The following is a 56,140-nucleotide window of genomic DNA, read 5'->3' as shown; positions in this document are numbered from 1 at the left end:
CGTACACCTCGAAATACATCGAGGTGTAGGCGCTGAGCTAGACTCGGAAAGTTTCTTCCAACATCATAACACTCTTAGTAAACATCTATAAAGTGATGATAAGTGTGATTTTAAACAAGTTCTAGGATAACCATTGGTGCAGCATCTCCGCGTCTTGGTTCTGTTTTCAAGATACGAGTATATCCACCTTGGCGATCTGTGTAACGAGGAGCGATATCATTGAATAATTTTTGTAATGCTGATTCAATAACTACTTCTTCGTTTTCTTCACGTACACTTGCAACTTCATTACGAACGAATGCTGCTGCTTGACGACGTGCATGCAAATCACCACGTTTACCTAAAGTGATCATTTTTTCTGCAGTTGAACGAACTTCTTTCGCACGAGCTTCAGTCGTAACGATACGTTCGTTAATGAATAAATCAGTTGTCAAATCACGCAACATCGCTTTACGTTGGCTAGATGTGCGTCCTAGTTTACGATAACTCACGTGGTTTCCCTCCTTCACTTTCGAATGTTGTATCGGTCAGACGAACCGAACTAACGTAATCGAAAACGGTTTAATCGTCTTTACGTAGTCCTAAACCTAAATCATGTAATTTCACTTTGACCTCTTCAAGAGATTTACGGCCTAAGTTTCTTACTTTGATCATTTCTGGTTCAGATTTGTTTGTCAATTCTTGTACAGTATTGATTCCTGCACGTTTTAGACAGTTGTATGAACGAACAGATAAGTCTAATTCTTCGATCGTCATTTCCAACATTTTTTCTTTTTGTGTTTCTTCTTTCTCAACCATGATTTCAGCGTTTTTCGCTTCATCCGTTAGGTTAACAAAGATGTCTAAATGTTCAGTCATGATCTTCGCAGACAAACTCATTGCTTCCAATGGTTCGATTGAGCCATCAGTCCATATTTCCATCGTTAATTTGTCGAAATCATCCCGACGACCGACACGTGTGTTTTCTACTTGGTAGTTGACACGACGTACTGGTGTATAGATTGAATCGACTGGAAGAACGCCGATCGGCATGTCTTCTTTTTTGTTTTCGTCCGCTTGAACGTAGCCGCGGCCAGGTTTCACTGTTAAGCGAGCATGGAACGTAGCACCTTCAGAAACGGTACAGATATACATATCTTTGTTAAGGATTTCTACATCACTATCAACGATGATATCGCCAGCAGTTACTGTAGCAGGTCCTGAAATATCAATTTCAAGGGTCTTTTCTTCATCCCCGTACATTTTCAATGCAAGACCTTTAATATTCAAGATGATTTGAGCAACGTCTTCCCGAACACCCTTAACAGTTGAGAATTCGTGTAAAACTCCATCGATTTGAATATTGGTGATTGCCGCACCAGGTAAAGAAGATAATAAAATACGACGTAGGGAATTTCCTAGTGTAGTTCCGTAGCCTCTTTCAAGAGGTTCCACGATGAACTTGCCATAATCTTTGTCTTCATCAATCTTTGCGATTCTTGGTTTTTCGAATTCAATCATTCTTATCTATTACCCCTTTCAAAACGAAAAGTGTCTTGTTCAATGACGTATTTGTTACACTCAAAATGAGCAGCACTCATTAAACACGACGGCGTTTTGGAGGGCGGCATCCATTATGAGGGACTGGAGTCACGTCACGGATCGCACTCACTTCCAAACCTGCTGCTTGTAATGAACGAATTGCTGCTTCACGTCCAGAACCAGGTCCTTTAACTGTTACTTCAACAGTTCTTAATCCGTGTTCCATTGCTGCTTTGGTAGCTGTTTCTGCTGCCATTTGAGCGGCAAAAGGAGTAGATTTTTTGCTTCCTTTGAAACCTAATGAACCAGCTGATGACCATGCTAATGCATTACCATGAGTATCAGTGATCATTACGATTGTATTATTGAATGTTGAGTGAATATGTGCAATACCCGCTTCAATATTCTTTTTCACACGGCGTTTACGACTCACTTTTTTTGCTGCCATGAAGTTTTAACCTCCTTCACTTAGGAATTATTTTTTCTTGCCTGCGACTGTTTTAGACGGGCCTTTACGAGTACGTGCATTGTTTTTCGTGTTTTGTCCACGAACTGGCAATCCACGGCGATGACGGATTCCACGGTAAGAACCGATTTCCATCAATCGTTTGATGTTTAAGTTCACTTCACGACGAAGGTCACCTTCAACTTTTAATTTATCAACTTCCGCACGGATAGCATCTGTTTGTTCATTCGTTAAATCACGAACGCGAACTTCTTCAGACACGCCAGCGTCAGCTAAAATTTGTTTTGCAGTCGTGTTACCAATACCATAGATATAAGTAAGTGAAACGACCACACGTTTATCACGAGGAATATCTACTCCTGCAATACGAGCCATATTTGTTACACCTCCGATTATCCTTGACGTTGTTTATGTTTTGGATTTGCTGGGCAAATCACCATAACGCGTCCTTTACGACGAATTACTTTACAATGTTCGCACATTGGTTTTACTGATGGTCTTACTTTCATGATAATACCTCCTGTGGTTTTACGGAGTACAATTATTTAAAGCGATAAGTAATGCGGCCACGGTTCAGATCATACGGGGATAATTCCACCGTCACTTTGTCTCCAGGTAAAATACGAATGTAGTGCATCCGGATCTTACCAGAAACGGTCGCTAGAACTTGGTGTCCGTTTTCCAATTCTACTTTAAACATTGCATTCGGCAAAGTTTCGACGACTGTACCTTCGACTTCAATCATATCTTCTTTTGCCACGCACAGTACCTCCTTGTACTTGTGATTTTCACACGATAAAATGGCGGAAACTCGGTTCCCACCTGATATTCTCAAACTATGCTCCTACTTAATAAAAAGTAGAAGTCGGACTGACATATTCTATCATATCCTGTCAAAGATTTCAAGAGAAAGTTTTAAGCTGCAAGTTGGACTCGGGCAATCTATGATTAGTCAATGATCTTTTGAACATCTTCGAATACAGCGTCGATGTCGCGATCCCCATCAATCGATTGCAATAACCCTTTGTCTTTGTAATAAGTCAAAATTGGTTCACTGCTTTTGATATTGACAGCTAGACGATTTTTGACCGTCTCAGGCTTATCATCTTCACGTTGGTAGAAGTCATGACTTCCACAACGATCACATGTTCCTTCCTCTTTTGGAGGATTGAACAATTTATGATAAGTTGCCCCACAATTGCGGCACATGAAGCGGCCGGCTAAACGTTCTACAAGAACTTCTTCAGGAACATGAATATCAATAACGGCATCAAGTTTTTTGTTAAGGTCAGCTAGCATCTCATCTAACGCTTTTGCTTGATCCAATGTACGAGGAAAACCATCTAATAAGAAACCTTTCTCGGTATCAGGTTCAGCTAAACGTTCTTTAACGATCCCATTTGTAACCTCATCAGGAACTAATGCGCCTTGATCCATGTATGATTTTGCTTTAAGGCCTAGTTCTGTTTCGTTCGCCATCGCAGCCCGAAACATATCGCCTGTTGAAATATGAGGAAGACCGTATTCAGCAACGATACGTTCTGCCTGAGTACCTTTTCCAGCACCAGGTAATCCCATTAAAATGAAGTTCATTCTAATTCCTCCTGTAAGTTTTTGAATAGTGTTGAGGAAATCCTCAACACTTCAATAACTTTAATTGATGAAACCAGTATATTTCCGTTTCAGCATAAGCCCTTCTAACTGCTTGGCAGTATCAAGTGCCACACCGATAATGATCAATAGACTCGTTCCACCTAGACCGATCGATTGCGGTAGATTCCAAGCCATCTGAGCGATGATTGGAAGTAAAGCAACCAATCCTAAAAAGATCGATCCAACCGTGCTTAATCGCATCAACAAACGTGATACATATTCTTCGGTTCCTTTACCAGGACGCACACTCGGAATGTAACTTCCTTGTTTTTGCAAGTTTTCCGCTAATTTCTCAGGGTTCACTTGAACAAATGCGTAGAAGAAAGTAAACGCAACGATCAAGACAGTATAGATGATCGCACCCGGTACAGTGTTGTAACTAAAGATCGTTTGCACCACTTCGTACCAAGTTTCTCCTCTATATGAACTACCTAATGCTTGAATGATCGCATTTGGTGTTGTAATAAAAGAACTGGCAAAGATAACTGGGATAACCCCGGCAGCATTTACTTTCAAAGGAAGGTAACTGCTGGTAGGCGCTCCTGCTACCCGTTTTGTATATTGGATCGGAATCTTGCGTTCTGCTTGTTGAACATACGTTACTAAAGTAATGACGATCAACACAGCGATCACAAGCAGCGCCATAAAGATAGCATTTAGCCAGATATCCGATTGATCCACGTTAATGAAGTAATCTTCAATCAATTCTTTGATGCTTGCTGGTAAGCGTGAAATGATCCCTGCAAAGATGATCATTGACACACCGTTTCCGATACCACGCTCGGTGATCTGCTCTCCTAACCAAGTGACTAACATCGTTCCGGCTGTTAAAATCAGACCGATCACGATATAGGTTGCCATATTAGGATTGTTTACAAACCCGAGTTGAGTGTAATAGTTAAATCCAGCCGTTAATGTCATGGATTGGACAAAGCCCAATACCAACGTCAAGTAACGTGTTGCCTGATTTAGTTTCTTACGACCCACTTCACCTTGCTTCGACCATTCAACAAATTTAGGGACGATATCCATCTGCAACAACTGAATAACAATTGAGGCAGTGATGTAAGGCGAAACCCCCATCGAGAAAATCGAAAATTGTTGCATGGCGCCACCACTTACCAAGTTTAACATGTTTAAAAATGGTAGATCTGCGATGGTGTTTAGGCGACTTGCGTCTACGCCTGGCACAGTAATATGTGTTCCCAGACGAAAGACAAACAAGATTAAGACGGTGAACAATATTCTGGATCTAATATCCTTAACCTTAAAGGCATCCTTCAATAGTCTGATCATTAGATCACCTCGATTGATCCACCAGCAGCAACGATTGCTTCTTCAGCTGCTTTTGAGAATTTAGCTGCTTTCACAGTCAATTTCTTCGTTAATTCTCCGTTAGCTAATACTTTGATTCCTGCTTTTTCGTCTTTGACGATTCCAGCTTCGTGTAAAGCAACAGGTGTTACTTCAGCACCGTCTTCAAAGCGGTTCAAGACATCAAGATTGATGACTGCATATTCTTTGCGGTTCACATTTGTAAAGCCACGTTTTGGTAAACGACGGAACAATGGTGTTTGTCCACCTTCGAATCCTAGACGTACTCCGCCGCCTGAACGAGCTTTTTGACCTTTTTGTCCACGTCCAGCTGTTTTACCGTTACCAGATGAAGTTCCTCGACCGACACGGTTACGTACTTGGCGTGAGCCTTCTGATGGTTTTAATTCATGAAGTTTCATAGGTTTGGCACCTCCTTAATCAAACTAGATCTGCTGATCCTTAGACCTCTTCAACGTCCACTAAGTGAGAAACAGTGTTAACCATGCCTTTGATTGCATCATTAGCAGGTTTTACAACTGTTGAATTCAACTTTGTAAGACCTAACGCTTTTACAGTATCACGTTGGTTTTGGGGACGTCCGATAATACTGCGTTTTAAAGTAATTTTCAATTCAGCCATTATAGTGTCCTCCTTAACCGATTAATTCTTCTACTGATTTGCCGCGAAGTGCTGCCACTTCTTCAGCGCGTTTTAATTGTTTTAAACCTTCAACTGTTGCGCGAACAACGTTGATTGGTGTGTTAGAACCTAAAGATTTAGATGTGATATCAGCTACCCCAGCTAATTCCAATACGGCACGAACTGGTCCACCAGCAGCTACCCCAGAACCTTCTACAGCAGGTTTCATAAGGATGCGTCCGCCGCCGAATACACCGATAACTTCGTGAGGGATTGTAGAACCAACCATTGGTACTTCCACCAAGTTTTTCTTCGCGTCTTCGATTGCTTTACGGATTGCTTCTGGTACTTCTTGTGCTTTACCAGTACCGAAACCTACGTGTCCGTTTTTGTCACCGACAACAACTAATGCAGCAAAACGTAGACGACGTCCACCTTTAACAACTTTAGTTACACGGTTGATCGCAACAACGCGGTCTTCTAATTCCAAATGTTTTGGATCAATATAAACCATGAATGGTGTTCCTCCTTCTCTTAAAATTCCAGTCCATTTTCGCGAGCTGCTTCAGCTAAAGCTGCTACACGGCCATGGTAAAGGTATCCACCACGGTCAAAGACTACTACTTTAATACCTTTTGCTGCTGCACGTTCTGCGACTAATTTACCGACAGCTTGTGCTTGTTCAGTTTTTGTTGCACCTGAAACTTCTTTGTCTAAGGCAGAGGCACTTGCTAGCGTCACACCCGCTACGTCATCAATTACTTGTGCGTAGATGTTTTTGTTCGAACGGAACACGTTTAAGCGTGGGCACTCAGCAGTACCAGAGATTTTGTTACGTACACGACGATGTCTTTTCTGACGTGTCTTGTTTTTATCTGGTTTTGTAATCACAATTTGTCACCTCTTTTAATTTTGCTAGCCTAAGCTGCTAGTCGTAAAGAATTACGACTATTTACCAGTTTTACCTTCTTTACGGCGTACAAATTCGCCAACATAACGAATTCCTTTGCCTTTGTAAGGTTCTGGAGGACGAACGCCACGGATATTGGCAGCCAATTCGCCTACGACTTCTTTATCTGATCCTTTAACGATCACAGAAGTATTTGAAGGAACTTCGATTTCGATTCCAGCTGGCGCTTCGATTTCAACTGGATGAGAGTAACCAACGTTCAATACAAGTTTTTTCCCTTGTAATTGAGCACGGTACCCAACCCCGATTAATTCTAACGCTTTTTGGAAACCTTCAGAAACACCAACAACCATGTTGTTGAAGTTTGCACGGGTAGTTCCGTGGATAGTTTTCATTTCTTTACTATCATTTGGACGAGTGAATGTTACTTCGTTTCCTTCGATATTCATTGTGATATCAGAAGAGAAAGTACGTGTTAATTCACCTTTAGGTCCTTTAACTGTAATGTCGTTTCCGTTTTGCTTGATTTCAACACCAGCAGGAAGAACGACGATCTTATTACCGATACGACTCACTTAGAGGCACCTCCTTGTGGAATATTTTAAATTACCATACATAAGCGACTACTTCGCCGCCAACATTTTTTGCTCTAGCTTCTTTGTCAGTGATTACACCGTCAGAAGTTGAGATAATCGCGATTCCTAGACCATTCAATACTTTTGGTACTTCGTCAGCTTTGACATAAGCACGCAAGCCTGGTTTAGAGATACGTTTTAAGTTTGTGATAACACGTTCACCGTTTTTACCGTATTTAAGAAATACGCGGATCACGCCTTGTTTGTCATCTTCAATGTATTCAACATCGCGGACGAAACCTTCACGTTTCAAGATTTCAGCGATATCACGTTTGATTTTTGAAGCAGGTACTTCTAGGCTTTCGTGTTTAACCATGTTTGCGTTACGCACGCGCGTTAGAAAATCTGCAATTGGATCTGTCATGACCATGGGATAATTTACCTCCTTTATGCGAGTATAGTTTACCAGCTAGCTTTCTTCACGCCGGGAATTTGTCCTTTATAGGCAAGTTCGCGGAAGCAAATACGGCAAAGATGAAATTTACGATAAACTGAATGTGGACGTCCGCAACGTTCACAACGAGTGTATTCTTGCGTTGAGAATTTAGCAGGGCGTTTGTTTTTAGCAATCATTGATTTTTTAGCCACGTAGTTCGCCTCCTTTTTTTATTTTTGGAATGGCATGCCTAATTGTGTCAACAATTCACGAGATTCTTCATCTGTGTTTGCTGTTGTTACAATCACGATATCCATACCACGTACTTTGTCGATCAAATCATAATCTACTTCAGGGAAAATCAATTGTTCTTTGATACCTAAAGTGTAGTTTCCGCGTCCGTCGAACGCTTTTTTGCTCACACCGTGGAAGTCACGGACACGTGGCAATGACACACTTACTAGTTTATCTAAGAATTCATACATTCTTTCGCCGCGTAGTGTTACTTTCGCACCGATTGGCATTCCTTCACGTAAACGGAATCCTGCGATAGATTTTTTCGCTTTTGTGATCAATGGTTTTTGACCTGAGATCAATTGTAATTCTTCAACAGCTTTGTCTAAGTTTTTAGCATTAGAAACAGCGTCACCGACACCCATGTTGATAACGATTTTATCAACTTTTGGTGCTTCCATGATTGAGCTGTAGTTAAATTTGTCCATTAATGATGGGACAACTTCTTTTGAATATTTTTCTTTAAGGCGGTTCATCTGTTAGCCCCTCCTTCCTTCATCAGATTATTTATCAAGAACTTCTCCGGTTTTCTTAGAAACGCGGACTTTTTTGCCGTCAACTTCTTTGTAACCGACACGCGTAGCTTCACCGTTCGATGGATCAACCACCATCACGTTAGAAACATGAATTGGTGCTTCCATTTCAACGATTCCGCCTTGAGGAGCAGTTTGAGAAGGTTTTTGGTGTTTTTTGACAACATTGACACCTTCAACAACGACTTTGTCTTTTTTAGGAAACGCTGCTAGCACAACGCCTTCTTTGTTTTTGTCTTTACCAGTGATAACTTTAACTTTATCGCCTTTTTTAACAAACATGTTTGTTTCGCACCTCCTTTAGATAAGAATCACTATTACAATACTTCTGGTGCTAGGGAAACGATCTTCATAAAGTTGCCTTCACGCAATTCGCGGGCAACTGGGCCAAAGATACGAGTTCCACGAGGGCTCTTATCGTCACGGATAATAACCGCAGCATTTTCATCGAATTTGATGTATGAACCGTCTGTACGACGAGCTCCTGATTTAGTACGAACGATAACGGCTTTAACGACGTCACCTTTTTTGACAACCCCACCTGGCGTTGCTTGTTTAACCGTAGCAACAATCACGTCACCAATATTGGCAGTTTTACGACCAGATCCGCCAAGGACTTTGATCGTTAGAATTTCACGGGCACCTGAGTTGTCCGCCACTCTTAATCGGCTTTCTGCTTGGATCACGATGTGTATCCTCCTTTCAGATTTTGCAATTCACAATCTATATAGGAAAATCTCGTGTGATTAGATAATCACTGCCTTTTCAACAATCTCTACTAGACGGAAACGTTTCGTAGCTGATAATGGACGAGTTTCCATAATTTTCACGATATCGCCAACTTTTGCTTCGTTGTTTTCATCGTGTGCTTTGTATTTCTTAGAATAGTTCAGACGTTTGCCGTAGATAGGGTGGTTTTTCTTTGTTTCAACGACAACAGTGATAGTTTTATCCATTTTGTCTGATACCACGCGACCTTGGTAAACTTTGCGTTGATTTCTTTCTTCAGTCATACGCTAAATGGCCTCCTTCCACTATTACTTAGCTTGTTCACGCAATACTGTTTTAATGCGTGCAATCGATTTACGTACTTCTTTGATACGTGCAGTGTTTTCTAATTGACCTGTTGCTAATTGGAATCTAAGATTGAACAATTCTTCTTTCAATTGTTTTTCTTGATCTAGCATTTCGGCAGTGGTTAATTCTCTGATTTCTTTAACCTTCATTCGATTCACCACCCATTTCCTCACGTTTTACGATCTTCGTTTTCACTGGTAATTTGTGAGAAGCAAGACGTAGCGCTTCGCGCGCAACTTCTTCAGGTACACCGGCAATTTCAAACATGATTTTACCACGTTTAACTGGTGATACCCATCCTTCAGGAGCCCCTTTACCAGAACCCATACGTACCCCGATAGCTTTGGCAGTATAAGATTTGTGAGGGAAAATTTTGATCCATACTTTCCCGCCACGTTTCATATAACGAGTCATTGCGATACGGGCAGCTTCGATTTGACGGTTTGTGATCCAGTGTGATTCAACAGCTTGTAAGCCGTATTCACCGAATGCTACTTCTTTTCCGCCTTTCGCTTCGCCACGCATTTTTCCGCGGAACTCACGACGGTGTTTTACACGTTTAGGTACTAACATGTTTATTTCCCTCCTTTCTCAGTGTTCTTTTTAGTTGGAAGAACTTCTCCACGATAAATCCACACTTTAACTCCTAGTTTTCCGTATGTTGTATCTGCTTCTTCCCATGCGTAATCAATGTCCGCACGTAATGTATGAAGTGGAACGGTTCCTTCTGAGTAACCTTCTGAACGAGCGATATCCGCACCATTTAGACGGCCAGAAACTTGTGTTTTGATTCCTTTAGCGCCAGAACGCATTGTGCGTTGGATCGCTTGTTTTTGAGCACGACGGAAAGCAACACGGTTTTCTAATTGACGTGCGATTCCTTCGCCTACTAATTTAGCATCTAAATCTGGTTTTTTGATTTCAACGATGTTGATGTGAACTCGTTTGCCAGTTAGGCTATTTAATTCTTTTCTTAGGTTTTCGACTTCAGATCCGCCTTTACCGATAACCATACCTGGTTTAGCTGTGTGGATTGAAATATTCACGCGGTTTGCTGCACGCTCGATCTCAACTGTAGACACAGCGGCATCAGCAAGTTTAGATGCGATAAATTTACGGATTTTCAAATCTTCATGTAGAAATTCAGCATACTCTTTTTCAGCATACCATTTAGCATCCCAGTCACGGATGATGCCTACACGCATTCCAATTGGATGTACTTTTTGACCCACTGATTGTCCCTCCTTATTTTTCTGATACGACTACAGTAATATGACTTGTACGTTTGTTGATCGGTGAAGCTGAACCTTTCGCACGTGGACGGAAACGTTTCATCGTTGGTCCTTCGTTTACGAATGCTTCAGAAACAATCAAGTTTTCAACATCTAAGTCAAAATTATTTTCTGCATTGGCAATAGCTGACATCAAGACTTTCTCGATGATTCCAGCTGCTTTATTTGGTGTGAACTTTAAGATCGCGATTGCTTCAGCAACGCTTTTCCCTCTGATTAAGTCAATAACTAGACGAGATTTACGAGGAGAAACGCGGACTGTTTTAGCAGTTGCTTTCGCTGATGTGATTTGTTCTGCCATTTTTGGATATCCTCCCCTCAAAATTAGCGTCTTGTTTTCTTATCATCGGCAGCATGTCCGCGATAAGTTCTTGTTGGTGCAAATTCACCTAATTTGTGTCCTACCATGTCTTCTTGGATGTAAACTGGTACATGTTTCCGTCCATCATACACAGCAATTGTAAATCCGATAAAATTAGGGAAAATTGTAGAACGACGTGACCAAGTTTTGATCACTTTTTTCTTTTCAGCGCCTTCTTGTGCTTCGACCTTTTTCATCAAATGGTCATCGACAAAAGGTCCTTTTTTCAAACTACGACCCATGGTGTACCTCCTCTCAAAATGTGCGACACACGGTCAAGTATATTACTTAGTTTTACGACGACGAACGATAAGTTTGTCTGATTTTGCTTTTTTGTTACGTGTTTTGTAACCAAGTGCAGGTTGTCCCCAAGGAGAAACTGGTGCTTTACGTCCGATTGGTGCTTTACCTTCACCACCACCGTGTGGGTGATCATTAGGGTTCATTACGCTACCACGTACAGTTGGACGTTTGCGCATCCAACGAGAACGACCGGCTTTACCGATGTTGATCAATTCGTGTTGTTCATTACCAACAGAACCGATTGTTGCACGACATGATGCTAAGATCATCCGTACTTCACCAGAGTTCAAGCGGATCAATACGTATTTGCCTTCTTTACCAAGTACTTGAGCACTTGTTCCAGCTGAACGAATCAATTGTCCACCTTTACCAGGTTTCATTTCGATGTTGTGGATAACAGTACCGACTGGAATGTTTTCTAGTGGTAATGCATTCCCTACTTTAATATCTGCATCTGGACCAGAAACGACAGTCATGCCAACTTCTAATCCTTTAGGTGCTAAGATGTATGCTTTTACTCCATCCTCGTAATGTACTAACGCAATGTTAGCAGAACGGTTTGGATCATATTCAATCGTTTTAACTGTAGCAACGACGTTGTCTTTGTTACGTTTGAAATCGATCAAACGGTATTGACGTTTGTGACCGCCACCTTGATGACGAACCGTGATACGTCCGTTGTTGTTACGACCAGCATTGTTTTTCAAAGGAGCTAACAATGTTTTTTCTGGTGTTGAAGTTGTGATTTCAGCGAAATCAGAACTTGTCATATTACGACGGCCGTTCGTGGTAGGTTTGTACTTTTTAATCGCCACGTCTTTTTCCCTCCCATGTAAAGTTTATGCGTGAGTTGCTTATTCAGCAGCTTCGAAAATTTGGATTTCTTTAGAATCTTCAGTTAAAGTCACAACAGCTTTGCGACGTTTTTTTGTATATCCTGCATATTTACCCATGCGTTTGAATTTCGGACGAACGTTGATGATGTTCACGTTTGCCACTTTCACTCCGTCAAAGGCAGCTTCTACAGCTTGTTTTACTAAAGTTTTGTTAGCTTTTGAGTCCACTTCAAAAGTGTATTTCTTGTCATCCATGGCAAGCATTGATTTTTCAGTGATCACTGGGCGTTTAATAACGTCTAGTAAGTCCATTATGCAAGCACCTCCTCGATCTGAGTAAGAGCAGTTTGTGTCACTAACATTTTGTCGTTAGAAACGATGTCTAAAACACTAATGTTATCAGCAGTAACTACAGAAACTTTTGGCAAGTTGCGCGCAGATAAAGCGGCAAAGTCGTTTTCAGATTCTAAAACTACCAATACTTTAGAGTCAATTGTCAAGTTAGCTAAAACTTGTTTGAATTCTTTTGTTTTTGGAGCATCAAAGCTTAACCCTTCTACTGCTACCAAGTTATTTGAAGCAACTTTTTCTGACAATACAGATTTCATTGCTAAGCGACGAACTTTTTTAGGAAGTTTGTAGCTATATGAACGTGGTGTTGGTCCGAAGACTACGCCACCTCCACGCCATTGTGGTGAACGGATTGAACCTTGACGGGCACGTCCAGTTCCTTTTTGGCGCCATGGTTTACGGCCACCGCCACGAACGGCACTGCGGTTTTTCACAGCGTGTGTTCCTTGTCTTAATGAAGCGCGTTGCATGATGATTGCATCATAGACAACTGATTCATTTGGTTCGATTCCGAAGATTTCTTCGTTCAATGTAATTTCGCCATTTTGGCTTCCATCTTGTTTGAATAATGCTACATTCGGCATTCCTTAGTTCCTCCTTTCTTCCTATCTACTTATTTAGCTTTCACAGCTGATTTGATTGTAATCAATGATTTTTTCGCGCCAGGTACATTACCTTTGATCAAGATAACGTTGCGTTCTGCGTCTACGCGCACGATTTCCAAGTTTTGGATCGTGATGCGATTTCCGCCCATACGTCCAGCAAGACGTTTGTTTTTGAATACACGGTTAGGTGCAACTGGACCCATTGATCCAGGACGACGGTGGTAACGAGAACCGTGAGCCATTGGTCCGCGGCTTTGTCCGTGACGTTTGATAACGCCTTGGAATCCTTTACCTTTCGAAGTGCCGGTTACATCGATGATGTCTCCTGCTTCAAAAATATCAACTTTGATTTCTGATCCTACTTCTAAGCCCTCTAGCTCTACATTCTTGAATTCGCGAATGAAGCGCTTAGGAGCCGTGTTTGCTTTTGCAACATGACCTTTCGCAGGTTTGTTAGACAAAACTTCACGCATATCTTGGTAGCCGACTTGAATTGCTTCGTAGCCGTCATTTTCGATTGTTTTCACTTGTAGCACTACGTTTGGTGTAGCTTCTACTACAGTTACTGGAATCAATTCGCCAGATTCAGTGAAGATTTGAGTCATTCCCACTTTTTTCCCTAAGATTCCTTTGGTCATGATTACACCTCCATCTTAATTATTATAGTTTGATTTCGATATTAACACCGCTTGGCAAGTCTAGCTTCATTAAAGCATCAACAGTTTTTGGTGTTGGATTCACAATGTCGATTAGACGTTTGTGTGTACGCATTTCGAATTGTTCGCGTGAATCTTTGTATTTGTGCGTCGCACGGATGATCGTGTACAAGCTGCGTTCAGTTGGTAATGGAATTGGACCAGATACGCCAGCTCCAGTTCTCTTTGCAGTTTCTACGATTTTATCCGCTGATTGATCTAAAATACGATGTTCATACGCTTTTAAACGGATACGAATTTTTTGTTTTGCCATTGTTTTCCCTCCTTCGCCTATTTTGAAAAGTAGACATAGCTCCACGAAAATTTTCCGTCACGCTCGTCCATGGCAAAGCGTCCGGGCGTGTCGCAACCTCTCGTTTCGTAGCCGGCAGAAAATCTCTTTGCTGCCAGTGTGACTTACGTATTTACGTAAACAGCACCTTTATGATTATATTACGGATAAACATTGATTGCAAGCTTTTTTTATGGAAAAACCGGGATTCTTTTGCATTTCTTTCAGAAAATTTTCTTTTAGTTTCGTAACACAAAAAAGAAGCGTTGACCGCTTCTTTTAAGCACTTCTTCATTTCCCATTTATTATAGAAGAAAACCTGCTATTGCGGCGCTTCCTCCTGCATACGGTCTTGGGCGTGGGTATAGGCACCATGCCACACATGACCCACATAAGGATTGATCACCACTCCTTCTTTGATTGCCGCTGTGACAAAGGCTTTCGCTAACCGAACGCTTTCCACGACGGGTTTGCCTTTTGCAAGACCCGCAGCGATCGCAGCTGAAAAGGTGCAGCCTGCCCCGTGATTGAAATCGGTAGCGATTTTTTCACTTTCTAACAAGAGGAAGGATTGCCCATCATAAACGAGGTCAATGGCTTTTGCTCCTGGCAAGCGATGCCCCCCTTTGATCACGACGTATTTAGCACCTAATTCATGGATTTTTTCAGCAGCTTGCTTCATGGCCTCCACACTCGTCAAATCACCCAAACCTGAAAGAATCCCCGCTTCTACTAAATTGGGGGTGACAACATCTGCTAACGGCAACAAATGCGTGATGATGGCATCGACGCTTTTTGGCTGTAAGATTTCTGCAGTCCCTTTGCAAGCAATGACAGGATCGATCACCACATTTTTGACTTGCTGCTGTTGGATCATCTGCGCAGCTTGGACAATATTGTCTTCATTGCCTAACATGCCCGTTTTTAGAGCATCCATCGGATCACCTGCAAAAGCAGAGATCATTTGTTTTTCGACAAGCGCTGTTTCCATCGCCGTTACTTCATGGCTCCAACCTGCTTGTGGGTCCATCGTGACGATCGAAGCGATCGTGGCAAAACCAAAGACACCATATTCCTGAAATGTTTTTAAATCTGCTTCGATACCGGCACCTCCGGTTGAATCCGACCCAGCAATTGATAGGACTTTTTCCATCTTCCTCATCTCCTTGTGCTTTTTGCTAAGTATAGTCAATCTTCCCCTTGACGAAAAGAGCCATTTGGCTTATTTTTAAACCATCCAATTGAAAAAGGTGGTGCAGGATGGCTTCATCAAGTATCGACAAACAGAAGAAACAACCGATTTACCAGCAGATCGTGACTCATTTTATCGAAGAGATCCAAGCGGGAACCTATGGACCTGGGGATCGTTTGCCGCCAGAGCGCAGCCTCGCCCAGACTTTTGGCGTCAATCGTTCCACCGTCGTCAAAGCGTTAGATGAATTGAAAAGCTTAGGATGGATCGAACGAAAACAAGGCAGCGGCTCTCGTGTATTGGAAGGGCGTTGGGGGAACCGCCAAACGCCACTTTCTTATTTGCGCTCGTCTTTAAGCAGCCCTTATCTGCAGCAAGACCCTTACGTTCAACAGATTCAGCATTTGCGCACTGAGAAGGATGTGCTGGATCTGTACACAGGTGATCTACCTGCCGATCTGATCCCCGATTTCACGTTTCCTGCCTTTACCTGGGAAGAGATTCGCAAAGAAAGCACCAAAGTATTACCGACGGGTTATGAACCTTTGCAAGAAATCTTATTGCAGCACCTTGCTGATTCCTTCAATTTGCCCACCAGCGGTCAAAAACTAGTAATTACTGCCGGTTCGACGCAAGGAATCACCTTGCTGATGCAAGTCTTATTGCATGCGGGGGATTGTATTGCGACAGAGGACCCTTCTTTCTTGTTCTCTCTCCCCTTGTTTTCCACGATGAATGTCCAGCTGATTGGGATCAAGCAGGATAGTGAAGGGATGCGGCCTGCGGCATTGGAAAAAGTGTTGAAGGAAAAGAAGATCAAATTTGTTTATCTGAATCCCACCTTCCAAAATCCAACGGGTCATACTATGAGTGACCATCGGCGCCAAGCGATCATCCGCCTTTGCCAGACCTACCAAGTACCGATCATAGAAGACGATGTTTTTAGCGAGTTGGCTTTTGATAAAGTACCGCCCAAGCTAAAATCCATGGCTCCCGAAACCGTCATTTATTTAGGCTCGCTTTCAAAATTACTAGGATCATCCATAAAAATCGGCTGGCTTTTGGTGCCAGAAGCGTTAGCCGACCAATTTGCCCAAGCGAAAAAACGGATGGCGATCGATACCACGATCTTCCCGCAAGTCCTTGCCAATATCGCCTTACGCTCCTTTGATTACCACCAGCAACAGCGGACACTGCTTGCAGAAATGGCCCAGCGCCAGCAAGACTTACTCCAACTCTTGCAGGCATTCCAGGAGGATTGGCAATGGCAGCCGACGAAAGGTGGTCTTTACCTGTGGTTGACTTGGCGTCACCGCACATTGACTCGCAAAGATTGGTCACTCTTTTTGGCGAACGATTGCTTAGTAGCACCTGCGTTTCTTTTCAGTAACGATACGAATGGCTTGCGTTTGAACTATACCCGCTTAGCCAAAGATGATTTACCGCTATTTCAAGAACGATTCACAAAAATCACCCAACAGTTAAAGGAGCAAACCTATGAACGAAACCATTGAGCTTTTGCACAATCACCGCACTTACCGACAATTTGACCCTGACTACCCCTTGAGCCAAGAGCAAGTAACCGCGATTTTGACTGCGGCTCGTCAAGCACCTAGCTGGATGAACGGGCAAGCCTATTCGATCTTAGTGATCGACGACCCGCAGATTCGCCAACAAATGGTCGAATGGAATCCTGGCAATCCTCATATCGCAGCAAGTTCACTCTTTCTGCTATTTTTAGCTGATTTAAATCGAACCAAAAAAGTTGCTGACGAAAAACAGACTCCCTATCCAATCGATGAGGGCTATCAGCCACTATTGATCGCCACCACTGATGCCAGCATCGCTTTGCAATCTGGTGCGATCGCTGCTGAATCACTGGGCTTAGGCACCGTCATTTCTGGCAGTGTCCGCAAAGACAGCGCCAAAATCGCTGAATTGTTGCACTTACCAGAATATGTCTATCCTGTGGCTGGCTTGAGCATCGGTAAACCAATCGTAGAAATGAAGGTCAAACCTCGCTTGCCAGAAGAAGCGGTCATTCATTACAACCATTATCAGGACTATTCTTATGAGGCGATCGAAGCGTACGATCAAACGATGACTGCTTTTGGAGAAGCCCGCGAGACCAAACCATGGTCAGAAAAATTCGCTGGCTTTTACAGCAATCGTCCTGACCAAGGATTTGACGCCTTCTTGAAGAAGCAAAAACTAATAAAATAAAAAGCACCGCTCTCTTTAGCTTCGATGAACCACAGTGGATTCGTCAACGCTAGAGATGGCGGCTCTTTTTTGGTTCTACGAGTTAAAAAAAAGAGCAAAAGCGCGTACGCTTTTGCTCTTCGATCAATCAAATTAAGCTTGGATTGAAGTTACAACGCCTGAACCAACAGTACGTCCGCCTTCACGAATTGAGAAACGAGTTCCGTCTTCGATAGCGATTGGGTGGATCAATTCAACGTCGATTGTTACGTTATCACCAGGCATAACCATTTCAGTTCCTTCTGGTAATTCAACAACACCAGTTACGTCAGTTGTACGGAAGTAGAACTGAGGACGGTAGTTAGTGAAGAATGGAGTGTGACGTCCACCTTCTTCTTTTGTTAAAACGTAAACTTCAGCTTTAAATTTTGTATGAGGTGTGATTGTACCAGCTTTAGCTAATACTTGTCCACGTTGGATGTCTTCACGAGCAACCCCACGTAGCAATGCACCAATGTTATCCCCTGCTTCAGCATAGTCTAACAATTTACGGAACATTTCAACACCAGTTACAGTTGTTTTAGCAGTTTCTTCAGCAATACCAACGATTTCAACTTCGTCACCAACGCGAACTTGTCCACGTTCAACACGGCCTGTAGCAACAGTACCACGTCCAGTGATTGAGAATACGTCTTCGACTGGCATCATGAATGGTTTGTCAGTGTCACGTTCTGGAGTTGGAACGTATTCGTCAACTGCAGCCATTAATTCCATGATTTTTTCTTCGTATGAAGCATCGCCTTCAAGAGCTTTCAAAGCAGAACCAGCGATTACAGGAACATCGTCGCCTGGGAAGTCATATTCTGACAATAAGTCACGAACTTCCATTTCAACTAATTCTAGTAATTCTTCGTCATCAACCATATCCATTTTGTTTAAGAAAACAACGATGTATGGTACACCAACGTTACGTGATAACAAGATGTGTTCACGTGTTTGAGGCATAGGACCATCAGCAGCAGATACTACTAAGATCGCGCCGTCCATTTGAGCAGCACCAGTGATCATGTTTTTAACGTAGTCCGCGTGTCCTGGGCAGTCAACGTGAGCATAGTGACGTGCTTCAGTTTCGTACTCAACGTGAGCAGTTGAGATAGTGATTCCGCGTTCGCGTTCTTCTGGAGCGCCATCGATTTGGTCGTAAGCTGAAGCTTGAGCCAAACCTTTTTTAGATAATACAGTTGTGATAGCAGCTGTAAGTGTAGTTTTACCATGGTCAACGTGTCCGATCGTACCAATGTTTACGTGGGGTTTAGAACGGTCAAATTTTTCTTTTGCCATTTTAAAATGTTCCTCCTAAAAATGCAGTTTATTTTTTATATTTGATAGGTAGGGAGCCGCAGCTCCCCATCCCTTATCATCGATAATATTGTACACGAAACTCAGAAAAAAATATAGCTTTTTACTTAATTTCCTATACTTCCATCAATTATTCAGCTTTGCCGCCGTTTTTCTTGATGATTTCTTCTTGAACAGATTTTGGTACATCTTCATAGTGATCAAATGTCATCATGAACGTACCGCGACCTTGTGTTGATGAACGAAGTGTCGTTGCGTAACCGAACATTTCAGCTAATGGCACGATTGCGTTCACGATTTGTGAGTTACCGTGTGCTTCCATTCCTTCTACGCGTCCACGACGAGCAGTTACGTGACCCATAACATCACCTAAGTAATCTTCTGGTACAGTGATAACTACTTTCATCATTGGTTCAAGAATTACTGGATTTGCTTTCTTCGCTGCAGCACGTAAAGCCATAGAAGCTGCAACACGGAAGGCAGTTTCACTTGAATCGACATCATGGTATGAACCATCATAAAGTTTTGCTTTGATGTCTACTAATGGGTAACCGGCTAAGACACCGTTCGCCATTGAGTCTTCAAGTCCTTTTTCAACTGCTGGGATGTATTCACGAGGAACCACACCACCGACAATCGCGTTTTCGAATTCGAAGCCTTTACCTTCTTCGTTTGGTGTAAATTCGACCCATACGTGACCGTATTGACCTTTACCACCAGACTGACGTACAAATTTACCTTCCGCTTGTGTTGCTGCACGGAATGTTTCACGATAAGAAACTTGAGGCGCACCTACGTTTGCTTCAACTTTAAATTCGCGACGCATACGGTCAACTAAGACGTCCAAGTGAAGTTCTCCCATACCAGCGATAACAGTTTCGCCTGTTTCAGCGTTTGTTTCCACACGGAATGATGGATCTTCTTCAGCAAGTTTTTGTAAAGCAACCCCCATTTTATCTTGGTCAGCTTTTGATTTAGGCTCAACAGCGACTTCGATAACTGGTTCTGGGAATTCGATTGATTCAAGGATTACTGGTGATTTTTCATCACATAGTGTATCCCCAGTTGTTGTGTCTTTCAAACCAACAGCAGCGGCGATATCGCCTGAGTATACTGTTTGGATTTCAGCACGAGTGTTGGCGTGCATTTGTAGGATACGACCGATACGTTCGCGTTTGCCTTTTGAAGCATTCAATACGTATGATCCAGAGTTCAAGATACCTGAATACACACGGAAGAATGTCAAACGACCTACGAATGGGTCAGTCATTACTTTAAATGCTAATGAAGCAAATGGTGCTTCATCGTCAGCCGGACGATCAGTTTCTTCGTCTGTTTTAGGATTGATCCCTTTAATCGCAGGAACATCAAGTGGTGAAGGCAAGTAGTCGATGACTGCATCCAACATCAATTGAACCCCTTTGTTTTTAAAGGCAGATCCGCAAAGAACAGGGAAAAAGTCAACAGTCAATGTTGCTTGACGAATACCAGCTTTCAATTCTTCTTCAGTGATTTCTTCACCTTCCAAGAATTTCATCATTAGTTCTTCATCAGTATCAGCAACAGCTTCGATTAATTTTTCGCGCCATTCTTCAGCTAATTCTACGTATTCTTCAGGAATTTCAGTCTCTTGGATTTCAGTTCCTAAGTCATTTGTGTAGATTTCAGCTTTCATTTTTACTAAGTCGATAATACCAGTAAAGTCATCTTCCGCACCAATTGGTAATTGGATTGGGTGAGCATTTGCTTGTAAACGATCATGTAAAGTTGATACAGAGTATAAGAAGTCTGCACCAATTTTGTCCATTTTGTTACAGAATACAACACGCGGTACGCGGTAATCTGTCGCTTGACGCCAAACTGTTTCTGTTTGAGGTTCTACACCTGATTGTGAGTCCAACACAGTTACAGCACCATCAAGTACACGCAATGAACGTTGAACTTCGATTGTGAAGTCCACGTGTCCTGGTGTGTCGATGATATTTACGCGGTTTTCTTTCCATTGCGCAGTTGTCGCAGCAGAAGTGATTGTGATCCCACGTTCTTGTTCTTGTTCCATCCAGTCCATTTGAGAAGCACCTTCATGTGTTTCACCAATTTTATGGATTTTACCTGTGTAATAAAGGATACGTTCAGTTGTCGTTGTTTTACCAGCGTCAACGTGGGCCATGATCCCGATATTACGAGTTTTTTCTAGCGAAAATTCTCTTGCCATTCTAGGTTGTTCCCCTCTCATTCTTACTTAACTTAAGCTAAGGTTGTCTCAGTACCTTCCAATAAAAAGCAGTGAGGATCTTACCAACGATAGTGAGCAAATGCGCGGTTGGCTTCCGCCATTTTGTGTGTGTCTTCGCGTTTTTTCACAGAAGCACCAGTGTTGTTCGCTGCATCCATGATTTCTTTTGCAAGACGTTCTTCCATTGTGTGTTCGCCACGCAAACGAGCGTAGTTTACCACCCAACGAAGACCTAGAGTTGTACGACGTTCAGGACGTACTTCTACTGGTACTTGGTAGTTAGAACCACCGACACGGCGAGCTTTAACTTCCAATACAGGCATAATGTTTTTCATTGCTTGTTCGAAAACTTCCAATGGATCATTTCCTGTAGATTCTTTGATAATGCCAAAAGCATTGTAGATAATATTTGCAGCAACACCGCGTTTACCATCAACCATTACACGGTTGATCAAACGAGTTACTAATTTTGAGTTATAAATAGGATCTGGTAAAACATCACGTTTTGCAACAGGACCTTTACGAGGCATCCGTAACTCCTCCTTCCGAGATATCAGTTCTGATTTAAATAAGATTCATTTGATCTGTTTGTCTTAAAGATTAAGCTTTAGGACGTTTTGTACCATATTTAGAACGAGATTGTTTACGATCGTTAACACCGGCAGTATCCAATGCACCACGAACGATATGGTAACGTACCCCTGGTAAGTCTTTTACACGTCCACCACGTAACAAGACCACGCTGTGTTCTTGTAAGTTGTGTCCGATACCTGGAATATAAGCTGTCACTTCAATCAAGTTTGACAAACGAACACGCGCATATTTACGTAGAGCTGAGTTCGGTTTTTTCGGTGTCATAGTTCCCACACGAGTAGCTACCCCACGCTTTTGAGGTGAGTTAACATTCGTTTGAGCTTTCTTGAAACTGTTATATCCTTTGTTCAATGCTGGTGAATTTGATTTTTCAACCTTGGATTTACGAGGTTTACGTACTAATTGATTAATTGTAGGCATCCCTAGTTGTCCTCCTTCCTTGATTCGCTTTATAGTCCCACACATCCAGGTGGTTCTTTTTTTGCGATAAAAAATAATGCATTCTCTGCATTCATATCAACTATGCTTTGATAGACAGTCAGCACGTCTCCAACGAGAGACCTGTAGATAAAGCACCTTTGATAGAATATCATGCTTATTCTTACCTGTCAAGTATCCTCCTAGGCTTTTTTCAAAAGAAATCTGTTACGAAAAAATCCGCAAATTTTGCGCTTCTTCCTATATAATAGAGACAAAGCATTTATTTAAAAAAGGCGGGAAGAAAATGAACCTAAAAGAAATGGTCGGCATTGAAGCGGCTAGTTATGTAAAAGATGGCATGGTCGTTGGCTTGGGCACTGGCTCAACAGCCTACTACATGATTGAAGAACTGGGTCGACGGGTAAAAGAAGAAGGTCTATCGATCACGGGTGTCCCAACTTCTTGGGCATCAAAAAAACAAGCAGAAGGATTAGGTATCCCGATTCGCACCATCGATGAAGTGGACGCTGTGGATCTCACGATCGACGGTGCAGATGAGATCAGCCAGGATTATCATGGCATCAAAGGCGGCGGTGCAGCCCTTTTATTCGAAAAAATCGTGGCGTCTAACTCCAAGAAAGTCTTGTGGATCGTTGATGAATCGAAAATGGTCGAAACACTTGGTGCCTTCCCGTTGCCAGTGGAAGTGATCCCTTATGGCAGCCAACAGCTGCTGCGTCTGTTCGAGAAGAAAAACTACCATCCAAAACTGCGTCTGAATGAAGAAGGCGAACCGTTAAAAACCGATTGCAGCAATTACATCATCGATCTTCATCTAGAAACGATCACCGCTCCTACTGAGTTGGCACAAGAATTAGATGCTACAGTGGGCGTGGTTGAACACGGTTTGTTTTTGGATATGGTCCATACGATCATTGTCGGATTGCCTGAAGGCCCGAGTACCAAGCACGTTAGATAAAGGAAACAAAAAAGAGGAGCGATAACGCTTCTCTTTTTTTCGTTATTTTTCTTCAATCGACTTAATTTTTATTATTTTTTGTGCAAATTACCCTATCATTTAAGAAATAATTATGATACATTCAATAAAAAGGGAAAGGTAGGAGGGTTTATGAAAATCATAGGCTATGCTCGTTCAACGATCACCGATAACTCAACAAGTGAACAATTAAACAAGCTCGAAGAATTTGGGTGTCATGAATTTTTCCATGAGACATTTAGCGTGGAAGAAAGTGAAGAAAATCATTCATTGGAGTCAGTGGTGGCACAAATGCAGCCCGGTGACACCTTAGTCGTTACGGAACTGCATCGTTTAGGGAAGACGACCAGACAGCTGACCGATCTCACTGATCTATTAAAACAGCGAGAGCTTCATCTGGTTTCACTGGCAGAACAAATCGATACCCGCGGTCCGATGGGACAGGTTTACTTCAATTTGATGGAAGGACTTGCGATCATGGAACGCTCACTCATCAAAGAGCGCACGCTGGTCGGCTTAAATAAAGCCCGCAAAAAAGGCAAAATTGGTGGTCGTCCAAAAATCGATCCGAAAACGATCAAAAAAATCCGTCAATTGTACTACGAGAAAAAAGAAACGATTCAATATATTTCTGAAAAATGCGGTGTTTCTGTAGGTACATGCTATAAATACATAAAATTATCCGAAGAAGAATGGAACAAGTTACGTTCATAGTTGTCGACTCCCCCTAGAACAGCATGAAACAAAAGCGGTCCTCTTTTTAATGATCCCCTTTTGTTTTTCCTTAAGAATGGCGTTTTCCCCCAGCTTTTCCTCCAAAACCATGGAAATTCTTTGAGAAAGAGTGTACAATAAATACGGAATTGAAAATTTCAGAAAAATATCGAATATCTAAAGGAGAGTTTTACATGCCAAAATTAGTATTTTCTCGTCATGGACTAAGCGAATGGAACAAATTAAACCAGTTTACCGGTTGGGCTGATGTTGATCTAGCGCCAGAAGGTGTCGAAGAAGCAATCGAAGGCGGACGTAAAATCAAAGAAGCAGGCATCGAATTTGACGTTGCTTACACATCTGTTTTAACTCGTGCCATCAAAACTTGTAATTACATTTTAGAATATTCTGATCAACTTTGGGTACCAACGATCAAATCATGGCGCTTAAACGAACGTCATTACGGTAAATTACAAGGTTTAAATAAAAAAGAAACTGCTGAAAAATACGGTGACGAACAAGTACACATCTGGCGTCGTTCTTACGATGTTTTACCTCCATTGATGGAAGCTTCAGATGAAGGTTCTGCTGCAAACGACCGTCGTTATGCAATGCTTGACCCTCGCGACGTACCTGGTGGCGAAAACTTAAAAGTTACTTTAGAACGTGCATTGCCTTTCTGGCAAGATGAAATCGCCCCAGCATTAAAAGACGACAAAACTGTCTTAGTTGCGGCTCACGGAAACTCTCTACGTGCATTAGCAAAACATATCGAAGGTATTTCTGACGAAGATATCATGGATCTTGAGATCCCAACTGGTCAACCACTTGTTTATGAATTGAACGATGATTTGACTGTTGCGAAAAAATACTACTTATAAGCCTCGCTTATCGCTGCCCTTTTTTAAAAAAGGGCAGTTTTTTTATTGGCATTTCCTCCCCCCTCTTTTATAATTGAGGGCGTACTCGAAAGGAGCTTACTATGAAACTAGTCAAAAATGATACCGTTTTATTTTTAGGTGACAGCATCACAGATTGCGATCGTGATCGCCAAGATCCCCACGATTTAGGACATGGGTTTGCCCGTCTCGTTGCCGATCAGCTGGCAGAAACATTCCCCACTGCAGGATTTACCTTTTATAATCGGGGGATCGGCGGCAACAAAGCTGCCGACGTCTTAGCCCGTCTCCAAGATGATTGCCTTCAATTAGCACCTGACGTCTTGGTCTTTATGATTGGGATCAACGACACGTGGCACAATGCCGGTGGTCCCGATTTTGGTTCAGAAGCTGCGGCAACGTCCTTTGAGGCAACCTACCGTCAAATTCTGGAACAAGTGACCCAACAGGGGATCACGCGTATTTTCTTGCTGGAACCTTTTGTTTTGCCATATCCTGAGGATCGCCAAACCTGGCGGATCGATCTTGACCCGAAAATCCAAATCGTTCGTCGCTTAGCTGCCGCCTTTCATTGTCAGCTGCTGCCGCTGGATGGCTTGTTTGCCGAAGCAGCCGTTGCTAGCTCCCCACAGGCTCTGACAGGCGATGATGGGGTGCACCCCACTCCTGCTGGACACGCCTTGATTGCAGATCAGCTAATGGCCCGTTTGGCTTTTTCTTCTGAAGGGTAAATAAACAGACCGCTCCGCGACAACCAAGTCGCAGGAACGGTCTTTTTTTATGATTAAAGATAGGTTGAAGGAGTCAAGGAATCTTGGTAAATTGCAATCACGTCTTCTTCTTGCAGCGGTACATACGCGTTTGTTGCAATAGAGCTGAATTGAACTGCTTGAGCCGCCATTTCAGCAAAATGGGTGTCATCGGCGATCCCTACTTCTGGCAAAGTCATCGGAATATCGCAAGAAGTAAAAAAGTCATACAGTTTTTGAATCCCCATTCGGGCAGCTAATTCTGGCACTGCTTCTTGGACACCAAAGACTTCTCTGGCAAACCGCGCAAATTTCGGCGCCGTTTCTTCATTCAATACATGAAGCATCCAGCGTGGGGTCAGGATCGCTAAGCCGATGCCATGGGTAATGTCATAAAACGCACTCAACTCATGCTCCATCGCATGACAAGACCAAGCACCACCCTTGCCGCTTCCAGTCAAACCATTTAAGGCTAAGGTGCTCGCCCACATCAAATTCGCCCGTGCATCATAGTCTGTGGGGTCCTTTAATGCGATGGGCAGATTTTTAATGACTGCTTTTAGCAATCCTTCTGCTACACCGTCTTGGACATCTGTTCCTTCTGTTTTACTGAAATAATTTTCAATCAGATGGCTCATGATATCCGCTGAACCGGCAGCCGTTTGATAGCGACTGACACTAAAGGTCGTTGTTGGATCTAAAAAAGATACTTTCGGTAAAAATTCGGATCCGTGAACACCAAGTTTTTGTTTCGTTTCTAGATTAGAGATCACGGCGCCGCGATTCATTTCACTGCCAGTAGCCGCAAGGGTCAAGATCGTTACTAATGGAATCGCTGGTCCTTGATAGCTTCTGGAAAGAACTAAGTCCCAAGGCTCTTGCTCACTGCAAGCCGCCCCAGCGATCACTTTGCTGCAATCAATTACAGAACCGCCGCCAACAGCTAAAATGACGTCGATCTTTTCTGAACGACAAAGAGCGGCTCCTTGACGAACGGTTTCGATTCGTGGATTTGGATCGACACCAGTCAATTCAGTGACTTGATTGCCGTTGGCAGTCAATTGCGCCATGACTGCATCGTACAAACCGTTTTTCTTGATACTGCCGCCACCATAGACTAGCAAGACGTTTTTTCCAAATGTATTCAGTACTTCTGGCAGCTCGTTCAGACGGTCTTTCCCAAAACGAATGTCCGTCGTTACATGAAACGTAAAATTATTCATTGTCTAGTCTCCTTTTTACACCTTTTCTTTTCATTAAACCATTTTCTGGCAAAAGTGCAACGCTTCTTCGTGGCTTTTTGCCAACAAAAAAAGATAACACATTCTCGGTTGCATGCAAACCAATACGATTTGGCTGCTTGCTCTATCAAAAGCAAGCAGCCTTCGCATCGTTCATGCACCGATCCTGCGGTATCTTTTTTACGCGATCGCTGTTTCTAAGCCAACTTTGATCATGTCGTTAAATGTCGTTTGTCTTTCTTCTGGCGTTGTTTCTTCTCCAGTGATGATGTGGTCGCTGACGGTACAGATCGCTAAAGTTTGAACGTGGAATTTCGCCCCTAAATAGTATAAGGCTGCGGCTTCCATCTCAACACCCATCACCCCAAGGTCTGCCAACTGTAACGTTTCCGTCATGTCATCTTTGTAGAAGGTATCTTCAGATAAGATATTGCCGACGTGAGTCGTAAATCCTGATTCAATCGCTGTATCATAGGCTTTACGCAACAGTGCAAAGTCAGCGATTGGTGGGAAATGGAAACTTTGGAAGTTTTTTGCTACCATCGATGAACTTGTTGCTGCCGCTTGGGCAATCACAAGATCACGCACGTGGACATCTTTTGAGATGGCACCACACGTACCGACCCGAATCAATTTCTTCACGCCGTAAGAGTTGATCAATTCATGGGCATAGATACTCGCTGAAGGCATGCCCATGCCGGTTCCTTGGACAGAGACCCGCTCGCCCTTATAAACGCCTGTATAGCCCAACATTCCCCGAACGTTGTTGTAACAGATCGGGTCTTCTAAAAATGTTTCAGCAATATATTTTGCCCGCAGTGGATCACCTGGTAACAAGATTTTGTCTGCGATCTCGCCTGCTTTTGCTTCGATATGAACGCTCATTCGTTTTTCTCCTTTGGTCTGCTTTTTATAGTACTGCTAACGTTTCTTTGATCAACGCTTTAAATTCTGCCTTGACCCGTTCCGTCGTTTCCACGACTTCTTCATGATTCAAGCTCGCTTGCATACCAGCAGCCAAGTTTGTGATACAAGAAACACCCAAGACTTTCAAGCCACTGTGAACAGCAACGATCACTTCTGGGACAGTCGACATACCGACAGCATCGGCACCGATCGTCCGAGCAAAGCGGATCTCTGCTGGCGTTTCATACGTAGGACCTGAGAAGCCCATATAAACGCCTTCTTTTAAGTGCAATCCTTTTGATGCACCAACTTTTTGTGCCGCTTCCCGATAAGGCAAATGGTAGGCTTGGCTCATATCTGGGAAACGCGGACCCATTTCTTCTTCGTTTTCACCAATCAGTGGGTTGTCCCCCATAAAGTTGATTTGATCGGTGATCAACATCAAGTCTCCCGGCTGGAAGCTTTCGTTTACGCCGCCACAGGCATTGGTCACGACTAAAGAGTGAGCTTTCAATGCCGCCATCACACGGACGGGGTAAGTGACTGTCTGCATCGAATGGCCTTCATAATAATGGAATCGTCCTTGCATCGCTAAGACTTTTTTCCCAGCTAATGTTCCATAGACCAATTGTCCTGCATGACCGACCACTGTCGAAACAGGAAAATGCGGGATATCGTTGTAAGGCAACACGATTGGGTTTTCGATCTCATCGGCTAATTCACCTAAGCCAGATCCTAAAATCAACCCAAATTCCACTTCACCGACGCCGCTTTCTTGGATAAATGCCGTTGTTTCTTGTAATTTCTCATGTAACGTTGTCATTTCATCACCTCTAGTTTAAATGTTGTAAAAAGCTTGTTCCGTTTTCTGTAGCTGAAACACCAAAGTTTTCAGCGATCGTTGCGGAAATATCCGCATAGTAGCCTTGTGGCAATTTGCCTTGGCCTTGGAATTTCTTGCTGTACGCTAATAATGGCACATATTCTCTCGTGTGATCCGTTCCCGTAAAGGTTGGGTCATTGCCGTGGTCAGCTGTGATCAACAACAGATCCTCGTCTCCCATTGCTTCTAAAAGTTCTGGAATACGCAAATCAAAATCTTCAATGGCATGGGCATACCCTACGACATCGCGACGGTGACCATAAAGCGCATCGAAGTCGACCAAGTTCGTAAAGCTTAGACCCGTAAAGTCTTGTTTCATCACCTTCAGTAACTGATCCACACCGTCCATATTGCTCTTCGTCCGTACAGAATCGGTGATTCCTTGTCCGTTGAAGATATCATTGATCTTCCCAACGGCGATCACGTCTTTTCCAGCTTCTTTCAAGGAATCTAATACTGTATGGCCAAATGGATCGAGTGCGTAGTCATGACGATTGCTCGTACGAGTAAAGTTTCCAGGCTCACCGACATACGGACGCGCGATGATGCGGCCGATCATATATGGCTCATCTTTCGTGATGTCCCGAACGTACTGACAAATACGATACAATTCTTCTAATGGAATGATTTCCTCATGCGCAGCGATCTGCAACACTGGGTCAGCCGAGGTGTAAACGATCAAATCGCCTGTCTTCATTTGATGTTCGCCGAAATCATCAATGACTGCTGTCCCTGAATACGGCGCATTGCAGACGATTTTACGTCCTGAGAACGTTTCGATCTGTTGCAACAATTCATCGGGAAACCCATCGGGAAATACGCGGAAAGGTTTTTGGATATTCAAGCCCATGATCTCCCAGTGCCCCGTCATCGTATCTTTCCCAACGGAAACTTCTTCCAATTTGGTTGCATACCCATCATGGTCAGCTACCGCCTTCACGCCTTCTAAAGGACGGATCGTCCCTAGGCCTAATTGTTCCAAGTGAGGGATCGTCAAGCCTGCTTCTTTTGCAATATGGCCTAACGTATCTGAACCGACATCACCAAAAGCTGCCGCATCAGGTGCTTCACCAATTCCGACTGAATCCATCACGATCAAGTGTACACGTTTAAACATTCTATTCCCTACTTTCTTTATTTTATGCTTTTACAAGCGGATCTACTACCTCTATCATACTAAACTTAAGCAAAAATTGCGCTGGGTTGCTTTGGAAATTTCCTGATGCGTTCCTTTCACCCAGAGGATAGAAAAAGGGCAGGACACAGCAACACATTCATGTCCCATAGCCCCACCCTTTCATACTGAAAAAATTATTTAGATTTAATGTAGTTCTTCCCGTTAGCTTTCGGACCAGCGGCTTTTCCAAGGAAAAGAACGAGCACGATGATCGTCAAGGCATAAGGCGCAGCTTGTAAGTAAACCGCTGGAATGGAAGAGATAATTGGCAGTTGGCCACCTACGATACTGATGTTTTGCGCAAAACCGAAGAAAATCGCTGCTCCCATCGCACCAAGTGGATTCCATTTACCAAAGATCATCGCAGCCATCGAGATAAACCCTTGACCGGCGATCGTTGTCACGGCAAAGCGACCCGCGATCGATTGAGCAAACAAGGCACCGCCCATCCCGCCAAGGAAACCAGAGATCAAGACACCTGAGTAGCGCATCACGTAAACATTGATCCCTAAGGTATCCGCTGCTTGTGGATGCTCACCGACAGAACGAAGACGCAACCCAAAGCGTGTTTTGAAAATCACGAACCACGCGATCACTGAGATCAAAATAGCGAAGTACGCCGGTAAGAATGTTTGATTAAAGAAAATCGGGCCAATGATAGGAATATCTTTAAGAATCGGGAAATTGAAATACCCCAATGTCCGTTGGATGTTATCCGTTTGCCCTTTGTTGTAGATCGCTTTGACTAAGAACACAGCCAAAGCTGGTGCCATCAAGTTCATCACCGTACCACTGATGATGTGGTCGGCACGGAAGTTGATGGTTGCCACCGCATGCAGCAAGGAGAAAACCACACCGACAAGTCCGCCGACGAGCATCCCTAACCATGGTGTCCACGCACCAAATTGTGACGCAAATTCAATATTGAAAACAATCGAGCTAAAAGCACCCATAACCATGATTCCTTCAAGACCCACGTTAACGATCCCGCTGCGCTCTGAGAACACGCCACCTAGCGCCGTCAAAATCAGAGGAGACGCATAAATCAATGTTTGAGTGACGATCGAAGAAATTAAACTAATATCCATTAGATGGTTCCTCCTTCCTGATCTTGATCGTTTGGTTGGGCTTCAATCTCCTGTACGACCAGCGCTTCTTTTTTGCCGTCAAAGATTTTTGCCAACAAGAAACGAATCACAAAGCTGATCGCTACGAAGAAAATAATAATTGCGATATTGACATCGACTAATTCAGATGGAATACCTGCAAACTGCATGCCTTGTCCACCTAATTTCAAAATACTGAACAAGAGGGCTGAAAGCAAGATTCCGATCGATGAGCCGCTTCCTAACAAGGATACAGCCATACCGTCAAAACCGATGCTCAATGATGACCCTTGAACGAAGAAGTTTTCAAACGTTCCTAGTCCTTGAACGACTCCACCTAATCCAGCAAGCGTTCCAGAGATGATCATGGAGATAATGATCGTCCGTTTGCTGCTCATCCCCGCATATTCAGAAGCGCTTGGGTTCAAGCCCACCGCGCGGATTTCATAACCAAGAGTGGTTTTTTTCATCAAGAACCAAACCAAAACTAAGAAGATCAAGGCTAAGAAGATCCCTAAGTTCAAGCGAGAGTTGCTCGTGATGCTTGCTAGAAACGGCGTCTGCATGGAGGCATTTTCCCCCACCATTTTTGTGACCCCTTTTGTCGTGATCATGGATTCGCTCATCACATTATTGACTAAATGGTTCCCCGTATAAAGCAAGATATAGTTCATCATGATCGTCACGATGACTTCACTTGTTCCAAAGAATGCCCGTAGGAAACCAGGAATCGCAGCTGCGATCGCCCCGCATAAAGCCCCTACGATCACGGCTAATGGCAAGACCACCAACCGAGGCGCATCTGGCATCGCTAGTGCGACCCAGATACTGGCAACCCAACCTGCTAACGCTTGACCAGAAAGACCGATATTGAAGAATCCGGCTGAGTTTGCAACGGCAAACCCCAGAGCGGTAAAGATCAATGGTCCTGCTGTAACAAAAATCTCACCAATGTTGCGGGCATTTAGCCCACCTGTTTGTCCGTTGATAAAAACGGTCCGAAACATTTGTGTATACCCTGTGATTGGGCTGTAGCCGAAGGCCGCCATGATGATCCCGCCAAGGACGAATCCCAACAAGACAGCGATGATCGGCACTAATATATTGCGGATCTTTTCTTTGCGGTTATTCAACCGAACCACCTACTTCCTCCATTTGCAGCTCTCGTCTTGCTTCCTCCAAGGAGTACCCTGCCATCAACAAGCCAAGCTCTTTCTCTGATGTTTCTTTCGGATCAACGACCCCAACGATCTCACCAGCATGAATAACAGCAATGCGGTCTGATACATTCAAAATTTCATCTAATTCAAAGCTGACTAACAACACCGCTTTGAATTTATCCCGTTGTTCAATCAAGCGTTTGTGGATAAATTCGATCGCTCCAACATCCAACCCACGGGTCGGATTGGCAACGATCAATAGATCAGGATAGCGGCTGATTTCTCGTGCGATGATCGCTTTTTGTTGATTCCCGCCGGACAATGCCCGTGCCGGTACGATCTCATTGACTGTTCGTACGTCAAATTCTTGAATCAAGTCACGAGCAAACTCGTTGATCTCTCCATAATCCAAGACACCGGCATTGCTCAAAGGTTTTTTGTAGTAGGTTTGCAAGGCGATGTTTTCTGATAACATCATATCCAAGACAAGTCCGTATTTGTGGCGGTCTTCTGGCACATGGCCAACGCCGGCTTCGGTGACTTTCCGAGGCTTGAAGTTGGTGATGTCATCGCCATTCAGTAAGACCTTGCCGCTTTCGACTTTTCGTAAACCAGTGATGGCTTGTAACAGCTCTGATTGCCCATTGCCATCGATACCGGCAATCCCCAATACTTCACCTGCACGTACTTCTAAGCTTAAGTTTTTAACTGCTTCTAAGCCGCGGTTTTCTTTTACGACTAAGTTTTCAACAGAAAGCACGACTTCTTTTGGTGACGCTTCTTTCTTCGGTGTCTTGAAGGACACAGAACGACCAACCATCATATCGGCCAACTGTTGGGAACTGACGTCTTTGACATTAACAGTGCCGATCCCTTGTCCCCGACGGATAACTGTACAACGGTCTGCCACCGCTTTGATCTCATCCAGTTTGTGGGTGATCAAGATGATCGATTTCCCTTCACGCACCAATCCGCGCATGATCTCGATCAGCTCTTCGATTTCTTGCGGTGTCAAAACTGCCGTTGGTTCATCAAAAATCAGTACATCTGCGCCGCGGTAAAGAGTCTTCAAGATCTCTACCCGTTGTTCCATCCCAACAGAGATGTCACGCACATAGGCATCTGGATCAACCGATAAACCATATTGTTCAGAAACTTTTTTGATTTCTTTGCGGGCTTTCTTGCGATCTAACACACCGAGATGATGTGGTTCGCTCCCCAAAATGATATTTTCTGTTACAGTAAAGGCATCTACCAGCATGAAATGCTGATGCACCATACCGATCCCCAATTTGTTTGCTGCGGTCGGACTGGTGATATTCACTTTTTCACCATTCATCCAGATTTCACCAGATGTTGGTTCCAATAATCCTGACAGCATATTCATCAAGGTCGACTTGCCCGCTCCATTTTCACCAAGCAATGCGTGGATTTCTCCTGGCCTTACTTGCAAGTTGACATCGTCATTGGCTTTGAACGTTCCAAACTCTTTGGTGATATGACGCATTTCTACAACATATTTTTCCTCAGCCAAATTACTCACATCCTTACTTTCTAATTCGCTTATACAAACCATTCGTCATGTCAAAAAAAATAATTGCTATTGCTTAGGATGATTACTATCCTCATGAAAACCCGTAGCTTTCATCAACATAGTAATCCAACAACGATCATCTTGCCCTAAGCTAGGGCAAGATAACCGAAAAGAACAACTTTATTTTTCAGGTGTTTCTGGTACTTCTACTTTGCCGTCGATCACGTCTTGTTTCGCTGTTTCGATCGCTGCTTTGGCATCATCTGAAAGGAACCCTTCAGTAATGTCTACACCGCCATCTTTCAAGCCGTATACAATGTGTTCGCCGCCAGGGAAGTTATCTTCTAACGCACGAGTTGAGATATCTTGAACCGCTGCGCCAACACCTTTCAATGTTGAAGCCAATGTGAAGTTATCTTCTTTGCCGTCAGCAGTTGTGTATTTTCCTTCGTCTTGTTGATCGCTATCCACACCGATGACCCAAACTTTTTTATCTTCTAGGTCTGCTTCGTTCAATTGTTCATTGATTGCTTTTGCTTCTTGGAAGACACCTGCACCAGTACCGCCAGAGGCGTGGAAGATTACGTCAATGCCACTTTGGTACATTGAAGCTGCCAATGCTTTCCCTTTCGCTGGATCACCAAAAGATGCTGCATATTGAGGATCAACCGTGATTTCTTTGCCTAATTTTTCAGCTGCGTCTTGAACACCCTTCGTGAAACCAGCTTCGAAACGGTCGATAACGACGCCTTCTTCACCACCGATGAAGCCGACTTTGTTTGTTTTGGTTGTATACGCTGCGGCAAAACCAGCTAAGTAAGCTGCTTCGTTATCTTTAAATGTTGCTGAAACAACGTTGTCTTTGCCTTCAATCACATCATCGATGATCCCGAATTGTGTATCAGGGTTTTGGTCAGCTGCTGCTGCGATTGAATCTTTCAATAAGTAACCCACACCAAAAATCGTTTTGAAACCATTTTGAACGGCACCATTTACGTTGGTTGTGTATTCTGAAGCTTCATTTGATTGCACGTAGTCATAACCACCAGCACCACGAGCGATCCCGTGTTCTTTCCCCCATGCTTCTAAGCCTTCCCATGCGGATTGGTTGAATGAACGGTCATCTACCCCGCCGATATCGGTAACGATTGCGACACTATGCGCTGCATCAGTCGTACCGTCTGCAGAACCGCCGCCAGTTGAATCAGTTGAACCTGAATTTCCTCCGCCACAAGCACCAAGTAAAGTCAACCCAGCTACTGCAACAATACCGAAACTAAATAATTTTGCTTTTTTCATTGCTGTAAAGCCCCCTAAAAATATAGTTTTTTTTTCAACAGCCGCATCGACTGAATGAACATGGTTTATAAATCTTTGTTCGTGAAGTAATAAGGCAATAGGCCTTCTACCGTGGTTTCTTTGATGACACCATCATCGCCGACTAAGGTCACCGGCATATCTGGCGCACAAAATTCCACCATGACCTGGCGGCAAGCACCACAAGGAGAGATCGGTTCTGGCGTATGACCCGCCACAACCAAATGTTGAAACTCTTTTTCGCCTTCAGAAACGGCTTTGAAAAAAGCGGTTCGTTCTGCGCAATTTGTTAAGCCATATGAGGCATTTTCAATGTTGATCCCTTGATATATCGTCCCATTTTTGGCAACGAGACAAGCACCGACCGGAAACTTAGAGTACGGCACATACGCTTTATCTAAGGCGGAAACGGCGGTGTCGATCCACTCTTTTTTCGCTATTGTCATTGTCTTCCCCGCTCTTGTTTTTGTTTTTTGCTACTTTACTTAATAATGCTAGGCTTAGTAGCCAGCACCTGTTGAGCCAGTCACGATGGCAACACTTGCGCTTGTTCCTAAGCGGTTTGCGCCCGCTTCGACCATAGCTGCAGCTTCTGCTTCGTTGTGGATACCACCAGAAGCTTTGACACCCATTTCTGGTCCTACTGTTTCACGCATCAAGCGAACATCTTCAACGACTGCCCCACCAGTTGAAAAGCCAGTTGAGGTTTTCACGAAATCTGCACCAGCTGCTTTGGCTAATTCACAGGCTTTGACGATTTCTTCGTTGTCTAATAACGCTGTTTCAATGATTACTTTGACAAGCGCTTTGTCTTTGGCTGCTTCAACGACTGCTTCGATGTCTGCTTGAACTTTTTTGTATTGTTTTGATTTCAAGGCACCTACGTTGATTACCATATCGACTTCATCTGCGCCGTTTTTGATCGCATCTGTTGTTTCATAAGCTTTGACCTCAGATGTGTTTGCTCCTAAAGGAAAACCGATCACGGTACAAACAGCCGTTGGTTCGCCTTGTAATTTTTCTGCTGCTAATGAAACCCACGTTGGATTGATGCAGACAGAATAGAAGTGATAGGTTTTTGCCTCTTCGATGATTCGTAAAACATCTTCCTCCGTTGCGTCTGCTTTCAAAATCGTGTGGTCGATCATGCGATTCAATTCCATTTTTATTCGCTCCTTATTCTGTAATAATGTCATGGATCAATGGCGGTTCTGCGCCATCTTCCCCAATTTCAATATTTTGGTCGATCAATGCTTTGACATCCTCGATTGCTTCGGTATTGCTATAGATCGTCAATAACGATTCCCCTTTGCTTACGGATTCGCCAACTTTCTTATGCAATTTGATGCCCACTGCATGGTCGATGTCTTCGTCTTTGGTCTTACGACCTGCCCCTAACATCATCGCCGCGATCCCTAGCTCATTGGCAACTAATTTCGTCACCACGCCGCTAGTTTTCGCTGGGACTTCCACTTCATATTTCGCTGTCAAAATCTTGCTCGGGTCATCGATCACTGTAGCGTCTCCGCCTTGGTCTGTGATCATCTGTCTGAATTTTTCTAACGCTTTGCCTGAATGCAGGGCTTCTTCCAACAGTTGGCGTGCTTCTTCCAATGAATCAGCTTTTTTCGCTAAAACGACCATTTGGCTGCCCAGTGCATAGCACATTTCTTCCAGGTCTTTCGGTCCTTTTCCTTGCAGTGTCTCAATGGCTTCCACCACTTCCAAACTGTTGCCGATCGCTTCCCCTAAAGGCTGTGACATATCAGAAATGACTGCCATCGTTTGGCGATTTGCCAATTTTCCGATGCGGACCATCGTTTGGGCTAAGCGTTTGGCATCCTCCAAGTTTTTCATAAAGGCGCCATCGCCTGTGGTTACATCTAACACGATCGCATCGGCACCTGCCGCGATTTTTTTACTCATGATCGAGCTGGCGATCAATGGGATCGAACTAACCGTTGCCGTCACATCTCGTAAGGCATACAGTTTTTTGTCTGCAGGAGCTAAATCTCCTGATTGACCGATCACGGCCACTTTGCTTTCGTTGACTAATCGGATAAAGTCGGCTTCAGAAAGCTCGATTTTAAATCCAGGGATCGCTTCAAGCTTGTCTAAGGTCCCACCAGTATAGCCTAAGCCGCGCCCAGACATTTTCGCAACTGGTACGCCAACACTAGCCACTAATGGCGCTAAGATCAATGTGGTCGTATCACCAACACCGCCAGTCGAATGCTTATCGACTTTGATTCCTTCAATTGAGGATAGGTCGATCACTTCACCAGAATTTGCCATTGCTAGCGTTAAGTTCGTGATTTCTTCATCTGTCATATCTACATAAAAAATAGCCATCAACAAGGCACTCATTTGATAATCTGGAATACTTCCTTCAGTATACGCAGTTACAATGTAGTCAATTTCTTCCTTCGTCAATGACTTGCCGTCACGTTTCTTTTCAATTAAATCCACCATTCGCATCGAAATGACCCTCGCTTCCTTTAACATTATACAATAATTTTCCGTAGGGTAAACCACTTTAGTAAAACAGTTTACTAAATATCGCAAAACTATGAAAACACTTACAAGAAGAAATATACCGCATTATTTCTCGCTTGTCAATGTCTTCACGCTCTCACGAATAATTAATTTTGTATCAAAAATCTTATTTGGAATTCGCCGTGTCGGAAACTCAATGGCGTCCACTAAAAACTTCGCTGCGGTAAACCCGATCTCAAAAGTCGGCTGCATGACCGTGGTAAGCGGTGGTGTGATGTATTCCGATAATTTCAAGGCATCAAAGCCGATCACCGAGTAGTCTTCTGGTACTTTTTTGCCAGCCTCATAAATCGCTTGATAACAGCCGATCGCCATGGCGTCGTTGCCGCAGAAAAACGCTGTGATCTCTTTGTACTTCAATAATTCCTTCGTTGCTTCGTACCCGCCGGTAACCGTTAATTCAGCATTTTCTACATATCGGCCTTTAAAAGGGATCTGATGGTCCTTCAAGGCATGGCGATAGCCATTGAACCGTTCCTCTAATTGATAGTAGCCGGTGATTTCTTTGAGCATCGCAATGTTGCGGTGACCGTTTTTGATCAAATAACTGACGGCTTGGTAGGCACCTTCGTATTCTTTCACGATTAAACGACCATTGTCCCGCTGATTGATCCCGCGATCGACTAAAATAATTGGTCGGTCATCAAAGAACCCGCTCTTCAAGGAATAATCCTCCGGCAGTAAATGCGGCGTCGCTAATAAGATACCATCTACCGAACGATGAGACAGTTCATTCAAATATTGAACCTCTTTTTCTTGGCTGTGGCGCGAATTGCATAACACTAGCATGTAACCTAGTGGATTGAAATAACTTTCCGCCCCTTCAATGACTTTAGAGAAAAAGAAATCCGTCACATCAGGCACGATCATTCCGATCGTTTTTGAATGGCGGTTGATAAGATTCGAAGCAAAAAAATCCGGCTTATAGTGATATTTATTTACGATATCTAAGACCCGCTTCCGGGTTTCTTCACTAAAACGGCTGCCTTTATTGTTTAGGATCTGCGACACGGTCGTGACAGAGACGCCAGCCATTTCAGCAATCTGTTTAATCGTCAATTTCATCTGCTTCTCTCCTCTCTTGCCTAAAGTGTAGCAAATTTTTCTCAAAAAAAATAGCACACTTTCAACAAGTGTGCGACTTTCTTTTTCGTTGATCAAAAATAGCCCGATGATATAGACAGCTGATTAACCAACGCTGCAATTGCCCGAAAGGCTGCTGGCAATAGGTTTTTTGAGAAACCAACTGGTCCAGTTGCCGCTAACCAGCGCTTGTCTTGGCGATGCCTTTGAGCTGTTGAGAATCAAAGAGCAGCTACGCTTCTTTTACGCTTTGAATGATGTAATAGCCTTTGTCTTTTTTGATGATTTCGGCATTGCCAAAGGTCTCTTGCATTTTCTTTTGAGCACTCGGCGCCCCTTGTTTCTTTTGGATCACGATCGTTAAAGTACCGCCTACTTTAAGCAAAGGAAACGCCCCCGTCAAAATCTCATGAACGACTTCTTTTCCTGCCCGAATCGGCGGATTGCTGAGGATCGCCGCATAAGCAGGTTGATTTAATTGGGCATAGATATTGGATTGATGGATATCTACCTGTTCAATGCCGTTACGCTGGGCATTGCCTTTTGCCAAATCCACTGCCCGCTGATTGATATCGATCATCTCGACAGGTCGTTGACTCGCATAAGCCAACGATAAACCAACAGGTCCATAGCCGCACCCAACGTCTAGCAGACTTCCTTCTGGCAGCTCCGCCCACTCAAACGCATCGATCAGCACCCGCGAGCCGTAGTCCACCGTGTCACGGGAAAACACCCCGCTATCTGTCACAAAATGAAACTTCTTTCCTCTTAATTCAAACGACCACTGTTCAAAATCATGGGCCGTATCAGGATTTTCTGTATAGTAATGATTACTCATGTTTATGCTCCTTTCTTCTATTTCCTCTTCGCTTGTTTTTTCTACTGGTTTCTACTAGTTTTTCCTTGTTTCTTCTATTCGAACGAGTGTACGTAGTGAAAACACTAGTAAAAAAGCCCAGCAAGATTTGCCTGTTGCTTCTTTCTAATCATACCGAAAAACAGCCAGAAGTAAACGCCCAGCGAAAAAAACAACGAAAAAACAGTTTTTTGTTGTTTCTGCAAAGGAATTCATGTTCTTTTTCCAAGTTCCGCAGATTTCTATGGTAAAATACTTTCGAACAGTGGCCCGTCGCTTCTAATAGAAACCGATGATGCCGCAAAAAAGGAGCCTACTATGCAAGAAACCATGAATTTTTATCAAATTCCTCGTGAGCAATGGCAAGGGTTTTATACGAACGGCATGATGCCTTTCACTCAAGAAGAATTGGATAATATCAAAAGTTTGAACGACCGGATCTCGGTCCAAGATGTCGAAGATGTTTACGTGCCTTTATGCCATCTGATCCATCTTTATATGAAAGAGTTTGAATCATTGACCCTCAGCAAGGGACTCTTTTTACACCGCTATGTTAAAATGCCGCCTTTTATCATCGGCATCGCCGGAAGCGTCGCCGTCGGCAAGAGTACCACCGCACGGCTCGTCCAAAATTTATTGGCCCGTTTGTTTCCCCGCAGAACCGTCCAACTGATCACCACTGACGGCTTTTTGTATCCGAACGAAGTCTTGGAAGAACGCGGCAGCTTGAATCGCAAAGGATTTCCAGAAAGTTATGACATGGAAGCCTTGATCAACTTTTTGAATGCGGTCAAATCAGGAGAACCAGACATCCAGATCCCCGTCTACTCCCATGAAGTCTACAATATTATTCCTGATACGTATGAAACGATCAGTCAACCAGATATCTTGATCGTGGAAGGCATCAATACCCTGCAACTACCTGCCAACCAACAAATCTATATCAGTGACTTTTTTGATTTTTCAATTTTCGTGGATGCCCAACCAGCACTGATTGAAAAATGGTATTTGGAACGATTTGAATCATTACTAGACACTGCCTTTCAAGACCCTAGCAATTATTATTACCAATATGCGATCGGGGATCGCAAGGAAGCGATTAAAATGGCAAAAGAAGTATGGAAAAATGTGAATTTAAAGAATTTACACGAGTATATCTTGCCTACACGCAGCAGAGCCGATATAATTCTTCATAAAACAAAGCACCATTTGATCGATGAAGTGTTCTTGCGCAAGTATTGACCGCTTCATTTTTATAATTATGCTGTTGAAAAGGCCCAGCCTTTTTTCAATAAAAACTAAAAGAATTGAGGTAATTTATTGTGACAAACGTTGACACTTTGCCAAACGTCGAAAAAATTATCGTACTTGATTACGGTAGTCAGTACAACCAGCTGATTACACGCCGTATTCGTGAGTTCGGTGTTTTCTCAGAATTATTGAGCCACCGCATTACCGCTGAAGAAGTAAAAGCGATGAACCCAAAAGGGATCATCTTATCTGGCGGACCAAACAGCGTCTACGACGAGAACTCTTTCGGCATCGACGAGAAAATTTTTGAGTTAGGCATCCCAGTTTTAGGGATCTGTTACGGCATGCAGTTGATTACTTATAAATTAGGCGGAAAAGTTGAACCTGCCAAAAACCGTGAATACGGCAAAGCAGAATTGGAAGTCACTTCTGATGCAGCGGCCCTTTTCCAAAACACGCCCGCAACCCAAACCGTGTGGATGAGCCACGGGGACTTGGTCACTCAAGCACCTGCAGGCTTTGATGTCGTGGCAACGAGCAAAGATTGCCCGATTGCTTCTATCCAAGATGCCGAGCGCAAAATGTACGGTATCCAATTCCACGCAGAAGTTCGCCATTCAGAATACGGCAACGACTTATTGCGTCACTTTGCCATTGACGTTTGTCAATGTACAGGTGATTGGACAATGGACAACTTCATTGATATGGAAATCGCAAAAATCCGCGAACAAGTGGGCGACAAAAAAGTCTTGCTTGGTCTTTCAGGCGGGGTCGATTCTTCTGTCGTTGGTGTTCTTTTACAAAAAGCGATCGGCGATCAACTGACTTGTATTTTTGTTGACCATGGTCTCTTGCGTAAAGGCGAAGCCGAGCAAGTAATGGAAAGCCTAGGCGGCAAATTCGGCTTGAACATCATCAAAGTTGATGCCAAAGAACGTTTCCTATCAAAACTTGCTGGAGTTTCTGATCCTGAAGAAAAACGCAAGATCATTGGAAATGAATTCGTGTACGTCTTCGATGATGAAGCAACCAAACTAGCTGGTGAAGAAGGCGTTTCTTTCCTTGCCCAAGGAACCCTTTATACCGACGTCATCGAATCAGGGACCGAGACTGCTCAAACCATCAAATCTCACCACAATGTGGGTGGTTTACCTGAAGACATGCAATTCAAATTGATCGAACCATTGAACACCTTGTTCAAAGACGAAGTCCGTGAATTAGGGACTCAACTTGGCATGCCAGACAGCATCGTATGGCGCCAACCATTCCCTGGACCAGGTCTAGGCATTCGTGTCCTTGGCGAATTAACAGAAGAAAAACTAACGATCGTCCGCGACTCGGATGCAATCTTGCGGGAAGAAATCGCAAATGCCGGCTTAGACCGCGACATTTGGCAATACTTCACCGTCTTACCAGGCATCCGCTCCGTCGGTGTCATGGGTGATGGCCGGACCTATGATTATACCGTCGGCATCCGTGCAGTCACTTCGATCGATGGCATGACCGCTGACTTTGCCCGCATCCCATGGGAAGTCCTACAAAAAATCAGCGTCCGCATCGTCAACGAAGTCGCACACGTCAATCGGATCGTGTACGATATTACGAGCAAACCACCTGCTACTGTGGAGTGGGAATAATACAACAAGTAAAATTGGAGCTTTAAAATTGATTTATCAGCGTTTATCAAGTTTTAGAATGATATGAATATGACTATATTTATTACATTTACCACCAAACCTCCTTATTAGTAGGGAGGTTTTTTTATTCATTAATTGAAGTTGCCTTAAATGTCTTAAAAAGAAAAAAATGATGAAATCAATAAGTCAGAATATTGATTTTACAGGGTTTCTTTTTTATTAGATAGTGATTTCAGGGTGAAAATTAATTGTTTGTCATCCACTTTTCTATCCATGAACTGTATGATAAATTTTGATTAGCTTTAGTATCCTATTTTAACTTTGATTAACAGCCTATAATCGCAACCAATGGAGTACATATTTATTTTTTTAGTTGTTTACTTGATGCCATTTTTCTAATAACATAGTTGGAATCTTCTAAACTTCGCTCTAAAATAAACTCTGCTGTTTTTCTATCAGCCTCTTCTATTTTATTCACTTCGTAAACTAATATACTTTTCACATATGAATCATCTTCATTGATAATCCTCGTAAATCTATTGGTTATTGTTTCGACATATTCTTCTGTCTTTAAAAGTTTTATCAACAAATGAACTGAATGCCAACGCAGATCTAGCGAACTAGAATTAATCCATATTAATGAAAACTGGAAGAACAATCCTAATACATTACGAGAAGTTTCTAGCACGCCGTCATTCTCTAAATAACTTTTGATTAACTTACAAGCTTCTATCTGTGAGCCTTCGTCATCATATGAAGACAGCTCATTTAAAATTAACCCCCACACATCTTTTTTAAATATTTCTAATAATAAATAACGAGCTAATAATAACATTTGTTTTTGCATATATGAAAGCATCGACTCATACGCATCTATATCCTCTTTAATATCAATCAATTGTTTTACAGTATGACTGTTTCTACTAATGATATCTTTATCAATTCTACACAAAGCATATAATAATTTGTACGCTTGTATTTTATCATTAACTGTTTGTTTGGCATTAAGTATTGTGTTTCCAGTTTCTATAAATATAGCATCTACCAACTCTTGAGAAAAAATAGTCTTCTCACTCGAAAGGATGTTTTTGATTGCGAGAAATGGGGAATCGGCGTATCCTGCGTAAGTTCCATTCTGCCCTTGAGTTTTATTCCTATATTTTATGGTTTCTAGCTGTTTCTCTAGAAATTTTTTACTAGCAAGCTCGCTTTTATCAGTTTCGATTGAATATTCTAATTTATAAAACTCAGGCCATTTTTCTTGAATTTTACTATTTAATTTTCGACTGTCTTTACTACTAAGTATTTTACCTAGTTGACAGCATAAATATTCAATGTGATCTTTTCTATATGAGCTGGATCCATCTTCCAATAAACCTATAATATATTCATTCAGTTTTATTATTAATGTATAATCTACATCATCATAACTTACTGATTTGCTTAAAAATTCTATCGCACTGTCATGATATCTTACACTCTTACTTTTCAAAATAGAAAGACAAAATTCTGCAAGAAAATTTTGTTCCACTCTACCTTTTATACTTTTTAATGCATAAAAAACATAATTTTCTAGACTCACAATGCTGTCTTCAGAGTCTTTCCAGTTATTTAATTCCACTTTCAGTTTACCCCATATATCAGAAAAATCATCATCACTCAAATAATATCCTAGCTCAGATATTGCTAGCAATTTGGCAACTAATTTTTGATTACCTAATATCTGATTCTCTGTATAATCATATACTTCCTTAGCTTCTTCTTGAGTAAATTTTTCCACATATGTTGAAAATGTTCTTGCCATTCTATGAACACTCTTTTATTTAATGTCATTACTGTATTCTTAAAGTTCAACTTAAACATTGTCCATTCGTCATTTCGAACAAACCATTCATAACTCAATTTTTGAACTATAGAATAGAGACGTATTAAATGAGTCATTGATCCAAAAATCATTGCTTCAAAAAAGATATCAGCTATTGAATTGGTATAAAGAGTTCTGTCTACTAAAAATGTTTTTGATGTGTACGCTTCAATTTCCGATTTTTGTCTATCTTGTTCAAGTTTCGCCAATAAGTTCCTTTCATATCTATCTATATTGGGATAAAAAACATTACTTTCCATTTTGTCTAACTCAATTTGTCCGAAATTCTGATCAGTAAACTCGTTCCTATTTTCGTGATATAAATTAATCTGATTACGTAAATCAATCAGTATATCTTGAATAAACCAATCTTCTAAATTAGAAGATACTGAATCCATATACGCAGTTTTTAATATCTCTATACTTCTAGATAAATTATTATTATAATACTCGCTAATTGATTTCCATCTCAATTTTACAACCTTAAAATAATCCTGTGGCAATATTTTTTCTAGCGCTCCTAAATACTCTGATATTTTAAAACTATCAAAGCTTCTACCCTCAAACATAGTTTGAAGAAATGTTGAACTGTAATAATCTATATCCAAACTCGAAGATATTTCTTCTGTCTCTGCTTTATTCCCGTAAAACATACTAATAAAATAATTTCTGCATTTTTCTTTACTAATTTTTTTATTACCTTTTAATAAGGCATGTGGGATACTAATGTTTTTCTCTTCACCTTGCTCCTCAACTTCATCATTAGTTTCTTCCATTAATAAATTATTACTTGGAAAAATATTATTTCCGGACCCATATGCTCTATACACTGATAAAATGTCATCAATTAAGTCTGTCGTGCCTCTTTGAATAAAATCCTCAAAAGAATGGATAATTTTATTTTTAGGAGCATTGGCATGAAGTAAACTCTTTTGAAGGGAGGTTTTCTCCTTTGAATTTTCATCACAAAAATAATAAAGTGAGGGAATGTTATTTTTCAAAACTTCATCAACTTCATTTTGCACTCCTTGTGGTACTCCATCTTCATTATCAATTAAAAAAATACAAACATCCACACTTTTCAGACGTTGAATGTAATGATTATAAGCGCTAGTCGAAGAAGTTCCTGCTTCTTCAAATAAGTAAACTTGAAAAAGACCTGTTAATTCCAGCATTTCTTTGATTGCTTTTCTAGCTAAATTATACTTTATACAATCTTGTTCATAACCAGTTTTAGAACTAATAAAAACTCTTAATTTCTCTCCAGTTTGAATCATTTATATCCCTCCAATTATATTTGCACTAGGCTTATTACACCTATTACTAACAAGTAAAAACACTGTCTAAGCTATTAATCAAGATTATCTTATAAAGCTAAATAACACCTTATTTGAAACTTCTAGTTAATCTCTAATAAACCTTCCATCAAAATTAGAGAAACTCAGAAAGATTGATCTAGTTGCTCTCAATAATTTTTGAAAGATTGTCTTGAAATCATCATTTCGTTCACATGTAAAAAATTAGCAGCACTCGTGATATTTCCTTCTCGATCCGCAAGTAAATACTGGTATTACACAAGCAACTCAGAACAAATCAAATGTGATGATCAGTTTGAATAGTTCTGCCAATCAATTTGGTGGAGCTGTTGGTGCTAGCCTGGCTGCGATCGTTATTGCCAATAGTGGCATCCAAAATATTATTTTGATTACGATCGTAGCTAGTATTGTTATTACGCTGATTCAGCTGGTTGGGAGAAAATAAACGAGAGGATTTAACACTTTGGTGAAATACCCGATATTAATTGCCCTTCAGCTGAAGGCACCTTTATCTCTTCCCATATTTCCGTTGCAGCTTCTTTGACATCTTTTTTTCTTTCTTTTTTACTAACGGCTTTTTCGCCCGCTTTTCTGCGTAAAATACGTAATAGTCGTCAACTTCTGTGACTTTCACGTAACCGAAAATGGAGCGAATCTTGTTCTCATACCATTTTCGGCGCTTGGTCACCATGTATAGCTTTCCGTTGAGTGACAGTTGACGATAGGCTTGCTCGATAAATTCCTTTGGCACAGAAAAATCTACATGGTACGGCGGATTAGACAGAATAACATCAAACGTTTTGTCGCTGATTTCTCTAAAACCTTCACTTAAGACGATCTCTGGTGCTACTTCATTTCGTTGCGCATTTTTCGTAGTCAAGTCGATGGCATTTGCTGAAATGTCTGTCATTGTAACTGTTGTGTCAGGATACTTTTTTGCCAGATAAATCCCTACAAACCCATAACCGCATCCCAGATCCAAAATTCTATCCTGGTCATTGATAACTGGTTCTTTTAACATCGCTTTCGTTCCTGCATCTAACCCTTTTGGGGAAAATACGCTTTCATTTGTTTCAAACTCTAATGATAGTTCATCATATCTGACTGCAAGCAAATCATACCCACTCCTTTGGCTGTTTTATGAATTACTTGGTGGCGGTTTTATCACTAGTAGCAGACTATCCACATAATCCCTGTTACTCACTTACGAATTGGTCAATTCACTACAAGGCAAGATATTCCCATTTTTTTCTAGGCCGCCAGCCCAATAAAACAGCTTTTTAATCATTATATAATAAATATGTTTAAATTATTTAATTTTAAGGAGCAAACGGAATGATTTTCACTTAAATCGAAACATTTATGCGTACAAACGGGCAAATTCATTTATGGAAAAAAGTATGCCTGTATGTTTTAGATAAGTTGAGTCAGTAAAACTATTAGTTTTTATACAATCAAAAAAAAGATTAGAAAGAATAAGCTGTTAAAGCCGTAGTCAAAAAAGTATTTTCACTCTAGCAATTACAAAAAAATTTTTTAACTACTTAAATCTAAATCACAAGTAAAATGTGTATAGTCAAAAATGATTTGAAGCTGTTCCCCTAAATCGATAAGATTCTGCTCGCAATCAAAATTTGCGATTATTTGAATACCTACTGGTAAATTCGTAAGTGATGATGTACCTATCGATAGGGTGAGTGTTGGTAAACCTGCATTAGAAAAAGGCTTATTAAATTTGGGTGAACCTGTTTTTTCTATACCTTTTGGCGCCGTTTCTGTGGTTGCTGGAGTAATCAATAAATCAAAATTTTCAAAAATTGATTTAAAACTTTTTTTGTATTCCCATCGATTTTCTTGTGCTTGCAGATAATCAATTGCTGCATATGAACTTCCAACCTCTATATCAGCCCTAAGTTCTGTACTAAACAACTCTTTTCCCTCATTAAATTTTAGTTGATGATACGCAGCTGTTTCAGCATTTACCACAATTTCATGAGCTTTATTTGCTTCCTCGAATGAGGCTGGCATTTTACAATTATGGGCACTATGATTTTCGATTTTCAAGGCTTTAATAGCATCTTCAAAGATAGCCATGACATCTTCAGATCCTTTAAAATAGGAATCACTTATTATACCGATGGTGAATTTTTTTAATAGATTTCCTTCTGACAATTTTAGAGTTATATTTTGATACGGATAGGTATAACGATCTAAAATATCATATCCAGCAATTTCGTTATATACGTATTTTAAATCTCTGACATTTTTTGTAAAAATACCTACACAATCAATGCTCCAACTCGCTGGGATGATACCAGCTTTGCTAATTTGCCCAAATGTAGGCTTCAATGCGGTAATTCCGTTATACGATGCAGGTCTCAAAACTGAGCCAGACGTTTGTGTGCCAATAGAAAATAAAAGCATGTTTGATGAAATTGCTGCGGCAGAACCCGAACTTGAGCCTCCTGGAGTATGTTCAAGATTCCAAGGATTCCTTGTTTTAGGGGCTCCGCCTCCGCTAGCGAACTCGGCTGTAGTTGTTTTACCGATGAGGACTGCTCCCGCTGTGTTCAATCTGTTAAATATAGTAGCGTTTTTATCGGATATATAACCTTCCATAGTTTTTGAACCCGCTTCCAGTGGGAGGTCTTTTACATGTATGATATCTTTTAACCTATATGGAATGCCTAGTAGTGGGGATTTATTATTGTTGTTCTTAACATTATTGCTCAAACTTTTGATAACATCCTTTTTTTCTTTAATATAGGAAAATGCTCTTACTGATGGTTCTACTTCATAGATTCTATTTAAATATTGTTCTATTAAGTCTCTATGTGTAATAGCTTTATCATCTAATAATTTGATTGCCTTTTCTATCGTTAAGTCACTTGGGCTGTACATTGTCTAAGCTCCTTTATATAAAATTTTCTACTGTCTATGATTGGCTAACTCTTTATTTTTAACAGGGGTATTGGTCAAGTTCACTATTAGTAATTTAATTATTTTTATACGAAAATACTTGGACTAGAAGGCTTCCTTATAAAACGATACTTTTCTATAGTTACTCGTAAATACAATAAAGGATTCCATTTACCCGACAACTAATTGAGCTTCTAAACGCAGTTTGAAGCAATCTTTCTTATAAATGACTATCCATACCCGATGATCGATCTATTCGTAAATCAATTACTTAACTATTTTCCACGTAGTCTCTATCTTACTTAAAATTAAACCAAATTGAAAAACTTGCGCTGCTTTCGTTTATTGATCAAGATGCTTCTCTGCTAATAATACCGTGATTTGATTGTCCTTGCGAGGATAAATAGAATGTATGGATTCTTGAAAGTCTCAATCTTTCCCTAATGGCTTCAAAATCCCGGCATTCACATAATAAGACAATTCATTTTCCGTAACAGTCGGGTAAAGCTTAAAAATAAGAAGAGAGTGCGAAAATGGTTTTCTGCACTCTCTTCTTATTTTTTTCTTATTCAACGAGTTGACTACCCTAACTGCTTATACGATTTAAAAAACAATAACAGCAGCTGCCCATTTCCTTTTACACCATGATTCTTTCTTAACCCAAAATACCAAACGCACTCAAAACGATCGACAAGATCAAGATGATCCAAATTACTCGAGTGGAATTTAGTTTCTTTTGGCCTAACATCCAGTAGGTCAGCAAGACGAGCAAGATAGGTACAAGGGATGGCAAGATGGCATCCAACGTGTCTTGGATCACCAATTCGACGCCATCTTTTTTATAGACAAAAGGAACAGTTGCTTTGACCACAGAGGGAATCAAGGCACCAATCACTGTGACCCCTAAAACGGTTGCGGCATTGGTGAAGGCCGATAATTTGTCTTTCAAGGTCGTCACTAATTTGACCCCTTGTTTGTAACCTAGAGGTAGCAACGCTGCCCGACCGAAAAGTAACGCGATGTTGGCGATGATCCAGATGACACAACCAACGACGGAACCATTTTGCGCTAATGTGCCGGCAACAGAGCCAAAGATTGTTCCCCAAATCACGTGGAACAAGGAGTCACCGACACCGGCCAAGGAACCCATCAAGGCCGTTTTCAAGGCGATGATCGTTTCTTTGGCTTTGTGTCCATCTTGTTCTTCAATCGCGACATCGATTCCCATGATCAAGTTCCCAAAGATCGCATTGGTATTGAAAAATTGATTGTGGGTCCGCAGCATATCTTGCAGCTGGGTTTCATCGTGGCCATAGAATTTTTTCAAGACGGGCAGGATGCCGTAAAGGTAGCCTGAACTCATCATTCGCTCATAGTTCCAGTTTAATTGGCTTGCCAAAATATAGCGCCAGCTAATGGTATTCAACTCTTTTTTTGTCAGTTTTTGATCACTCATCGCCATCATATCCTCCTTCAAAATCTCCAGCAGCTGCCGTTGCAACGGTGCCTTTTTCGCTATCTCGTTTAAAGACTAACATTGCTGCTACGAGCCCAATGATGGAAACGCCGAGCATTGGCACTTGCAGATACGCAGCTAAAAAGAAGCCTAATAACAAATAAGGAATGTAGTGCTTTGTTGGCAAGTAGCGCAATAAGATCGCTACCCCGACGACTGGCAAGACGCCACCAGCGGTTTTTAGTCCGATCATCAGCCATTCTGGCGTGTTATCGGTAATCGTCGTAACGACTGCATCTCCAGCTAAAAGCATCAATAAAATCGGAATCGCCCGTGACAATCCCCATAAGAAAGAACCCGATAAAACTAACCGTGGGATTCGTTTGACTTGCATGTTGTCGATGGCTCTATCGATCCGGTGTAGTAGAAATACGTTACAAAAACGAGCCACGACATCCAGTTGCAGCATCAGCAAGGACACTGGAACTGCTAAGCCGATGCCGTATTCCGCGCCGTTTCCTGAGATCACGGCAAACGCTGTCCCCAGTACTGCGCCGGTAAAATAATCTGGGACGGATGCACCACCAAATGCGGCGATCCCCAAACGCATCAACTGTAAGGTCCCACCGACCATCAAACCGGTCTTTAAGTCCCCCATGATCATTCCAGAAATCATTCCGGCGATCGCTGGTTGGGTCAACGTATTGGAAATAAGTGAATCATTAATAGCAATAAAAGCATAAACAATAATAAGAATGATTTGATACGCTGCTAAATGCATGAATTTTCCTCCTAATTGTATGAACGAGTCTTAACTGGCTAGTTATCGATCGTTATGTCGCCTCAGATAAATCGTGAAAAACACTCGTTTTTTGACAAATTTTCCGCTACATATTCTCCTCGATTCAATCCCTGCCTGGTTTATCCTCGTAATTTCTTCATAAAGTCGATCGATGGTTCATTGGGAACAAGCTGTGCCGTGACGGTGATGCCTTTTGCGGCGATCGCTTCAAAGATCGGCTCTTCTTCTGGCAGCACTTGAATGCTTTTAGTCACTTCCCGTGCGCCTTCTTTGTAGCTCATGTTGCCGACGTTGATCGCTTTGATCGGTCCATCTGCTTCAATATAACGCAAAACATCTTGGGGATTTTTGAAAAGTAAAAACAACCGTTGCTTGCCGTAACGACCAGCGCGAATATTCTTGGCTGCAGTTGCCACTGGAAGGACGGAAAGTCGCATCGAAGTTGGCGCTGCCATTCGTAAAGAAGATTTTTGTAATGGGTCTGCGGCGGCTTCATCATTGGCCACGATGATCCGTTGCGTGTTTAAACTGGTGGACCAGATACCCGCAACTTGTCCATGGATCAAGCGCTCATCGATCCGACTATTGACGATATTTTCTTGCCCAGCATACGCACTGTAATCCCCTAATTCCTCTTGCTTTTCTTCTAAAATTTCTTGTTCTGCCTGGTTCATCCCTGCTTTGACATCAACGATGTTTTCTTTGGCTAAGCAAAGCAGCTCGTTGATCGTCGCTCGTTGATTGACGACTGCCTCGATCACTACGGACAATGTCATTCCAGCGAAAATCGCCACTTCGTCATCCTCTAAATAATTCTTGACTGCAACGTTGCACGGGGTTCCTCCTAATAGATCCGCAATAATCAATGTTGAACCGTTAAGGGCTTTCATTTTCTCGTTCAATTCTTTTTCAAACTGCAGATTGTCACTATCTGGTCGTAATGAAACGGTGTGAACGTTTGCTTGCTGGCCTACGATCATCTCCAGACTGCTTTTGACCCCTTCTGCCATGCCGCCATGACTGATCAATACAATGTTTTCCACTAATTTCCCTCCTACTTCGTAGGTCGCCCTACTTAACATGTTATGTTCCTTGTAAGCATACTATACCACATGGCAAGCCATCCGTAAACCTAATATCTTAACATATTGAATTTTATTTTTTAGGACTGTACAGACTGGAAAACAACATATTTTCTACAATAATTAAGTGGCAGGAAAGGATTTAACATGTTATGCTTGATGTATTCATATGGAATGGAGGGAAACCACTGTGTTGCCAAAGTATGAGCAGATCAAGCAAGATCTTTTACAAGAAATCAAAGACCATAAATTCATTCCCGGCGATAAGTTTTATTCAGAGGCGGATATCAAGCGAATGTATTCTGTTAGTTCGATCACGGCAGTCAAAGCATTGAATGAATTGACGAGTGCTGGCTATCTGTATCGCATCCAAGGCAAAGGGACCTTTGTTTCAAAAGCAAAAGTATCTCAAAGTGTGAAGTTTTCCGACATCGAGCTGCATTCACTGGACCAAGAAAAGGTCAAGGTCCTTGCGGTGGAAGAAGGAAATGACCCCGAGATTTTGAAAGAATTAGGGTTGGCTGCCAGTGCTTCCTACTACCGAATCAAACGAGTCCGCTATTTTGGCGATGTTCCTTTCTTGGTTCACATCACTCATCTTCCGAAGAAACTGATGAAAGAACCGATCGCCAAAAACCTCAACCGATATGCCAGTGTTTATGAGCGGGTCCGAAAAGACTTTGCGATCGACCTTTTCTCATTGGCTTCTGTTGAAACCAATGAAATCGTCTTTCCTGATGATGCTGAATTGTTGAACTTATTGCAACTGAGCTTCCGAGAGCCTGCGGTTAAACAAGTCAAGCACTCCTATTTAGCAGATGGAAGTGTCGCTGAATACATCGTCAGCTACAAGCATTGGAAATATTTCAAAACAAAAATAGAAGTAGAGCCCGCGTAAATTTGGGTCTCTACTTCTATTTTTTTATTCCACGACAGGTTGATCACAGAAAACGAGTTCCTTGATCTCCACGCCATCGGTTTCAAATACCACGACTTCGTTGCTGCCTTTTTTCAAAAATTCTTTCGGACAGTATAAGGAATGCACGGGGCCACGTTGCCAATAGCGACCAAGATTGATGCCGTTGACGATAACGACGCCTTTGCCATACCCACGGCAATCGATGAACGTATCTCCTACCTCTATCAGCGTGAAGGTCGTTTGATAAAAGGAGGGGTGTGTCGGATTTTTTCCTGCTTGATAATCGATGGCTTGTAGCTGCTCTGCGGAAAGCGTCAATGGGTAATGACGATAGCCTTGGTGGAAATGAATATCTTGCATGATGCCCCCACGGATGCCTTTGGCTTGCGTAGGCCCATTCAATTTAAACCCGTAATTCACGCGCCCTAAGTTTTCCACTAAGACATCTAGCTCAATGGTTTCTTTATCTGGTGCCCCTTGGATCAACAGCTCCTCGCCTAGCGTCTCTTGGTATTGGATCGCCTGTAATTGGCCGTCGGTAAAAATATGCAACCGATCGCTAGCTTCTACCACTTTTAGTTTGTTTTCTCGATGATAGTTTTTTAACTGAACCGAATAGAGCAAATAGCCGTAGCCTGTGCTGGCAGCTTCCATTGTTAGTGGATACATGTTTTCTTGCGGTGCCATCAGCTGATCTTTGATGGCCAGTAACGAGACACTGTTTTCGATGGGAAAGGTTCCTAATGCCGCTAATTGCTTGGTCCGTGGTTTGGCTTGCCACACTTCGGGACAGGCTTCTTTTATGGCTTTTTGTACCTGATAGTATTTGTCGGTAGGTTCTCCTGCTTCTGTCAGTAAAGCATCGTAATCATAGCTGGACACTTGTGGTAGATCCAGCGCCCCCCGAGCGGAACAGCCATTGGAAAAGCCAAAGTTCGTGCCTCCATGGAACATGTAAAGATTCAAGGAACCGACTGCTAACATCTCTTTGACTTCATTGGCTAAGTCTTGACCGTCTCGCTTGATGATCGGCTCGCCCCAGCGGTTGAACCAGCCATCCCAATATTCCATGCACATGATGGGCCAATTTTTGCCATGTTTTGCCATAAACTCTTTCATCACAGCCGCATTTTCTTTGGAACGACTGCCGAAATTGCCTGTGACAAAGACGTCGTCTTCAATCAATGTCCCAGCGTCCAAGACTTCTTCCCATGCCCCATCTGAAGTAAACAAGGGTACATCGATGCCGCATTCTTCCATCAACTCCTTGGTCTGGCGCAAATACGCTTTTTCCATTCCATAAGAGCCGTACTCATTTTCCACCTGCATCATGATCACTGGTCCCCCATGGGTGATCTGCAACGGCACAAGCTTTGGCAGCAAGACCTGGAAATAGTTACGTACCTTTGCCATGAAGCGTGGGTCGGTTGAGCGCAACCGCATCGGTTCGTTTAACAGCCAAGCTGGCAGCCCGCCAAATTCCCATTCAGCACAAATGTAGACGGAAGGCCGCAAAATGACCATCAAGCCTAGCGCTTGGGCTTGCTTTACAAAAGCACAGATGTCTTTCATTCCTTCAAAGTCGTAGACTCCTTCACGAGGTTCGTGGAGATTCCAAGGAATGTAGGTCTCAACTGTGTTGGCTCCCAGTGCTTTTAGATTGTAGAGGCTATCTGTCCATTGCGCCGGTGTCATGCGGAAATAATGGATCGCTCCGCTGATCAATTTGATTGGTTTTCCATCTAACAAAAAATCTTCTTTTATCTCAAACGTTCGCATGTCGTCTTCCCCTTTACCAGTATCTTCGCCAATTAGGCAATGCCAATCGGATCAATGCTTCTAAATAGAAATAATCACCCCAAAGATTGGGTTCATCGATGCCTTTGCCTTCCGCATGAGCATACACACCATGCAGCAATAAGCCCTCATTTTCTGGCACTTGGCTCGCTGCATACTGCTCGCCTAATTGGTAAAGCATCCCTTTAGCGATTTTTTGGGCATCAGGATATGCCTCCATTTTCTCTGCTTCCAACAAGCCACAAGCCGCGATCGCTAAAGCTGAGCTGTCTTTTTCAGCAGGATGTTGGTCGTTAAAATCAAAGTCCCAATACGGCACGAGATCTGCGGGGAAATGAGCCAAAAACACCTCCACGATCTGCGGATAATTTTCTGGAAAAGGCTGGCTATGCAAGTAGCTTTCATTCAAAGGAAGCCCTAAAATCGCCCAGCTTTGCCCTCGTGCCCAAATCGATTGGTCGCTGTTTCCTTGATGCGTCGCACCGTGACTTGGCTGCCCCGTTTCAGGATCGAAATAATACGTATGAAAGGTGGTGGCGTCATTTTTGATGACAGTCTTTCGCACTGTCTGATAATGCTTACTCGCGGCCTCTGCGTAACGAGTCTCTCCCGATAATTGGGTTGCTGCAAATAAAAGCGGCAAGTTCAGTAGCGAATCAATAATCAAGCGGTATTCTTGTGGGTCGCCATAAGTGCCCCAAGCTTGAATAAATTCCCCCTTTTCTTGAAAACGTGCCAACAAAACATCTGCTGCTTGAATGACTTCTTGCTTGCAGTGTTCATCGCCAGTGATCTTGTAGCCCGCACCGGCAGATAAGCTATATAAAAATCCAATATCATGATGATCTAATACAAAATGGTCGTCTAAGCGCGTTTGAAAACTGTCGATATTCTCCATTGCTCGAGTCAAAAAGTTCTTCTCTTTGGTCCACTCATAGGCGAGCCACAACATCCCCGTCCAAAAGCCATTGGTCCAATCATCGTTGCCTTTCAGCCGATATTTGCCATTGGTGGCACAGGCTGAAGGAAACTGTGTGCCAAAGCGCTGACTATTTTTTTCGATCTGTTGGATGCACGCGGTGATTTTATCCGCTAACCACACATCGGTCACTTTTTCTCCTAACAGGATCAAGCGTTGTTTGTTCTCTTGCAGACGCATGTTTACCCTCCTCTTAACTTGTTAACATATTAACTGAAATCATTATAACGTAAACGAACAAAAAAAGCGACCTTCCTTCATTGATTCCTAAAAAAAGAGCATGACAACTGCCCACAAATGCAGACCTGTCATGCTCTTGTCCTCTTTTTTTTAACAGTTCCAACCAAATACTTCGATTTGTGTAAGAGCTGGAAATGGGGAATCATCCTCTGCTTTTTGCAGCTCTTTATAGGTTAGCTTAGTCGTTTCTTTTTTCGGAAAACGAACTTCTTGAAATGACGCCGTATTTGTAGTTTCCACCACCAGCTCTTCTCCATCAGCAAAGACCAAGGTCCCTTTGGTCCAATAGCTATCATGAGGATAATCTGCCCGTAATAGGAAGCGAACCCGATCGATCAAGACAGGACGACCAAAATCAATGGTCAATGCAGCATCGGCTTGCTGATTGATGCCCCAAGAAGCAAACGGATACGAACCGTGGGATCGGTTGCCATATTTTCCATCGATCGCATTCTTGGCAAAAAAGACGGAATCATCTCGCGTCTCCACATTCGCTGAAGCATGAGGATACGCCCCTGTCGCTGACTTTTGATCATGGGCA

General features: G+C 42.4%; 67 protein-coding genes and 1 pseudogene (1 of these 68 only partly in view). 10 read left to right on the top strand and 58 right to left on the bottom strand.

Annotated elements, in window-relative coordinates:
* Positions 1 to 110: 110 nt before the first annotated feature.
* The 30 genes from rplQ to thiD all read right to left on the bottom strand — a co-directional run bounded on the left by rplQ (position 111) and on the right by thiD (position 15,309).
* On the bottom strand, positions 111 to 491 hold the full coding sequence (gene rplQ / locus IGJ25_RS02510; protein ID WP_003128038.1) for a 50S ribosomal protein L17: 381 nt from the start codon (positions 489 to 491) through the stop codon (positions 111 to 113).
* 70 nt (positions 492 to 561) lie between these two features.
* On the bottom strand, positions 562 to 1,500 hold the full coding sequence (locus tag IGJ25_RS02505; RefSeq protein ID WP_008376367.1) for a DNA-directed RNA polymerase subunit alpha: 939 nt from the start codon (positions 1,498 to 1,500) through the stop codon (positions 562 to 564).
* Positions 1,501 to 1,579: 79 nt separating this feature from the next.
* Entirely contained in the window at positions 1,580 to 1,969 is a 390-nt protein-coding gene (rpsK, locus tag IGJ25_RS02500; protein ID WP_005227104.1) for a 30S ribosomal protein S11, read from the bottom strand.
* 27 nt (positions 1,970 to 1,996) lie between these two features.
* A complete protein-coding gene (rpsM, locus tag IGJ25_RS02495; RefSeq protein WP_005227102.1) occupies positions 1,997 to 2,362 on the bottom strand; it encodes a 30S ribosomal protein S13 in 366 nt (121 codons plus the stop codon).
* A 17-nt stretch (positions 2,363 to 2,379) separates the two neighbouring features.
* Positions 2,380 to 2,496, bottom strand: coding sequence for a 50S ribosomal protein L36 (rpmJ, locus tag IGJ25_RS02490; protein WP_002288710.1), 117 nt, complete (start codon positions 2,494 to 2,496; stop codon positions 2,380 to 2,382).
* 32 nt (positions 2,497 to 2,528) lie between these two features.
* Positions 2,529 to 2,747 (bottom strand): translation initiation factor IF-1, encoded by a 219-nt coding sequence (gene infA, locus IGJ25_RS02485; protein ID WP_002288695.1) that lies wholly within the window; start codon positions 2,745 to 2,747, stop codon positions 2,529 to 2,531.
* A gap of 188 nt (positions 2,748 to 2,935) precedes the next feature.
* Positions 2,936 to 3,580, bottom strand: a complete 645-nt coding sequence (locus IGJ25_RS02480; RefSeq protein ID WP_005227100.1) for an adenylate kinase — start codon at positions 3,578 to 3,580, stop codon at positions 2,936 to 2,938.
* A gap of 60 nt (positions 3,581 to 3,640) precedes the next feature.
* Positions 3,641 to 4,936: a preprotein translocase subunit SecY gene (gene secY / locus IGJ25_RS02475; protein ID WP_005227099.1), complete on the bottom strand. Its 1,296-nt coding sequence runs from the start codon at positions 4,934 to 4,936 to the stop codon at positions 3,641 to 3,643.
* On the bottom strand, positions 4,936 to 5,376 hold the full coding sequence (rplO, locus tag IGJ25_RS02470) for a 50S ribosomal protein L15 (protein WP_003128016.1): 441 nt from the start codon (positions 5,374 to 5,376) through the stop codon (positions 4,936 to 4,938). The genes secY and rplO overlap by 1 nt, the downstream gene beginning before the upstream one ends.
* A 40-nt stretch (positions 5,377 to 5,416) precedes the next feature.
* Positions 5,417 to 5,596 carry a 50S ribosomal protein L30 gene (rpmD, locus tag IGJ25_RS02465; RefSeq protein WP_003128015.1) on the bottom strand — a complete coding sequence of 60 codons (180 nt, stop codon included), beginning with the start codon at positions 5,594 to 5,596 and terminating at the stop codon, positions 5,417 to 5,419.
* Between the two features lie 13 nt (positions 5,597 to 5,609).
* Positions 5,610 to 6,110 (bottom strand): 30S ribosomal protein S5, encoded by a 501-nt coding sequence (gene rpsE, locus IGJ25_RS02460; protein ID WP_003128014.1) that lies wholly within the window; start codon positions 6,108 to 6,110, stop codon positions 5,610 to 5,612.
* Positions 6,111 to 6,130: 20 nt separating this feature from the next.
* Positions 6,131 to 6,487 carry a 50S ribosomal protein L18 gene (gene rplR / locus IGJ25_RS02455; protein ID WP_005227097.1) on the bottom strand — a complete coding sequence of 119 codons (357 nt, stop codon included), beginning with the start codon at positions 6,485 to 6,487 and terminating at the stop codon, positions 6,131 to 6,133.
* 57 nt (positions 6,488 to 6,544) lie between these two features.
* Positions 6,545 to 7,081 carry a 50S ribosomal protein L6 gene (gene rplF / locus IGJ25_RS02450; RefSeq protein WP_005227095.1) on the bottom strand — a complete coding sequence of 179 codons (537 nt, stop codon included), beginning with the start codon at positions 7,079 to 7,081 and terminating at the stop codon, positions 6,545 to 6,547.
* Between the two features lie 31 nt (positions 7,082 to 7,112).
* A complete protein-coding gene (gene rpsH, locus IGJ25_RS02445) occupies positions 7,113 to 7,511 on the bottom strand; it encodes a 30S ribosomal protein S8 (protein ID WP_005227093.1) in 399 nt (132 codons plus the stop codon).
* Between the two features lie 32 nt (positions 7,512 to 7,543).
* Positions 7,544 to 7,729, bottom strand: a complete 186-nt coding sequence (locus tag IGJ25_RS02440; protein WP_003128010.1) for a type Z 30S ribosomal protein S14 — start codon at positions 7,727 to 7,729, stop codon at positions 7,544 to 7,546.
* Positions 7,730 to 7,747: 18 nt separating this feature from the next.
* Positions 7,748 to 8,287, bottom strand: coding sequence for a 50S ribosomal protein L5 (gene rplE, locus IGJ25_RS02435; protein ID WP_005227088.1), 540 nt, complete (start codon positions 8,285 to 8,287; stop codon positions 7,748 to 7,750).
* A gap of 27 nt (positions 8,288 to 8,314) precedes the next feature.
* Positions 8,315 to 8,626, bottom strand: coding sequence for a 50S ribosomal protein L24 (gene rplX / locus IGJ25_RS02430; RefSeq protein ID WP_003128007.1), 312 nt, complete (start codon positions 8,624 to 8,626; stop codon positions 8,315 to 8,317).
* A 35-nt stretch (positions 8,627 to 8,661) separates the two neighbouring features.
* Positions 8,662 to 9,030: a 50S ribosomal protein L14 gene (gene rplN, locus IGJ25_RS02425; protein ID WP_003128006.1), complete on the bottom strand. Its 369-nt coding sequence runs from the start codon at positions 9,028 to 9,030 to the stop codon at positions 8,662 to 8,664.
* Between the two features lie 60 nt (positions 9,031 to 9,090).
* The gene (rpsQ, locus tag IGJ25_RS02420) at positions 9,091 to 9,357 is read right to left on the bottom strand and encodes a 30S ribosomal protein S17 (RefSeq protein WP_003128005.1); all 267 of its coding nucleotides are present in this window, start codon (positions 9,355 to 9,357) and stop codon (positions 9,091 to 9,093) included.
* A gap of 24 nt (positions 9,358 to 9,381) precedes the next feature.
* Positions 9,382 to 9,570, bottom strand: a complete 189-nt coding sequence (gene rpmC / locus IGJ25_RS02415) for a 50S ribosomal protein L29 (RefSeq protein ID WP_002288664.1) — start codon at positions 9,568 to 9,570, stop codon at positions 9,382 to 9,384.
* Positions 9,560 to 9,994 carry a 50S ribosomal protein L16 gene (rplP, locus tag IGJ25_RS02410; RefSeq protein ID WP_005226918.1) on the bottom strand — a complete coding sequence of 145 codons (435 nt, stop codon included), beginning with the start codon at positions 9,992 to 9,994 and terminating at the stop codon, positions 9,560 to 9,562. The genes rpmC and rplP overlap by 11 nt, the downstream gene beginning before the upstream one ends.
* Positions 9,995 to 9,996: 2 nt before the next feature.
* Positions 9,997 to 10,653, bottom strand: a complete 657-nt coding sequence (gene rpsC / locus IGJ25_RS02405; protein WP_005226916.1) for a 30S ribosomal protein S3 — start codon at positions 10,651 to 10,653, stop codon at positions 9,997 to 9,999.
* Positions 10,654 to 10,666: 13 nt separating this feature from the next.
* Positions 10,667 to 11,014, bottom strand: a complete 348-nt coding sequence (gene rplV / locus IGJ25_RS02400) for a 50S ribosomal protein L22 (protein WP_003127973.1) — start codon at positions 11,012 to 11,014, stop codon at positions 10,667 to 10,669.
* Positions 11,015 to 11,037: 23 nt separating this feature from the next.
* Positions 11,038 to 11,316 carry a 30S ribosomal protein S19 gene (gene rpsS / locus IGJ25_RS02395; RefSeq protein WP_005226914.1) on the bottom strand — a complete coding sequence of 93 codons (279 nt, stop codon included), beginning with the start codon at positions 11,314 to 11,316 and terminating at the stop codon, positions 11,038 to 11,040.
* A gap of 42 nt (positions 11,317 to 11,358) precedes the next feature.
* The gene (gene rplB / locus IGJ25_RS02390) at positions 11,359 to 12,192 is read right to left on the bottom strand and encodes a 50S ribosomal protein L2 (RefSeq protein ID WP_005226912.1); all 834 of its coding nucleotides are present in this window, start codon (positions 12,190 to 12,192) and stop codon (positions 11,359 to 11,361) included.
* Positions 12,193 to 12,231: 39 nt separating this feature from the next.
* Entirely contained in the window at positions 12,232 to 12,525 is a 294-nt protein-coding gene (locus IGJ25_RS02385; protein ID WP_438779086.1) for a 50S ribosomal protein L23, read from the bottom strand.
* Positions 12,525 to 13,148, bottom strand: a complete 624-nt coding sequence (rplD, locus tag IGJ25_RS02380; protein WP_005226910.1) for a 50S ribosomal protein L4 — start codon at positions 13,146 to 13,148, stop codon at positions 12,525 to 12,527. Before rplD ends, IGJ25_RS02385 begins: the two co-directional genes overlap by 1 nt.
* Before the next feature lie 29 nt (positions 13,149 to 13,177).
* On the bottom strand, positions 13,178 to 13,807 hold the full coding sequence (gene rplC, locus IGJ25_RS02375; protein ID WP_003127967.1) for a 50S ribosomal protein L3: 630 nt from the start codon (positions 13,805 to 13,807) through the stop codon (positions 13,178 to 13,180).
* A gap of 22 nt (positions 13,808 to 13,829) precedes the next feature.
* The gene (gene rpsJ, locus IGJ25_RS02370; RefSeq protein ID WP_003127966.1) at positions 13,830 to 14,138 is read right to left on the bottom strand and encodes a 30S ribosomal protein S10; all 309 of its coding nucleotides are present in this window, start codon (positions 14,136 to 14,138) and stop codon (positions 13,830 to 13,832) included.
* A 340-nt stretch (positions 14,139 to 14,478) separates the two neighbouring features.
* Positions 14,479 to 15,309 (bottom strand): bifunctional hydroxymethylpyrimidine kinase/phosphomethylpyrimidine kinase, encoded by an 831-nt coding sequence (thiD, locus tag IGJ25_RS02365; RefSeq protein WP_010748615.1) that lies wholly within the window; start codon positions 15,307 to 15,309, stop codon positions 14,479 to 14,481.
* Positions 15,310 to 15,416: 107 nt separating this feature from the next.
* Here thiD and IGJ25_RS02360 point away from each other — a divergent pair, with 107 nt between their 5' ends.
* Positions 15,417 to 16,862: a PLP-dependent aminotransferase family protein gene (locus IGJ25_RS02360; protein WP_010748614.1), complete on the top strand. Its 1,446-nt coding sequence runs from the start codon at positions 15,417 to 15,419 to the stop codon at positions 16,860 to 16,862.
* Complete coding sequence (locus tag IGJ25_RS02355) at positions 16,846 to 17,571, top strand: nitroreductase family protein (protein ID WP_225000638.1); 726 nt, start codon at positions 16,846 to 16,848, stop codon at positions 17,569 to 17,571. The genes IGJ25_RS02360 and IGJ25_RS02355 overlap by 17 nt, the downstream gene beginning before the upstream one ends.
* 132 nt (positions 17,572 to 17,703) lie before the next feature.
* Here the strand turns inward: IGJ25_RS02355 and tuf are convergent, their stop codons facing one another.
* From tuf to rpsL, 4 genes are all read right to left on the bottom strand, one after another.
* Entirely contained in the window at positions 17,704 to 18,891 is a 1,188-nt protein-coding gene (gene tuf, locus IGJ25_RS02350) for an elongation factor Tu (protein ID WP_005226902.1), read from the bottom strand.
* A 148-nt stretch (positions 18,892 to 19,039) separates the two neighbouring features.
* Positions 19,040 to 21,124, bottom strand: a complete 2,085-nt coding sequence (gene fusA / locus IGJ25_RS02345) for an elongation factor G (protein WP_005226900.1) — start codon at positions 21,122 to 21,124, stop codon at positions 19,040 to 19,042.
* A gap of 80 nt (positions 21,125 to 21,204) precedes the next feature.
* Positions 21,205 to 21,675 carry a 30S ribosomal protein S7 gene (rpsG, locus tag IGJ25_RS02340; RefSeq protein WP_003127957.1) on the bottom strand — a complete coding sequence of 157 codons (471 nt, stop codon included), beginning with the start codon at positions 21,673 to 21,675 and terminating at the stop codon, positions 21,205 to 21,207.
* Positions 21,676 to 21,745: 70 nt separating this feature from the next.
* Positions 21,746 to 22,159: a 30S ribosomal protein S12 gene (gene rpsL / locus IGJ25_RS02335; RefSeq protein ID WP_003127956.1), complete on the bottom strand. Its 414-nt coding sequence runs from the start codon at positions 22,157 to 22,159 to the stop codon at positions 21,746 to 21,748.
* 304 nt (positions 22,160 to 22,463) lie between these two features.
* On the opposite strand from rpsL, the gene rpiA reads away from it, so the two are divergent.
* From rpiA to IGJ25_RS02315, 4 genes are all read left to right on the top strand, one after another.
* Entirely contained in the window at positions 22,464 to 23,138 is a 675-nt protein-coding gene (gene rpiA, locus IGJ25_RS02330; RefSeq protein WP_010748612.1) for a ribose-5-phosphate isomerase RpiA, read from the top strand.
* Between the two features lie 150 nt (positions 23,139 to 23,288).
* Positions 23,289 to 23,870, top strand: a complete 582-nt coding sequence (locus IGJ25_RS02325) for a recombinase family protein (RefSeq protein WP_005226873.1) — start codon at positions 23,289 to 23,291, stop codon at positions 23,868 to 23,870.
* A 194-nt stretch (positions 23,871 to 24,064) separates the two neighbouring features.
* Entirely contained in the window at positions 24,065 to 24,751 is a 687-nt protein-coding gene (gene gpmA, locus IGJ25_RS02320) for a 2,3-diphosphoglycerate-dependent phosphoglycerate mutase (protein WP_005226871.1), read from the top strand.
* Between the two features lie 101 nt (positions 24,752 to 24,852).
* Positions 24,853 to 25,500, top strand: coding sequence for an SGNH/GDSL hydrolase family protein (locus tag IGJ25_RS02315; RefSeq protein WP_081116108.1), 648 nt, complete (start codon positions 24,853 to 24,855; stop codon positions 25,498 to 25,500).
* A 53-nt stretch (positions 25,501 to 25,553) separates the two neighbouring features.
* Here the strand turns inward: IGJ25_RS02315 and IGJ25_RS02310 are convergent, their stop codons facing one another.
* The 13 genes from IGJ25_RS02310 to IGJ25_RS02250 all read right to left on the bottom strand — a co-directional run bounded on the left by IGJ25_RS02310 (position 25,554) and on the right by IGJ25_RS02250 (position 39,319).
* Positions 25,554 to 26,741 (bottom strand): iron-containing alcohol dehydrogenase, encoded by a 1,188-nt coding sequence (locus tag IGJ25_RS02310; protein ID WP_225000639.1) that lies wholly within the window; start codon positions 26,739 to 26,741, stop codon positions 25,554 to 25,556.
* Between the two features lie 198 nt (positions 26,742 to 26,939).
* Positions 26,940 to 27,644, bottom strand: coding sequence for a purine-nucleoside phosphorylase (deoD, locus tag IGJ25_RS02305; protein ID WP_005226852.1), 705 nt, complete (start codon positions 27,642 to 27,644; stop codon positions 26,940 to 26,942).
* A 25-nt stretch (positions 27,645 to 27,669) separates the two neighbouring features.
* The gene (locus tag IGJ25_RS02300) at positions 27,670 to 28,488 is read right to left on the bottom strand and encodes a purine-nucleoside phosphorylase (RefSeq protein ID WP_005226849.1); all 819 of its coding nucleotides are present in this window, start codon (positions 28,486 to 28,488) and stop codon (positions 27,670 to 27,672) included.
* A gap of 10 nt (positions 28,489 to 28,498) precedes the next feature.
* A complete protein-coding gene (deoB, locus tag IGJ25_RS02295; RefSeq protein WP_081116110.1) occupies positions 28,499 to 29,665 on the bottom strand; it encodes a phosphopentomutase in 1,167 nt (388 codons plus the stop codon).
* A gap of 194 nt (positions 29,666 to 29,859) precedes the next feature.
* The gene (locus IGJ25_RS02290; RefSeq protein WP_005232556.1) at positions 29,860 to 30,813 is read right to left on the bottom strand and encodes an ABC transporter permease; all 954 of its coding nucleotides are present in this window, start codon (positions 30,811 to 30,813) and stop codon (positions 29,860 to 29,862) included.
* Positions 30,813 to 31,964 (bottom strand): ABC transporter permease, encoded by a 1,152-nt coding sequence (locus IGJ25_RS02285; protein ID WP_005226844.1) that lies wholly within the window; start codon positions 31,962 to 31,964, stop codon positions 30,813 to 30,815. Before IGJ25_RS02285 ends, IGJ25_RS02290 begins: the two co-directional genes overlap by 1 nt.
* On the bottom strand, positions 31,957 to 33,567 hold the full coding sequence (locus IGJ25_RS02280) for an ABC transporter ATP-binding protein (RefSeq protein WP_390888452.1): 1,611 nt from the start codon (positions 33,565 to 33,567) through the stop codon (positions 31,957 to 31,959). The genes IGJ25_RS02285 and IGJ25_RS02280 overlap by 8 nt, the downstream gene beginning before the upstream one ends.
* 138 nt (positions 33,568 to 33,705) lie before the next feature.
* Positions 33,706 to 34,824 (bottom strand): BMP family lipoprotein, encoded by a 1,119-nt coding sequence (locus tag IGJ25_RS02275; RefSeq protein ID WP_081116112.1) that lies wholly within the window; start codon positions 34,822 to 34,824, stop codon positions 33,706 to 33,708.
* Between the two features lie 65 nt (positions 34,825 to 34,889).
* Entirely contained in the window at positions 34,890 to 35,288 is a 399-nt protein-coding gene (locus tag IGJ25_RS02270) for a cytidine deaminase (protein ID WP_005226837.1), read from the bottom strand.
* Positions 35,289 to 35,342: 54 nt separating this feature from the next.
* Positions 35,343 to 36,005 (bottom strand): deoxyribose-phosphate aldolase, encoded by a 663-nt coding sequence (gene deoC, locus IGJ25_RS02265; RefSeq protein ID WP_005226835.1) that lies wholly within the window; start codon positions 36,003 to 36,005, stop codon positions 35,343 to 35,345.
* A gap of 13 nt (positions 36,006 to 36,018) precedes the next feature.
* Positions 36,019 to 37,320, bottom strand: coding sequence for a pyrimidine-nucleoside phosphorylase (locus IGJ25_RS02260; protein ID WP_005226834.1), 1,302 nt, complete (start codon positions 37,318 to 37,320; stop codon positions 36,019 to 36,021).
* Between the two features lie 123 nt (positions 37,321 to 37,443).
* Positions 37,444 to 38,463, bottom strand: a complete 1,020-nt coding sequence (locus IGJ25_RS02255; RefSeq protein ID WP_005226832.1) for a LacI family DNA-binding transcriptional regulator — start codon at positions 38,461 to 38,463, stop codon at positions 37,444 to 37,446.
* A 250-nt stretch (positions 38,464 to 38,713) separates the two neighbouring features.
* Positions 38,714 to 39,319, bottom strand: a complete 606-nt coding sequence (locus tag IGJ25_RS02250) for a class I SAM-dependent methyltransferase (RefSeq protein WP_208788491.1) — start codon at positions 39,317 to 39,319, stop codon at positions 38,714 to 38,716.
* A gap of 336 nt (positions 39,320 to 39,655) precedes the next feature.
* Here IGJ25_RS02250 and coaA point away from each other — a divergent pair, with 336 nt between their 5' ends.
* Together coaA and guaA are read left to right on the top strand one after the other, a co-directional pair.
* Positions 39,656 to 40,579: a type I pantothenate kinase gene (coaA, locus tag IGJ25_RS02245; protein ID WP_005226828.1), complete on the top strand. Its 924-nt coding sequence runs from the start codon at positions 39,656 to 39,658 to the stop codon at positions 40,577 to 40,579.
* Between the two features lie 80 nt (positions 40,580 to 40,659).
* Entirely contained in the window at positions 40,660 to 42,225 is a 1,566-nt protein-coding gene (guaA, locus tag IGJ25_RS02240; protein ID WP_008376418.1) for a glutamine-hydrolyzing GMP synthase, read from the top strand.
* A gap of 361 nt (positions 42,226 to 42,586) precedes the next feature.
* Here guaA and IGJ25_RS02235 read toward each other — a convergent pair whose 3' ends face one another.
* Together IGJ25_RS02235 and IGJ25_RS02230 are read right to left on the bottom strand one after the other, a co-directional pair.
* The gene (locus tag IGJ25_RS02235) at positions 42,587 to 44,029 is read right to left on the bottom strand and encodes a hypothetical protein (protein WP_225000640.1); all 1,443 of its coding nucleotides are present in this window, start codon (positions 44,027 to 44,029) and stop codon (positions 42,587 to 42,589) included.
* Positions 43,942 to 45,366 carry a DUF4062 domain-containing protein gene (locus IGJ25_RS02230; RefSeq protein WP_225000641.1) on the bottom strand — a complete coding sequence of 475 codons (1,425 nt, stop codon included), beginning with the start codon at positions 45,364 to 45,366 and terminating at the stop codon, positions 43,942 to 43,944. Before IGJ25_RS02230 ends, IGJ25_RS02235 begins: the two co-directional genes overlap by 88 nt.
* A gap of 325 nt (positions 45,367 to 45,691) precedes the next feature.
* Between IGJ25_RS02230 and IGJ25_RS02225 the strand changes: the two genes are divergently transcribed.
* On the top strand, positions 45,692 to 45,850 hold the full coding sequence (locus IGJ25_RS02225) for a hypothetical protein (RefSeq protein ID WP_179135432.1): 159 nt from the start codon (positions 45,692 to 45,694) through the stop codon (positions 45,848 to 45,850).
* Between the two features lie 63 nt (positions 45,851 to 45,913).
* Here IGJ25_RS02225 and IGJ25_RS02220 read toward each other — a convergent pair whose 3' ends face one another.
* The 6 genes and pseudogenes from IGJ25_RS02220 to IGJ25_RS02195 all read right to left on the bottom strand — a co-directional run bounded on the left by IGJ25_RS02220 (position 45,914) and on the right by IGJ25_RS02195 (position 51,664).
* Positions 45,914 to 46,519: a class I SAM-dependent methyltransferase gene (locus IGJ25_RS02220; protein WP_438779085.1), complete on the bottom strand. Its 606-nt coding sequence runs from the start codon at positions 46,517 to 46,519 to the stop codon at positions 45,914 to 45,916.
* Positions 46,520 to 46,941: 422 nt separating this feature from the next.
* Entirely contained in the window at positions 46,942 to 48,306 is a 1,365-nt protein-coding gene (locus tag IGJ25_RS02215; RefSeq protein ID WP_413118753.1) for an amidase, read from the bottom strand.
* A 285-nt stretch (positions 48,307 to 48,591) separates the two neighbouring features.
* Positions 48,592 to 48,837 (bottom strand): annotated as a pseudogene (locus tag IGJ25_RS02210) (conjugal transfer protein); the annotation flags it as partial.
* A gap of 142 nt (positions 48,838 to 48,979) precedes the next feature.
* Positions 48,980 to 49,789, bottom strand: a complete 810-nt coding sequence (locus IGJ25_RS02205) for a PTS system mannose/fructose/sorbose family transporter subunit IID (protein WP_005226799.1) — start codon at positions 49,787 to 49,789, stop codon at positions 48,980 to 48,982.
* Complete coding sequence (locus IGJ25_RS02200; protein ID WP_081116117.1) at positions 49,773 to 50,561, bottom strand: PTS mannose/fructose/sorbose/N-acetylgalactosamine transporter subunit IIC; 789 nt, start codon at positions 50,559 to 50,561, stop codon at positions 49,773 to 49,775. The genes IGJ25_RS02205 and IGJ25_RS02200 overlap by 17 nt, the downstream gene beginning before the upstream one ends.
* 140 nt (positions 50,562 to 50,701) lie before the next feature.
* The gene (locus IGJ25_RS02195) at positions 50,702 to 51,664 is read right to left on the bottom strand and encodes a PTS mannose/fructose/sorbose transporter subunit IIAB (protein ID WP_081116118.1); all 963 of its coding nucleotides are present in this window, start codon (positions 51,662 to 51,664) and stop codon (positions 50,702 to 50,704) included.
* Between the two features lie 190 nt (positions 51,665 to 51,854).
* On the opposite strand from IGJ25_RS02195, the gene IGJ25_RS02190 reads away from it, so the two are divergent.
* Entirely contained in the window at positions 51,855 to 52,562 is a 708-nt protein-coding gene (locus tag IGJ25_RS02190) for a GntR family transcriptional regulator (RefSeq protein WP_060791605.1), read from the top strand.
* A gap of 24 nt (positions 52,563 to 52,586) precedes the next feature.
* Here IGJ25_RS02190 and IGJ25_RS02185 read toward each other — a convergent pair whose 3' ends face one another.
* The 3 genes from IGJ25_RS02185 to IGJ25_RS02175 form a co-directional block, all read right to left on the bottom strand.
* Complete coding sequence (locus IGJ25_RS02185; RefSeq protein WP_010748601.1) at positions 52,587 to 54,362, bottom strand: glycoside hydrolase family 35 protein; 1,776 nt, start codon at positions 54,360 to 54,362, stop codon at positions 52,587 to 52,589.
* A gap of 13 nt (positions 54,363 to 54,375) precedes the next feature.
* On the bottom strand, positions 54,376 to 55,539 hold the full coding sequence (locus IGJ25_RS02180) for a glycoside hydrolase family 88 protein (protein WP_010748600.1): 1,164 nt from the start codon (positions 55,537 to 55,539) through the stop codon (positions 54,376 to 54,378).
* A 150-nt stretch (positions 55,540 to 55,689) separates the two neighbouring features.
* On the bottom strand, positions 55,690 to 56,140 hold the 3' portion of the coding sequence (locus IGJ25_RS02175; RefSeq protein ID WP_010748599.1) for a DUF7402 domain-containing protein. The gene runs 377 nt beyond the window's last position; the window shows 451 of its 828 coding nt (coding positions 378-828); its start codon lies off the right edge, out of view; the stop codon is at positions 55,690 to 55,692.

This window comes from Enterococcus sp. DIV0240d, from assembly GCF_051711245.1.
Taxonomy (GTDB): domain Bacteria; phylum Bacillota; class Bacilli; order Lactobacillales; family Enterococcaceae; genus Enterococcus_D; species Enterococcus_D casseliflavus.
Note: the sequence above shows the minus strand (reverse complement) of the source record. Positions and strands in the feature narration are given on the sequence as shown.

Bases quoted from the DNA above. Each gene is read 5' to 3' on its own strand.
- IGJ25_RS02505 (WP_008376367.1), bottom strand. From the start codon at position 1,500: ATGATTGAATTCGAAAAACCAAGAATCGCAAAGATTGATGAAGACAAA.
- rpsK (WP_005227104.1), bottom strand. From the start codon at position 1,969: ATGGCAGCAAAAAAAGTGAGTCGTAAACGCCGTGTGAAAAAGAATATT.
- rpsM (WP_005227102.1), bottom strand. From the start codon at position 2,362: ATGGCTCGTATTGCAGGAGTAGATATTCCTCGTGATAAACGTGTGGTC.
- rpmJ (WP_002288710.1), bottom strand. From the start codon at position 2,496: ATGAAAGTAAGACCATCAGTAAAACCAATGTGCGAACATTGTAAAGTA.
- IGJ25_RS02480 (WP_005227100.1), bottom strand. From the start codon at position 3,580: ATGAACTTCATTTTAATGGGATTACCTGGTGCTGGAAAAGGTACTCAG.
- secY (WP_005227099.1), bottom strand. From the start codon at position 4,936: ATGATCAGACTATTGAAGGATGCCTTTAAGGTTAAGGATATTAGATCC.
- rplO (WP_003128016.1), bottom strand. From the start codon at position 5,376: ATGAAACTTCATGAATTAAAACCATCAGAAGGCTCACGCCAAGTACGT.
- rpmD (WP_003128015.1), bottom strand. From the start codon at position 5,596: ATGGCTGAATTGAAAATTACTTTAAAACGCAGTATTATCGGACGTCCC.
- rpsE (WP_003128014.1), bottom strand. From the start codon at position 6,110: ATGGTTTATATTGATCCAAAACATTTGGAATTAGAAGACCGCGTTGTT.
- rpsH (WP_005227093.1), bottom strand. From the start codon at position 7,511: ATGGTCATGACAGATCCAATTGCAGATTTTCTAACGCGCGTGCGTAAC.
- rplE (WP_005227088.1), bottom strand. From the start codon at position 8,287: ATGAACCGCCTTAAAGAAAAATATTCAAAAGAAGTTGTCCCATCATTA.
- rplX (WP_003128007.1), bottom strand. From the start codon at position 8,626: ATGTTTGTTAAAAAAGGCGATAAAGTTAAAGTTATCACTGGTAAAGAC.
- rpsQ (WP_003128005.1), bottom strand. From the start codon at position 9,357: ATGACTGAAGAAAGAAATCAACGCAAAGTTTACCAAGGTCGCGTGGTA.
- rpmC (WP_002288664.1), bottom strand. From the start codon at position 9,570: ATGAAGGTTAAAGAAATCAGAGAATTAACCACTGCCGAAATGCTAGAT.
- rplP (WP_005226918.1), bottom strand. From the start codon at position 9,994: ATGTTAGTACCTAAACGTGTAAAACACCGTCGTGAGTTCCGCGGAAAA.
- rplV (WP_003127973.1), bottom strand. From the start codon at position 11,014: ATGGCAGAACAAATCACATCAGCGAAAGCAACTGCTAAAACAGTCCGC.
- rpsS (WP_005226914.1), bottom strand. From the start codon at position 11,316: ATGGGTCGTAGTTTGAAAAAAGGACCTTTTGTCGATGACCATTTGATG.
- IGJ25_RS02385 (WP_438779086.1), bottom strand. From the start codon at position 12,525: ATGGACTTACTAGACGTTATTAAACGCCCAGTGATCACTGAAAAATCA.
- rplD (WP_005226910.1), bottom strand. From the start codon at position 13,148: ATGCCGAATGTAGCATTATTCAAACAAGATGGAAGCCAAAATGGCGAA.
- rplC (WP_003127967.1), bottom strand. From the start codon at position 13,807: ATGACCAAAGGAATCTTAGGGAAAAAAGTGGGAATGACTCAAATCTTC.
- rpsJ (WP_003127966.1), bottom strand. From the start codon at position 14,138: ATGGCAAAACAAAAAATTCGTATCCGTTTAAAAGCGTATGAACATCGT.
- thiD (WP_010748615.1), bottom strand. From the start codon at position 15,309: ATGGAAAAAGTCCTATCAATTGCTGGGTCGGATTCAACCGGAGGTGCC.
- IGJ25_RS02360 (WP_010748614.1), top strand. From the start codon at position 15,417: ATGGCTTCATCAAGTATCGACAAACAGAAGAAACAACCGATTTACCAG.
- IGJ25_RS02355 (WP_225000638.1), top strand. From the start codon at position 16,846: ATGAACGAAACCATTGAGCTTTTGCACAATCACCGCACTTACCGACAA.
- tuf (WP_005226902.1), bottom strand. From the start codon at position 18,891: ATGGCAAAAGAAAAATTTGACCGTTCTAAACCCCACGTAAACATTGGT.
- fusA (WP_005226900.1), bottom strand. From the start codon at position 21,124: ATGGCAAGAGAATTTTCGCTAGAAAAAACTCGTAATATCGGGATCATG.
- rpsG (WP_003127957.1), bottom strand. From the start codon at position 21,675: ATGCCTCGTAAAGGTCCTGTTGCAAAACGTGATGTTTTACCAGATCCT.
- rpsL (WP_003127956.1), bottom strand. From the start codon at position 22,159: ATGCCTACAATTAATCAATTAGTACGTAAACCTCGTAAATCCAAGGTT.
- rpiA (WP_010748612.1), top strand. From the start codon at position 22,464: ATGAACCTAAAAGAAATGGTCGGCATTGAAGCGGCTAGTTATGTAAAA.
- IGJ25_RS02325 (WP_005226873.1), top strand. From the start codon at position 23,289: ATGAAAATCATAGGCTATGCTCGTTCAACGATCACCGATAACTCAACA.
- gpmA (WP_005226871.1), top strand. From the start codon at position 24,065: ATGCCAAAATTAGTATTTTCTCGTCATGGACTAAGCGAATGGAACAAA.
- IGJ25_RS02315 (WP_081116108.1), top strand. From the start codon at position 24,853: ATGAAACTAGTCAAAAATGATACCGTTTTATTTTTAGGTGACAGCATC.
- IGJ25_RS02310 (WP_225000639.1), bottom strand. From the start codon at position 26,741: ATGAATAATTTTACGTTTCATGTAACGACGGACATTCGTTTTGGGAAA.
- deoD (WP_005226852.1), bottom strand. From the start codon at position 27,644: ATGAGCGTTCATATCGAAGCAAAAGCAGGCGAGATCGCAGACAAAATC.
- IGJ25_RS02300 (WP_005226849.1), bottom strand. From the start codon at position 28,488: ATGACAACGTTACATGAGAAATTACAAGAAACAACGGCATTTATCCAA.
- deoB (WP_081116110.1), bottom strand. From the start codon at position 29,665: ATGTTTAAACGTGTACACTTGATCGTGATGGATTCAGTCGGAATTGGT.
- IGJ25_RS02290 (WP_005232556.1), bottom strand. From the start codon at position 30,813: ATGGATATTAGTTTAATTTCTTCGATCGTCACTCAAACATTGATTTAT.
- IGJ25_RS02280 (WP_390888452.1), bottom strand. From the start codon at position 33,567: ATGGTTTGTATAAGCGAATTAGAAAGTAAGGATGTGAGTAATTTGGCT.
- IGJ25_RS02275 (WP_081116112.1), bottom strand. From the start codon at position 34,824: ATGAAAAAAGCAAAATTATTTAGTTTCGGTATTGTTGCAGTAGCTGGG.
- IGJ25_RS02270 (WP_005226837.1), bottom strand. From the start codon at position 35,288: ATGACAATAGCGAAAAAAGAGTGGATCGACACCGCCGTTTCCGCCTTA.
- deoC (WP_005226835.1), bottom strand. From the start codon at position 36,005: ATGGAATTGAATCGCATGATCGACCACACGATTTTGAAAGCAGACGCA.
- IGJ25_RS02260 (WP_005226834.1), bottom strand. From the start codon at position 37,320: ATGCGAATGGTGGATTTAATTGAAAAGAAACGTGACGGCAAGTCATTG.
- IGJ25_RS02255 (WP_005226832.1), bottom strand. From the start codon at position 38,463: ATGAAATTGACGATTAAACAGATTGCTGAAATGGCTGGCGTCTCTGTC.
- IGJ25_RS02250 (WP_208788491.1), bottom strand. From the start codon at position 39,319: ATGAGTAATCATTACTATACAGAAAATCCTGATACGGCCCATGATTTT.
- coaA (WP_005226828.1), top strand. From the start codon at position 39,656: ATGCAAGAAACCATGAATTTTTATCAAATTCCTCGTGAGCAATGGCAA.
- IGJ25_RS02235 (WP_225000640.1), bottom strand. From the start codon at position 44,029: ATGGCAAGAACATTTTCAACATATGTGGAAAAATTTACTCAAGAAGAA.
- IGJ25_RS02230 (WP_225000641.1), bottom strand. From the start codon at position 45,366: ATGATTCAAACTGGAGAGAAATTAAGAGTTTTTATTAGTTCTAAAACT.
- IGJ25_RS02225 (WP_179135432.1), top strand. From the start codon at position 45,692: ATGATCAGTTTGAATAGTTCTGCCAATCAATTTGGTGGAGCTGTTGGT.
- IGJ25_RS02215 (WP_413118753.1), bottom strand. From the start codon at position 48,306: ATGTACAGCCCAAGTGACTTAACGATAGAAAAGGCAATCAAATTATTA.
- IGJ25_RS02205 (WP_005226799.1), bottom strand. From the start codon at position 49,789: ATGATGGCGATGAGTGATCAAAAACTGACAAAAAAAGAGTTGAATACC.
- IGJ25_RS02200 (WP_081116117.1), bottom strand. From the start codon at position 50,561: ATGCATTTAGCAGCGTATCAAATCATTCTTATTATTGTTTATGCTTTT.
- IGJ25_RS02195 (WP_081116118.1), bottom strand. From the start codon at position 51,664: ATGTTAAGTAGGGCGACCTACGAAGTAGGAGGGAAATTAGTGGAAAAC.
- IGJ25_RS02185 (WP_010748601.1), bottom strand. From the start codon at position 54,362: ATGCGAACGTTTGAGATAAAAGAAGATTTTTTGTTAGATGGAAAACCA.
- IGJ25_RS02180 (WP_010748600.1), bottom strand. From the start codon at position 55,539: ATGCGTCTGCAAGAGAACAAACAACGCTTGATCCTGTTAGGAGAAAAA.